Raw genomic sequence first — 57,671 nt, 5'->3', positions numbered from 1 at the left:
CTGTCGGCAGCGCGGTGCCGGGTGGCAGCTCACCGTCGTCGATCAGGGCCCGGAGGCGACCGGCGAGCAGCAGGTAGAGCGGCCCGCGACCGGCTGACCAGCGACCGAGCCGGGCGGCGAGCTCGATTGGACTCATCAACGAACCAATATAGCGGCATTGGCTCTGTACCCGTCCGGTCACGCCCGGCGAGCATCGAAGCATGCATCCCGACACCCGCATGGTCCACATCGAGGCGCCGGCGCCGGCCACGAGCAGCCCGCTGGCGGTGCCGATCTACCAGACGTCGTCGTTCGCGTTCGACGACCCGGAGCTGATCGCCGACGGGTTGAACGGCCCGGACGGCGGTTACACCTACTCCCGCTTCAGCAACCCGACCGTCCGCGCGCTGGAGAACGCCGTCGCAGACCTGGAGGGCGGGGCCGCCGCGATCGCCACGTCCTCCGGCATGGGCGCGATCAGCCTGCTCCTGCACAGCCTGCTCAGCACCGGCGACCACGTGATCGCCCAGCGCGACGTCTACGGCGGCACCCACGCGCAACTGCGCGACCTGGAGAACCGGTTCGGCATCGAGGTCACGCGGATCGACGGCCTGGACCCCGCCGAGCTGCGCGCCGCCGTGACCCCGCGCACGAAGGTCCTCTACCTGGAGACCGTCGCGAACCCGACCGGCCACATCAGCGACCTGCCCGCGCTCGCCCCGGTCGCCCGGGAGGCCGGGGTGCTGACCGTCGTCGACAACACGTTCGCGACGCCGATCTTCTGCCGCCCGATCGAGCACGGCGCCGACATCGTGGTGCACTCGGCGACGAAGTTCCTGGGCGGCCACTCGGACGTCACCGGCGGGCTCGCGGTCTTCGCCGACCGGGCTCACTACGAGCAGGTCTGGGAGCACGCGGTCGAGTTCGGGACGACCGCCGACCCGTTCGCCGCGTGGCTGATCATTCGCGGTCTCCACACCCTGGGGTTGCGGATGGAGCGGCACGCCGCGAACGTCACCCGGGTCGCCGGCCGGCTCGCCACGCACCCGGCCGTGGACCGGGTGACCTGCCCGCAGCCGGGCGCTGCCGCGCACATCACCGGCTTTCCCGGCGCGTTCTGCTTCGATCTGGCCGGCGGGCACGACGCGGGCGTACGGCTGATGAGCCGGCTCCGGGTGATCCGGGCGGCCGCGTCGCTGGGCAGCACCCAGTCGCTGATCCTGCATCCGGCGAGCACCACACATCGGCAATTGACCACGGAACAACTGACAGAATCGCATTTGTCGCCCGGAACCATCCGAATCGCCGTGGGAATCGAGCACCCGGACGACCTGCTGGCGGACCTGGAGCAGGCGCTCGACTTCGTCACTCGTTAATACGCGCGACGTTTTGAAAATAGGTGGTAACCAATAGGGCCTTTCGCGATCGATCCACGATGGATACTGTGATCATCGCTTTTGGACTACGGGGGGTAACCACAAAGCGACCTTACGGAGGCCCCCTGCCCCTCCTTGGAAGGACCACATCTTGACCGAAACCCCGTTGTGGCTGCAGGGCCGGGACGCCGTCATCGAGGCCGCCGATCCCTCCGAGTTCCGCCACGGCACCCCCGACTACCACCTGTCGCATGTCGTGATGCCCGGGCAGCGCACCACGGACCACGCGCCGGGCTCGCTCGAGGCCGTCGTCGAGTCGATCGTCCAGGTCTTCGAGATGGAGGTGTCGCACAAGAAGGATCCGGCGACCTGGGTCTCGATGGTGTCCGAGCACTTCCGCACCAACATCAACGGCGGCGGCTGGGCCTCCGCGCAGGACATCGCCGACCAGGGCAGCTACAACGTGCTGATCGGTGACAGCGCCTTCTACAAGCCGGAGTCGTTCGACGGCCAGCACGACGTCTTCCACGGCGCGTTCCCGAACGGCTTCTACTGGGAGGTCCTCGAGGTCCTCAGCCCGCCGCCGGTCATCGCGTTCAAGTGGCGTCACTGGGGCTCGTTCGACGGTGAGTACCACGGCCACCAGCCGAACAACAAGACCATCGAGATGTTCGGCATGAGCGTCGCGAAGGTCAACGACGATCTCAAGCTCCTCGAGGTCGAGCACTACTACGACCCGAACGCGTTCCTCGGCAAGCTGACCGGCGGCTGCCCGGTCGCCCACTGAAGCCTCACGATCGGCCGGCGCCGCCCAGCTCGGGGTGACGCCGGCCGTCCCGCTTCAAAGACCACAATCAAGATCTTCATGTCCCCGCTCCGCTGTGGTCCGGATCGTCGCTCCCGCGGGGACCCTTCCGGGCCGAGCAGGGCGCGGGGCGCCCAGAACGCTCAGCCCGCAAGGGCGATCTCCGTGGGTGGGCACGGTCAGAGCAGCAGACCCGCCCACGGCCCGAGCCCGCGGAGAGGCCCCGCCCGCCGGAGCCTGCTGGGGGGTCCCGTACGTCGGAGCCCGCGACCGATCCGGTGGTCACGGCAGCGCCGCGCTCCCCCTCCCGGCTGGTTCTCATGGGCGTTATTCGTGCCTCATAACGCCCATGAGAACCAGCCGGGACCGCAACCCGCGCCGCGACCGGGACCCGAGGCGGACCTCGCGGGCTGCGAGGCCGGCGGGTTACTCGGCTCGGCGGGCGAAGTGGGCGGTCAGGGCGGCGAGGGCACACAGCGTGGCGCAGATCAGCCAGACCGTGACGTAGGCCGACTCCCGCGGGGTCTCGCCGTCGTCGAGCACCACCGAGGCGAGGATCGCCGCGACGACTCCGCCGGCCACCGCGCCGCCCAGGGTCTTGACGTTGTTGTAGAGGGCTGTGGTGATTCCGGTGCGGGACGGGTCGGCGGTCTCGGCGATCACCGTGGGCATCGCGCCGAGCGCCACCCCGGCGGCCAGACCAATCGGGATCTTGACGGCCAGCAGCTGCCACACCTGCGCGTGGAACAGGGCGGTCCCGACGAAGCCGGCCGCGATCACCAGGAACGCCGCCACCAGGGTCGGCCGGTATCCGAGCCGCCCCGCGATCACCGCCGTGCACGCCGAGCCGATCACGGCGAACACCGCGGCCGGCAGCGCGACCAGGGAGATCTGCAACGCGGTGAAGCCGAAGCCGTAGCCGGCCGAGGAACGGGACGCGGCCAGGAACGTCGAGTCCGGTGACTGGCTTCCGAAGTAGACGATGCCGAAGACGAACGAGCACGCGAAGAACGGCACCACGTGCCGCCCGGTCATCGCCCGCAGGTCGACCAGGGGTTCGGCGATCCGCAGCTCCAGGACGACCCATCCGGCGAAGCCGAGCCCGCCCAGCACGATCAGCACCGCGTCGAGCAGCGAGATCCCGGCGAGCAGGGCCACCATCGAGACGCTGAGCACGGCGATCCCGGCCAGGTCGAGCCGCCCGGTGGCCGGACGCGAGCTCTCCGGGACGGCGAGGAAGCTCACCGGCACGCAGACGACCGCGAGCACGGCCGGCACCAGCAGGGTCAGCCGGGCGTCGCCGACGACCTGGTGCAGCCCGGCGGTCAGCACCCCGCCGAGCAGCGCGCCGAGGGTCAGCGCCCCGACCAGCCGCGCGATCGCCTTGCGGGCCAGGGCAACCGGCAGCCGGTCCCGGACCAGCGAGATCTCCAGCGGCAGCAACGCGGCGAGCGGCCCGAGCAGCAGCCGCCCGGCGAGCAGCACGGTGAGGTTCGGGGCGAGCGCGACGAGCAGGCTGCCGGCCGCGACGCAGATCAGCGCGATCCGCAGCATCCGCCGGTGCCCGTGCAGGTCACCGAGGCGCCCGAAGGCCGGGACGCAGACCGCGGACGCCAGCAGCTGCACGGAGATCACCCAGTTCAGGTGGGAGTCCGAGATGCCCATCTCGCGGCCCAGGTCGGGAAGCAGGGGCGCGATGCTGCCCTGGATGAAACCACTGGTCAGCTCGAAGAGGACGAGCAATCCGACGACCGCGCCGACCTTCGGCGCGCGGGAGGCGACCGCGGTCACGAGGCGGCGGCCGACGCGAGACGGGTGGCGGCCAGCGACGCGAGCACCACGGCGGCCTCCGGGACAGCGCGGTCGTCGAAGATCGCCTGCGCGGCGTGGTTCATCGGGGCGGTCGCCGGGTCGGTACCGGGCGGGACCGCGCCGACCATCAGGTACGCGCCCGGCACCTGCTCCAGCACGAACGAGAAGTCCTCGGCGCCGGCCACCGGCTGCGGCGCCTCGAAGACCCGCTGCTCCCCGAGGATCGAGCGCACGGTCGACAGGGCGAACGCGGCTTCGGAGCGATCGTTCACGGTCACCGGGTAGTTCGCCTGGTAGTCGATCTCGACCCGGACCCCGTGCGCGTCGGCGATGCCGTGCACCACCCGCCGTACCGCAGCCTGGATCTTCTGATGGGTGGCGGGCGAGAAGGTGCGCACTGTCGCCCGGAACGTGCCGGACGCCGGGATCACGTTGAACGCCGAGCCCGCGTGGATCGAGCCGACGGTCAGCACCGCCGGGTCGAACGCGTCAGCGGTCCGGGTGACCATGGTCTGCAGCGCGGTCACCATCTCGCAGAGCGCCGGCACCGGGTCGACGGCCAGGTGCGGCGACGAGCCGTGCCCACCCTTGCCGTGCACGGTGACGGTGACCGAGTCGGAGGCGGCCAGGATCGTGCCGGGCCGGGTGGCGACCACGCCGAGCGGCAGCATTGTCGAGGCGACGTGGACGGCGTAGGCGGCGATCACCCGTTCCCCGGCCGCGTCCAGCACCCCCTCGTCGATCATGATCTTGGCGCCGCGCTGCCCCTCCTCGCCGGGCTGGAACATGAAGACCACGTCCCCGGCCAGCTCGGCACGCCGCGACGCGAGCAGGTGGGCCGCGCCGACCACCGCGCTGGTGTGCAGGTCGTGCCCGCACGCGTGCATCGTCCCGGGGATCTCCGAGGCGAAGCCGACCCCGCTCTCCTCGTGCACCGGCAGGGCGTCCATGTCGCCACGCAGGAGCACGGCGGGGCCGGGCCGGCCGCCGCGCAGCACCGCGGTGACCGAGCTCAGCGCCTTCCCGAGGGTGATCTCCAGAGGCAGGCCGTCGAGCGCCGCGAGAACCTTGGCCTGGCTCAGCGGCAGGTCCAGCCCGAGCTCGGGCTCGCGGTGCAACGCGTGCCGCAGCGCGATCAGCCGGTCGGCGAGAGGAACGACGTCGAGTGAGGTGAACGTCTACCGGGCGGAGGTCGCGCGTTACGTCTCCGGCTTCCCGATCTCGGTCTCGCTCTGGGGCACACTGCCGCCCGGCGACACCGGCCGGGTGGTGAGCCGGATCGGCGGCATGCGCGAGACCCGGTTCTGCGCCACCCTTTCCGGCACGGCGAACCTGCTGCTCGTCGTCTGGCTCCGCTCGGTGCAGGAGATCGCGGCGTTCGAGGCGCGGCTGGGCGCGCAGGTCCCGGAGTTGACGATCATCGACCGGTCGGTGGCGCTGTGGGTGATGAAGCTGGGCGGTCACCTGCTGGACCCGCTCGGGCGCAACCTGCGCGCGGTGCCGCTGGGCTTCTGGAGCGACCCGGTCTCCGACGCTGCCGAAGGCGAGCTTTTGACGCGCCTTCGGCAGGCCGGCGACTGACCGCCCCTACTCGGTCAGCCGTAGGTAGTCCAGGTTGAACCCACCGGTCTCACAGTAAACCGTGACTGCCTGATCACCATCGGCCAGCGAGACCGGCAGTTCCACCGATTGGTAGGTGGACCATCCCCCGGTGTCCGGTACCGAGACGGTGCCGAGGACCGTCCCGGCGGCGTCCCGGATCGAGATCGCGCCGGTCGCGGCCGCCCCTGAGCCGTTGGCGACACGCAGCTGCAGGCGGTGCGCGCCGGCCGGGACGTCGAAACGGTAGGACAGCCAGTTGCCGGGCGCGGTCCAGCCGATGTTCTTCCCGCCGCTGGCCGTGGCGTTGCTCTCGACGAAGTTCGCGCCGCCCTCGGTCCAGCCGTGCTGCGCCGTGTACGCCTCGGCCTCGACGATCGCCCCGACCGGCGCGCCGTGCGGCTCGATCGTCACGTGCACTGTCGTCCCGGCGTGTGCCTTGCCGTCGGTGACCGCGACCGTGACGTCCTGCGTGCCGGGCACGACCGGGTTCAGCGTGAGCACGCCGGTGGTCGCGTCGAGGCTCGCGCCGGCCGGCAGGTCGACCGCGTAGTAGGACAGCCTGTCGTGATCAGGATCGGTCGCGTGGAGCCGGACGCGGGTGGTCCCGTACTGGTCGGCGGTCACGTCCGGGACGCCGGCCAGGCGCGGGGCACGGTTGCGCCGCGGGTCCGGCCCGCTGCCGGTCCAGCGATAGGTGGCGTACGCCTGAGCCGGCACCGACGTCACGAACGAGCGCCCGCCGATGATCACCCGGGTGCTGGTCGCCGTGGTGTTCGCGTTGCCGAGCACCGCCACGTAGTCGTTGCCGTCGCGGAACACCACGCTGCTCACGCCGTGGTCGGCCGCGCTCGACTCGACGCGTACGTGATCCGGCGTCAGGTACTTGGCGAACTGTCCCAGCGGGTAGAGCTCATCGCGTACGGAAAAGGTCCGGGTCCCGGTGTTGACCTTGACGAGCCGGTCGGGCCACTTGCTGGTCCGCGCGACCTCGTCCCAGTCCACATTGTTGTTGCGCTCGCCGGTCCAGTGCAGCGTGCCGCCGTCCTGGTCGGTGGTCTGCGCCCACAGCACGTAGCTGCTCGCGTCGAGCCGCAGGTAGGAGAGCACTGTCGCCGGCGAGAGATCGCTGGTCTCGGTCATGTGCACGGGCTTGCCGGTCTGCTGGTACGCGTCGCGCATCACCGCGGGGTCGCCCCAGTACGGGTGGAACGCGATCGCGTCGGCGGCCGCCGCGGCCTTCGGGTCGTTCAGGATCCGGTAGTAGTTCTTGGTCGCGGTGCTGTTCGGATCGCGCCAGTCCCAGAAGTTGAAGTCGTGCACGTAGAGGTCGGTGCGCAGCCCCGCCTTGCGGAACTCGCGCTTGATCGCGACGGAGAGCTTCTGCTGCTGCTCGACGCTGATGTCCATCGCGGGGTAGACGACGTCCATGCCCGGCTCGTTGAGCAGCGTGATCGCGTCGACCCGGATGCCCTGCCGCGCGTACGCCCGCAGGTACTTGACGTAGTAGCGCGCGAAGACGTCGATGCAGTCGTCACGCAGCTTGCCGGCCTGGTAGTAATCGGTCGTGCTGCCCGGCTTGAGGGCCACCTCGCCGAGGAACTTGTTGTTCGTCTTCATCCACGCCGGAGCGCTCCACGCGGACGCGAAGAACGTGGCCCGCGGGTTGTACTTCTGGATCAGCTTGATCGTGTCGACGATGTGCAGGTCCAGGTCACGCTGGATGGAGAAGTGCTCGAGTGTCCAATCCTCGGAGACCCCGGCGGGCAGCTCGTCGTAGGACCAGAACGGCAGGTGCTCGATCAGGTCGGGGCTGCCGATGGTGAGCCGGAACCGGTCGAGCCCGGCGCCGGTGCGCGGGTCGGCGAGCAACCGGATGGCCTTCTCCCGCTCGGCCGGGGTGAGCTTCCACAGGTTGGAGACGCTGGTCTCGTCGATCGAGAACCCGATGCCTTCATAGTGCTGTTCGGTCCGGCTGGGGTCGATCACGACCGTGGCCTCCGCTGACTTCGCGGCGGAGGAGAGACGTGCCGGCGGCAGCGACTGCCAGTGCGCGGAGCCCGCCGAGTAGGTTCCGGTGACGACCGGCCCCCGCTCCGCGGGCAGGTGGGCCGGCGTGATCGCGACAGCCGCCGCCATCACCATCTTGAGCAGCATCAGTTGAGCACCCACTTCTGGTTGGCGCCGGTGGTGCACGTCCACACCTGCAGACGAGCGCCGTCGGCCGAGCTGTTGTCCTTCACATCGAGACACTTGTTGGCATAGGAGTTGGTGAGACGCTGGGTCGCGCTGTCGTACGTCCATTTCTGCGACGTGCCGGTGTGACAGTCCCAGAGGTGGGCGAGCGTCCCGTCCGCCGTGCTCGGCCCGGCGATGTCCAGGCACTTGCCGAGCGAGCGCAGCGTCCCGTCGGCGTTACGGGTCCACTGCTGCGCGGCCGAGCCGTTGCAGGTGTACAGCTGCACCGCGGTTCCGTTGGCAGTCGACGCCCCGGCCACGTCGACGCACTTGCCGCCGAGCCCGGTGACCGTGCCGCCGGTCGCCGGTGGTGGCGTGGTCGTCGTCCCCGACCAGGTGAACGTCGCCGTGGTCCGGGCCGGCAGGCTGTAGGTGAACGACTGCCCGCCCCAGTTGACGCGGACCGACTGAGCGGACGAGCCGCCGTTGTGCGCGATCAGCGCCTTCGAGCCGTCCGGGTTCTTCCAGGCCACGTTCCGGACCGCGCTGCCGTCGTTGGTGCCGATCCGGACCGCGCCCGGCTTCACGAACTTCGTCAGGTGACCCATCGTGTAGTACTCGATGGTGTAGTCGACCTGGCCGGCCCGCGAGCCGCCGTTCTGCACCGTGATGAAGCCGGTGCAGGTGCCGCAACCGCCGTTGTGCGGGCCCATGCTCTGGTCCACGCCGAGGCTCCACTTGACCACCGAGCTGCCCCAGTTCCGGGTGTAGTCGATGATGTTGTTCAGGTCCTCGGAGTGCTGGTCGGTGATCCAGGTGCCGCCCGAGTGCTCGGTCTCGAACTGCTTCACCGAGGGGTACTGGTTGTGCACGTCGGTGCCGGTCGAGGCGCTGCCCGAGTAGCCGTGCCAGGCGATCCCGCCGAACGCGGAGTCGCCACGGATGCCGGCGTCGTTCAGGATGCCCGAGCCGAAGCTCGCGTAGTCACCGTAGTTCCAGTCGTGCACCAGCACCTTGGTGTTCAGCCCGGCCGCGTGCAGCGCCGGGTACAGGTTGTTCTTGGTCAGCTCGACCAGCCCGGACGGGTTCCAGCTCATCCCGGGGTAGTTCATCGCGGTCGGGTTGCCGGCCTGGCAGCAGTTCGGCTCGTTCTGCACCGACAGGTAGTCGACCGGCACGCCGGCGGCCTGGTAACTCTGCACGTACTTGACCAGGTACTGCGCGTACATCGGGTAGTACTCGGCCTTCAACCAGCCCATCTGGTCCATCCGGCCGTTGTCCTTCATCCAGCCCGGCGCGCTCCACGGCACGCCCATCACGCGCAGCGCCGGATTGAGCTGCTTGGCCTGCTGGGTGAGCAGCCGGACATTCGTGTCATAGCCGTTGCCGCCGAAGTCGTTCAGGTCGCAACAGGTGTCGTCCAGCGAGACATTGCCGGGCCGCGAGAGATCAGAGGCACCGATGGGATTGCGTACGAACGAGAGCCCGATCCCGCTCGCAGGGCTGAACAGTTTCGTCATCACGGCGTCCCGGGTCGCCGCCGTGACCGCTCCGCCGCGCAGCAGGTGCGCGGTCGTGTCCGTGATCGACGCGCCCCCGCCCTCGAAGGTCTGATAGGTGGCGCCCTCGTTGACGTCGATGGTCGTCCCGGCGCTGCCGCCGGCCGGCCCGAACGCGATGGTCGCCTGCTGCTGCAGCCCGCGGGTGACGGTGCGGCCGGCGCTGTCCGACGTGGTGGTCAGGTAGACCTGGACGGCCTCGCCCGCGGCGATCGCCGGCGCGGGCGCGAGCAGAGCGGTCCCGGCCAGCAGTGATGCGGCCATCGCGGCCTTTGTTACGGGGGATCTCATGACTGGCAACTCCCTCAGGGGGAAGGGATGGCGTAACACGAAGGAAACCTTTGTCAAAAACGCCAGTCAATGAGTTACAGGTTCCGGATGCGTCGTTTCGGTTCCGGAACCGTGAAACACGTCAACCGTCCCGGCGGGCCGGGCAGACGCCGCGGCGGGATCGCATTGCCGCACGCGGCGGACGCGACCAGTGACGCGTGCTTCCGGTCAGGTCCGGTGACCGGGGCAGCACGTCGGCGCGGTCGCAGGCCGATGGCCGGGCGGGGCGGGGCGGAGTGGTCAGATGGTGGGAACGGGTGCGGTGGAGTCGCGGATGATCAGCTCGGTGCCGAGCTCGATGTGCAGCGCGTCCAGCCGGTGCCCGCCCAGCATGCGCAGCAGCAGGTGGACCGCCATCCGGCCCATCTCACCGAGCGGCTGCCGGACCGTGGTGAGCCGGGGGTCGCAGGCCGAGCCCACGTCGATGTCGTCGAAACCGGCCACCGACAGGTCCCGCGGCACCTTCAGGCCACGCTCGGCCGCGGCCCGCAGCGCCCCGACCGCCATCTTGTCGTTGAACGCCAGCAGTGCCGTCGGGCGTTCCGGCAGGTCGAGCAGGTCGGCGGCGGCCCGGTAGCCGAGCTCGGTGGTCGGCTCGGCGACGAACCGGGTCAACTCCGGCGAGGCCAGCACCCCCGCATCGGCGAGCGGCGCGAGGTAGCCGTGGAAGCGGTTGTCGCTGGCCAGCCAGTCGCGCGGGCCGCCGATGATGCCGATCCTCCGGTGGCCCAGCCCGATCAGGTGCGCGGTCAGCGCGCGGGCGCCGGCGAAGTGCGCGGCGGAGACCGCTGCCACGTCGCGGGGCGGGGAGATGCGCGGGTCGACCAGCACGAACGGGAAGCCGCGATCACGCAGGCGGGTCAGGTCGGCGCCGGGCTCGGGCGGCAGGATCAGCACGGCGCCGGCCACGTCGCGCCGCTCCGGCAGGGTGGGCAGCACCCGGGTCTGCTGGGCGGCGGTGCCGGCGTTCAGGATCACGTGCAGGCCGTGCGGCTCGAGCGCCTCGGCGACCGCGGAGACGATCAGCCCGAAGTAGTCGGTCAGCACGTACGGGCAGCGGACGAAGACGCCGGCGCCCTGGACCCGCCCGGCACGGCGGCGCGGGGCCCGCTCGCCGAGGTTGCCCATCGCGCGCAGGACCCGGTCACGGGTGGCGGGGGCGACGTTCGCCCGGTCGTTGAGGACCCGGGAGACGGTGGCGATGGAGAGGCCGGTGTGCGCCGCGAGGTCGCGCACGGTGACTCTTGTTTCATCGCCCTGTTTCACAGGGCAGAGCATAGACGTTTCACCAGCGATGCATAGACCAGGGTCTTTGCCTACCCTACCGCAGGGTGATCACGTAGTACCCCGGTACTACGGGCGAGTTCCCGCCACGGATTGACGTTCACCACCATCCGGTCCTCCTACCTTCACCGCACACCCGAGAACGGCGTGCCGAAGGGGACCTGATGAATCGCTTGTGGATGGTGGCGTTTCTGCTGCTGGTGCTGCCCGCTGCCTGGCTGTTCGGGCCGACCGCAGCGGTCGCCGATCAGTTACCGGGGGTGCGGGACTGGCGGGCCGACGCACGTCACCTGCCGGACCCGGCGACGGCCACCCCGGCCGAGGTCGCCGACTTCTTCGCGGGGCTCCCGGCCGGCGCCGCCGCCGCGCTGGCCACCGAGTACCCGCAGGTGGTGGGCAACCTGGACGGGGCTCCCGTGGCGCTGCGCTATGCGGCGAACGGTGACCCGGCGTACGCGGGAAGGCAGATCCTGGCTCTGGACCGGCGTGGCGACGGACGCCTCGTGGAGGTGCTCGGTGACCTGGACACGGCTGATCGGGTGGTGATCCTGATCCCGGGCGTGGACACCACGCTGGCCGATTTCGACACGGGGCTCGGCGGCGTCGAGCGGCGCGCCCCGTCCTGGCAGGCAAGGCAGCTGTTCCACCGGCTCGGCGGCGGTGTCGCGGTGATCGCCTGGCTGGGCTACGACCCGCCGGAGGGGGTGGGCCGTGCCGCGCTGCGCGAGGACCGGGCCGCCAGTGGCGCGCTGGCCCTGGAACGTTTCGTGGACGGCCTGGTCACCGGCCGGCCGGCCCGGGCGATCACGGTGGTCGGTCACAGCTACGGCTCGATCGTCGCCGGGTGGGCGGCCGCGCACCTTCCGTCGCAGGTCACCGACGTCGTGGCGATCGGCAGCCCGGGGATGGGCGTCTCCCGCGCCGCGGAGCTGCACACCGGGGCGCGGGTCTGGGCGGGCAGCGCGCCCGACGACTGGACCCGCAGGCTCCCGTCGATCCGGGTGTTCGGTCTCGGTCACGGGCGGCTGCCGATCGACCCGGCGTTCGGGGCGCTGCCGCTGCCGGCCGCCGACGTGAGCGGGCACGACGGTTACTACCTCCCCGGCACGTCGACGCTGCGAGCCATCGCCGAGATCGCCTCGGGCACACCGGTGCCGGCGGATCAGCTCGCTCCCAGCGCCTCGTAGTCCCGGCCCCGAGAGGCTGCGGGCGGCCTCACCCCGCACGGCCACCGGCCGGCGATCACCCCGCGACCAGGCGCAACGGCGCGATCGTGCGCAGTGCGGCAGCGGTGGCGTCGTCCGCCGGGAGCTGGACGAGCAGCCGCAGCTTCTCGTCGCCGGGCAGCTCCATGATCTCGTAGGCCAGCCGCAGCGGCCCGGCCTCCGGATGCTCCAGCCGAGACACCCCGTGCGCCCGGGGCAGGCCCGGCACCCGCTCCATCCGCCCGGTGAACTCATTACCGGCCAGCGCGGTCAACTCGCCGCTGACATCCGGCCGGGGCGGCCCGTTCTTCAGGGCGGCGACCTGCTCGTCGGCCAGGTGCTCCCAGTCCGGGAAGGCCCGGCGCGCCCGCGGATCGGCGAACACGTACCGCAGAAGGTTCGGCTCGTCGCCGTCGAGCAGCCCGATCGGGCCGAACAGCCGGCGGAACCCGGCCGTGTGCGCCAGCAGATCACCGACCTGATTGACCAGCACCGCCGCGGCCGGCTCGAGCTGATCGAGGACCGCGCGCAACGCGGGCCGGACGGTGCGCACCGGATCGGTGGCGAACGCCGCGCACTGGAAACCCCCGGCCACCTTGCTCAGCCGGTAGAGATGGGCCCGCTCGGCGGCGGTCAGCCGGAGCGGGCCGGAGAGCGCGGCGATGACCTGCGGCGACGGGTGCCTGTCCCGCCCCTGCTCCAGGCGGATCAGGTATTCCACGCTGACGCCGGCGAGCATCGCCACCTCGGCCCGCCGCAGGCCGGGTGCGCGGCGCCGGTGGCCCGGCGGCAGCCCGATCTCGGCCGGCGTCACCTCGTCGCGGCGCGCGCGCAGGAAGTTACCCAGCTCGTTGTCGCTCACGCCTCGACCGTAGCCCGGCGCCGCGGTGCGAGGGTGGCCCTCCCGCTACCACCCTGAGCACGGTCTCCCTCTCCCCCGCCGACCGGCACAGGGTCGGAGTCAGTCGATGAAAGGCGCTGAGGAGATGGCTCCGAAGGTAGTGATTGCAGGCGGCGGTTACGGCGGCATCGCGGCGGCCCGGGCCCTGGACGACGTCGCCGACGTGACGCTCGTCGAACCCCGCGAGACATTCGTGCACAACGTCGCGGCGTTGCGCGCCGCGGTCGACCCGGCCTGGGCCGAGAAGATCTTCATCCCGTACGACGGTCTGCTGTCCCGTGGCCGGGTGGTGCGCGACGTGGCGACGGAGGTCGAGCCCGGCCACGTGCGGCTGGGCTCCGGCGCCCGGCTGGACGCGGACTACATCGTGCTCGCCACCGGTGCGACCAGCCCATTCCCTTCCAGGATGGACGTTCTCGACCGGGGCGACGCCCTGGAACGGCTGCGTGAGGTGCGCGACGCGCTCGGCCGGGCCGGCCGAGTGCTGCTGCTCGGGGCCGGAGCGATCGGGCTGGAATTCGCCGGCGAGATCGCGGCGGCCCTGCCCGCGACGTCGGTGACGGTGGTCGACCCGTCCCCCGCGGTGGCCAGCGGCCGCTTCCCGGAGGAGTTCGGGGTGGAGGTGGCCAAGCAGCTGGACGCGCTCGGGGTGACGGTGCTGCTGGGCACGAGGCTGACCGCGCCGCCGGAGGTCCCGCCCGGCGCCGTGCGGCCCTTCACGGTCACCACCGACGACGGCGAGGTCCTCGCCGCCGACCTGTGGTTCCCCTGCTACGGCGGCGAGGTGAGCAGCGGTTATCTCCGCGAGGCGCTGCTCGCGGCGCGGCAGCCGGACGGGCGGCTCGCGGTCACCGAGCACCTGCGGGTGGCCGGTCAGGAGCGGGTCTTCGCGATCGGTGACCTGACCGCGGTTCCCGAGATGAAGATGGCCCGCGCGGCCGGTGCGCACGGCGAGCTGGTGGCGGCGAACATCCGGGCCCTGATCGAGGGTGGCGAGCTGACCGCCTACGAGCCGTTCGCGGACGGCATCGCCCTGACCCTGGGCCCGGCCGGCGGCGCCACGTGGGCGCCGGAGTGGGGTGGCCTGCTGGGGGCCGAGCAGACCTCGCAGCTCAAGGCCACGTTCCTGCTGGAGCGCTTCGAGGAGACGCTCGGCGCCCGCACGACGGCCTGATCGCCGCGGCGCCGCGGCGGCGCAGTCGTCGCCGCGGCGCCCTATCTCTGGAGGGCACGCTGGCGGGCCGCCTCGTAGAGGACGACCGTGCCGGCGGCCGCGGCGTTCAGCGAGCTGGCGGCGCCGGTCATCGGGATCCGCAGGATGTGGTCACAGGCCTCGCGCCAGGCGCTGCTCAGCCCGCGGGTCTCGTTGCCGATCGCGATCACTTTCGGACCGGTCAGGTCGTGAGCCGCGAGGTCAACGTCGCCGCCCTCGTCGCTGCCGAGGATCTCCACGGGCAGGCCGTTGCGGCGCAGCGTGATCACGTCGTCGACCACTTCGCGGTGGCCGGCGACCTGGACGACCGGCACGGCGAACAGCGAACCGGTGCTGGCGCGGACCGCCTTCGGGTCGTACGGATCGGCGGCGTGACCGGTGACGATCAGCCCGGAGGCGCCGAACGCGTCGGCCGAGCGGACCAGCGCGCCGATGTTGGCCGGGGTGCCGGGCCGGTCGAAGACGAGCGTCAGCATGCCCGGCCCGGCCTCGATCCGGGACAGGTCGTCGGCCGGCATGCCCGCCACGGCGAGCAGCTCGGGCGACTCCTCGTCCTTGCCGCCGAGCTCGTGCATCAGCTCCGCGTCCAGGGCGAACCGGTTCACGCCGGGCGTCTGCTCGAGCACGTCCCGGCTCCACTGGGAGAGCCGGCGGGTGTCGTCGAGCAGGATCGCGTGGATCGGCCAGCCGTGCCGCAGGGCGAGCGTGATCGGGCGGACGCCCTGGACCAGGAACTCGCCGGCCCGGTGCCGCTTGGTGCGGTTCGTGAGCAGCGCCTGCCACTGCTGGAAGGTCGCGTTCCGGCTGCTGATCCGCAAGGTCCTCGACATTCCCACTATCCAAGCAGTCCCTGGACGGCCGCCCGGCCTCGGGTATCGTCCCGGCCGTGACGCATTTCGTGGCGCTGCTCCTCGGCCGCCACGGCGGGGCCTGATCCGACGACCGGCTCCCCGCCGTGGGGGCTCGTCGTGCTGTGCCGGTCGATCCTTGCCTTCCCGGCACGAATGCGGAGTCAGCGTCATGATCAATTGGAATCCCCAGCAGCCCAGCCCGATGCCGTTCCATCGTTACCGCCCCGCGCACGAGCGGGTCCAGGTTCCCATCACCGATCGCGGCTGGCCCACCCGCCGGCAGACCGCGGCGCCGCTGTGGGTGCCGGTCGACCTGCGCGACGGCAATCAGGCCCTGGCCGAGCCGATGGACGCCGAGCGCAAACTGCGCGCGTTCCGGCTGATGGTCGCGATGGGCTTCAAGGAGATCGAGATCGGTTACCCGTCGGCGAGCGGGCTGGATCACGACTTCGTCCGGTTACTGGCCGAACGCGACGACCTGGTGCCCGACGACGTCACCGTGGTGGTCTTCACCGCGGCACGGGACGACCTGATCCGCCGTACCGTGGCATCGATCGACGGCTTGGCGAAAGCGGTCGTGCACATGTACACCGCGACCGCGCCGACTTGGCGGGACGTGGTCCTGCACGCCTCGCGGCGCGAGTTGACGGCGAAGATCCTGGCCGCGGCCGACGTGATCATGTCCGAGAGTGATCGGCTGCGGGACACGTACACCCGATTCGAGTTCAGTCCCGAGGTCTTCAATCTGACCGAGCCGGAGTACGTCCTGGAGGTCTGCAACGCGATCACCGCCCGCTGGGACGCGTCCCCGGACCGTCCGGTGATCCACAACCTGCCGGCGACTGTCGAGATCGCCACCCCCAACGTGTACGCCGATCAGATCGAGTGGATGAGCCGCCACCTGGACCGCCGGGACGACGTCATCCTCTCCGTGCATCCGCACAACGACCGTGGCACCGGCGTGGCCTGCGCGGAACTGGCCGTGCTGGCCGGCGCGCAACGCGTCGAGGGGTGCCTGTTCGGCAACGGCGAACGCACCGGCAACGTCGACCTGGTCACGCTGGCGATGAACCTGTATGCCGGGGGCATCGACCCGGAACTGGACTTCTCGGACATCGACGAGGTACGCCGGACGGTGGAGTTCTACAACCGGCTGCCGGTGCCCGACCGGCACCCGTACGCCGGCGATCTGGTCTACACCGCGTTCTCCGGGACCCATCAGGACGCCATCGACAAGGGCATGATCTTCCATGCCAAGCGCGCCGCCGAGCTGGGTGTGGAGCCGTCGCAGGCGCCGTGGGAGGTGCCGTACCTGCCGGTGGACCCGGCCGACGTGGGCCGCAGCTACGAGGCCGTGATCCGGGTGAACAGCCAATCCGGGAAGGGCGGGGTGGCGTACCTGCTGCGCACCGGGCACGGGCTGGACCTGCCGGCCGGGCTGCGAGCCGAGGTGGGCGCGCTCGCCCAGGCGGCGAGTGAGGGCCGGGCCGGCGGCGGAGAGCTGAGCCCGGACGAGCTGCTGGCGCTGTTCCGCCACGAGTACCTGGTCACGCCGGGATTCTCGGTGAACCTGGACGGGGTCGAGGTGACCGAGGAGGTGACCCACCCGTGGCGGGACGGGGTGATCACGTACGCCAGATGCCGGATCGGCACGCGGGAGCGCTGGGGCGCCGGGGTGGCCGCCACCGCGAGCGCCGCCCGTGGGGCCGCCGTGGCGAGCGCCGCGCTCCGATGATCCCCGCGACCGCCGGCCGGGCCGTTCCTCTCCGGTCGCGACCACGTCAGTCGGCGGGCCGGTCGACCAGGCCGTCGGACGGGGTGAGCTCGCCGCCACCGATGATCTCCCGGGCCAGGTCGGCGAGCCGCCGGTTGGTCTTGCGGGCCTGAGCCCGCATCTGCTCGAAGGCCGCGTCCAGCGGGATGTCGTACCGCTCCGCCAGCATGCCCTTCGCCTGCTCGATGGCGACCCTGGTGAGGAACGCCTGCTGGAGCTGCGCGGCCCGCAGGCGCTGCGCGGCCAGCGCCCGGTGCTGCAACATGCTGATCGCGACCAGGTCGGCCAGTGCCCGGCCGAGCAGCCGTCCGCCATCGCTCAGCGGCCGGCCCTTCCGGCTGAACAGGCTCATTGCGCCGATCACCTGATCCGCTCGGCGCAGGGGGAACGCGTGCATGCAGCCGAAGCCGGCCGCCTGCGCCGGCGCGGCGAGCGCGGCCCAGCGCGTCCCGGCGGGGGCGAGGCCGACATCCGCGACCGTCTCACCGGTCCGGTACGCCACCAATGACGGCCCGTCGCCGCCCTCGAGCTCGGCCAGCCCGAACCTCCGGACCTGAGCGCTGGAGGCCGCCGCGATCCGCGGCGGCCCGCCCTGGTCGGCGAGCATCACGCTCACCTCGTCCGCCCCGAGCAACTCCTGGCAGTGCCCGATCAGCCCGCGCAGATAGGTGGTCAGCTCGAAGTCGTCGGCCATGGTGTCGGACAGGTCGACGAACGCGCGACCGATCCGGTCGACGAGCGCGGGCCCGCGGGAGAACCCGCCTTGAACCGTCATCGGGCCGGCCCCGATTCGCGTCCGGCCCGGCCGGGCGTCCGCGGCCCGGTCACCGACTTCTCAACAGGGTTTCGAGCAGAACCCGATTGGTCGCGCCCGCGTCGGCCGGGGACCGGGTGCGGGCGCACTCCTCGGCCCGGCGGCACGCGATGTCCAACACCCACGGCATCACCTCGGCGGAGTCCGCGGCATGAAACCGGGCCATCCACCAGACCTCGACGAACGTCCCGTAGACCACTTCGCGGATCTCGTCGGACCCGGCCAGCGACCGGCAGACCTGGCGCATCACCGGAGCGCGGAGCTCCTCGTACAGCTCGCGGAAGGCGACCCGATCGCCGTTGGCTGTCAGTGCCAACAGTTCGGACGGCGTCCTCCGGGCACGGCTCACCCGTTGCTTCATCACGCTGGAACGGGCAACGGAAGTTCCGCCGGCCAGCGGCCGCCGCTTTGTCACGACGCTCTCCGGACCTGTTGAACTGACAGGACCGCCGGGGTCTGGGGCGGTGCAACCCCAGCAATCCTACGGGCTTGCACGGCCCGTGCCACCCCTGGGGCGTCAGATGCCTAGAAACCTCGGAACCCGGCAATTGAGATCCTCGAAGGTGGGAATGCCGGGCGCGCCGAGGGTTTGGTCGACGTAGCAGGCTTCGTCATCGGGCCTGGTGCCCGGTGCCGGCACAAGGGTGCTGGCACCCCTATGGGCCCGGGGATCTGACACTCCTGAGATTCCGCGCGAAAATCGGCATGCTGATCACATGACGGTAACGACAGCCCGGCGGACCAGTGCCGGCAGCGACTTCGCGGAGCTCAACCGGCGGGTGAACGAGCTCGATCTGATGCGCCGGCGCCCTGCCTACTACGCCGTGCGGCTGGTCCTCGTGGGGATTCTGGTGGCCGTGGGCTGGGCCGGCTTCTTCCTGATCGGCGACAGTTGGTGGACACTCGCCGTCGCGGTGTTCCTCGCTGTGGCGTTCGCCCAGCTCGCCCTGGTCGCCCACGACCTGGCTCACCGGCAGGTGTTCCGCACCAAACGGCCCAGCGAGATCGCCGGGATGGTGGCCGGCAACCTGGGCATCGGGATGAGCTACGGCTGGTGGATGGACAAGCACACCCGCCACCACAACAACCCGAACCACGACGACCTCGATCCGGACGTCGCGCCCGAGGTGCTGATCTGGGCCACGAAGTCGGCGCTCGGCCGCCGCGGGCTGGCCGCCTTCGTCACGCGTCACCAGGCCGGGCTGTTCTTCCCGCTGCTGACCCTGCTCGGCATCGACCTGAAGGTGTCCAGCATCAAGGCGATCCGGGCCGGCGTGGTCAAGCGGCGCGGCCTGGAGACCGGGCTGCTGATCGTGCACGCGCTCGTCTACCTCACCACCGTCTTCCTGGTGCTGTCGCCGTTGCAGGCGATCGCGTTCCTGGTCGTGCACCAGGCGCTGTTCGGCGTCTACCTCGGCATGACGTTCGCGCCGAACCACAAGGGGATGCCGCACCCGACCGGCGAGGAGGACTATCTGCGCAAGCAGGTGCTGACCTCGCGGAACGTCCGTGGCGGCTGGATCGCCGACGTCGCCCTGGGCGGCCTGAACTACCAGATCGAGCACCACCTCTTCCCCGGCATGCCGAGCGCCAACCTGCGCCGGGCCCAGCCGATCGTCCGGGCGTACTGCGAGGAGATCGGGGTGCCGTACGAGGAGACCGGGCTGATCCAGTCGTACCGGCAGGCGCTTCGCCACCTGCACGAGGTCGGCGCGCCGCTGCGGGCTGCCCGCCGCTGACCGGCACCGGGTGGAACCAGGCCACCGGCGCCTCTAGCATGATCCCGGATGAGCAGCGACTGGCCGGATCCGGCCTTGGACGTCGGCGCGCTGATCCGGGACGGCTGGAGGCCCACGCCGTTCCGGGACGTGGTGCTGAAGGTGCATCAGCGCTGCAACCTGGCCTGTGACTACTGCTACGTCTACACGATGGCCGACCAGTCGTGGCGTGACCGGCCGGTGGTGATGGACCGGCGGACCTGGCAGCTGGCCGCCGAGCGCACCGCCCGGCACGCCGACACGCACGACCTGGCCGGGATGCGGCTGGTCCTGCACGGCGGGGAGCCGCTGCTGGCCGGGGCGGCGCGGCTGGACGAGCTGATCGGTGACTTCCGCGCGGCGTTCCCGGCCGGGCGCCGCCTGGACGTGCTGATCCAGACCAACGCGACGCTGCTCGACGAGGAGATCGTCGCGGTGTTCCGCAAGCACGACGTGCGGGTCGGTGTCAGCCTGGACGGCCCGGCGGAGGCCAACGACCTGCGGCGACGCCGGCACGACGGGCGTGGCAGCGCGGTGGAGGTCGACCGCGGGCTCGGCCTGCTGCCCGACGAGTTGTTCGCCGGGCTGCTCTGCACGATCGACCCGGCCTCCGACCCGGTCGCCTGTTACGAGGCGCTGCTGAGCTATCACCCGCCGGCGATCGACCTGCTGCTGCCGCACGCGAACTGGGACGCTCCCCCGGCCGCCGGCTGCGCGCCATGGCTGACCGCGGTCTTCGACAGGTGGTACGACGCGCCCCGTCAGGAGACGTCGATCCGCCTCTTCGAAGACGTGATGACGCTGCTGCTGGGCGGCCCGGGCCGATCCGAGCAGGTCGGGCTGAGCCCGGTCGCGGTGGTCGTGGTGGAGACCGACGGCGCGATCGAGCTGGTCGACTCGCTGAAGTCGGCCTATCCGGGGGCGTGCGCCACCGGCCGCAGCATCGTGACCGACGAGTTCGACGCGGTGCTCGAACATCCGGGCGTGGCGGCCCGGCAGATCGGTGCCGACGCGCTCTGCGACACCTGCCGCGCCTGCCCGCTGCACCGGGTCTGCGGCGGCGGCCACTACGCGCACCGCTACCGCTCCCCCGGCGGTTTCCGCAACCCCTCGGTCTACTGCGCCGACCTGGCCGCCCTGATCGGGCACGTCCGTGGCCGGATGAACGCCGACCTGCACCTGTCCTGAGCCTGTTCCGCGGAGCACCCGCCGCGCGGCGGGACGGGCCTGAGGGCAGATCATTTGCCCGTACGGGAACGAAGCACGATCCAGGCGCACGATCCGGGCTAACGTCGGTCGGGGATCGTCGGGTGAGGGAGGCGTCGTGGGCAGCAACCGGGAGCCGGTGGAGAAGCGTGCGCCCGTCCGGCCCGACGCCACCGCGGCCCGGCCACCCGTCGCCGGCCCCGCCGGTCTGCCCGCGTTGCAGCGGATGGTCGGCAACCGGGCTGTCGGGGAGTTGCTGGCGGCGCGCAGCCACGACGCCGGGTGCGGTGACGGCTGTGGGCACGGCGGCGGTGACAGCGCGAATTCCTTGGTGGAAGCGGCTCTGCGGGGCAGCGGGCGCCCGCTGGAGGCGCCGTTCCAGCGCGAGATGGAGTCGACGTTCCAGTCGGATCTCTCCGGCGTGCGCGAGTTCCGCGGCCCGGTCGCCGAGCGGGCCGCCGCGGCTGTCGACGCGAAGGCGTTCACCATCGGCAACTCCATCGTGTACGGTGCCGGCGGCCAGTCCCGGGAGACGCGGATCCACGAGCTCACCCACGTCGTCAAGCCGATCACCACGGTCGGCTCCGCGGTCGGCGGGGTGAACGTGACCGACCCGGGCGGCGCCGGGGAGCGCGAGGCCGAGGCGAACGCGCGCCGGATCGCGGCCGGCGGCGCCAGCGCGGTGACCGGTGCCGGGCTCCACGAATAACGCCCACCTGACTGTTCAAAACTGAGACGTCCGGCACGGCGCTATTTATGTGATTCGAGCGACATGAAAACGGTCTTGCGCGGCTCCGCGGAGAATTAGGACGGTTTCTTGTCAGTCGGCGATCATCGCAGGCCGCGGGCCGAATCAACACTTTTGGCAAGATCACCGACATCGCGATGTTTTCGAAGTGACGCTCGGCGTTGTTGCACGCGCGTTCCGGAACCGCGGGCCGATCGGCCAGACTGACTGTCCTATCAGGTTGATCGGCAATGCCCGGACGGTCACAGCCCGAGGTTCACCGGGAGGGACATCATGACGCTGCGCTGGTTCTGCTTCGGCGGCTTCCGGGTCGAGGACGACGGACGCGAGCTCGACCTGGGCGCCATCCGGCCACGCAGCCGCACCCTGCTGCGATACCTGGCCGCGGCCGCCGGGCCGGTGCACCGCGAGCAGATCATCGACGCGCTCTGGCCGGAGATGAGCACCGGCAGCGCGATCAACAGCCTGCACGTGGCGGTGTCGACACTGCGGACGTTCCTGGAGCCCGGCGTCGCCCGCGGGGCCTCGCGGTACATCGTGCGGAACGGGCCGACGTACCGGCTGGTCACCGGGGCGCAGTCGGACGTGACGACCTTCGCGGAGGCGTACCGGGCCGGGCGGCGGGCCACGGACCGGGCCGAGGCGATCCGATCGTTCCAGGCCGCGCTGCAGTGCTACACCGGCGATCTGCTGCCCGAGGACGGGCCGGCCGACTGGGTGGTCCCCCAGCGCGAGCGGTATCGGACACAGGCCGCCGACGCCGCCGCGATCCTGGCCGAGCTCGAGCTGGAAGCCGGGCATCCGGTGGCGGCGGCCCGGGCCGCGCGGCGGGCGCTGGATCTCGACGACCACCACGACGCCGGGTGGCGCCTGCTGATCGCGGCCCAGATCCGCGGCGGGGACCGGGCCGCCGCGGAACGGAGCCGCAGGCAGTATGAATCGGTGCTGCACACCCTCGGCGTCTCGCCCGCGGCTGCCCTCAGGGTCGCCTGAACACCTCGATCTCCGCGATCGCCGGCACCTTGCCCGGGGTCAGGCCGTAACCGGACTCGACGGTCAACCGCATCCGGGACACGTCGCCCACCGCCATGTCGAACGTCTGCGGGCCGGCGTGATCGACCAGATGCAGCTCCTTCTCGGTGCGAGAGCCGTCGGAGGTCCAGAGCTCCAGGCGTACGTCGGAAGGCCGCCCCTGCTTGGCATAGTCCTGCTGCTCCGGGGAGACACCGCCGGTCACGATCACGCTCAGCACCCGGATCGGCTTGTCGAACGTCAGCTCGACCCACGGCTTCTGCTCCCGGCCCGGCTCCCAGAATCGGTTGTTCAGACCGTCGCCGACCAGGGACGGGTCGTGACCCTTGGTGGAGCTGGACGCGGTCACCCGATTCGGGGTGATCAACTCGGGCTTGGCGAGCCGGTCACGGACGGCGTCGACCGCACGCGGGCCGTAGGTCACACCGGCCCAGACGAGCCCGGCCACCAGCAGCAGAATCGCCAGGATCGCGAGCAGGCGGCGGAGCCGGCCACGGCCCTTCGGCCAGGTGAGACGCCACCGGCGGCGGGACCTGCCGGCGGCCTGCTCGGCGCGCAGGGAACGCCCGCACTTGCGGCAGAAGGCCCGGTCCGCCGGGTTGAGGGTGCCGCAGTTCGAGCAGGCGGTCTCGCCGGTCGTGCCCGGGACGTCGGTGAACTCCCGCAGGATCGGACGCGGCGCGACGGGCCGGCCGGGCTGCACGGCTCCGGGCTGATCGACAGTCGCCACCTTCTCCGGTACGGCGACAGGCCTGGCGACCGGGCGGTCGGTGGCCTCGGCCACGGGCACGACGAGCGCCGCCGCCCGGTTCCGCGCCGCGGGTGTGGTGGGGGGTGCGTCCGCTTCTCCGGTGCGCGGGGCCTCGGCACGCTGCGGCGCGGCGACGGAGTCCCGCGGCGGGGCGCCGTCGTCGGACCGGGCGGCACCGTCATCGGAGCGGGCGGCGCCGGAGGAAGGCTGTGCGGCATCGGTGGAGGGCTCGACGGCTGGGGCAGATTCGACTGCGGAGGGCTGCTCAGCAGCGAGGGCGTCTCCCGGGGACGGCTCGGCAGCGCGGTCCTCTGCGGCGGTCGCGGGCGACGCGATGACTTCCGGCGAGGCGGCGGGCGCCGGTGCCGGGGAGACAGGTGACGGGGTGGCCCGCGACGGGGTAGCCGGTGACGGACTGACCGGTGGCGCGGCAGCCGGTTCCGGAACCGCCGGTGACGGGGTGACCGAGGCGGCGGCCGGTGACGGGACGGCCGGTGAGGCGGTGGCCGGTGAGGCGGTGGCCGGTGAGGCGGTGGCCGGTGAGGCGGTGGCCGGTTCCGGGTCGGCGGGCGCTTTCGTGGCGGCGGACCAGTCGAGGAAGGCGCCGCACACGCCGCAGAAGGCGTCGCCCGGCGTGACCGGCGAGCCGCAGTTGTCGCAGAGAGTCATTCCGGCAGCACCTCGACCCGGCACGGCACGTGAGCCGGCCGATTGGCTTCGACGAATTCCCGCACCCGGGTGGCGAGCGGCTCAGCCGCCCGGACGCGTACTAGCAGGTCCGGTTCGGGGCTGCCGGGCAGCGCCGACCCGGGGGTCGCCGACCACGACGTCCCGCCGCTCTCGACGACCTCGGCCTCGATCCCGAACACGTCGCGGATCTCGGCTCGCAGCCCGGCCGCTGTCCCCCGCAGCCGGTGTGTCCCCACGGCGTTGACCACCGCGGCCCGCCGCTGGTCAGCGGGCTGATCGGGCCGGACGGTGGCACCGACCCACCCGCCCAGCCAGCTCACGAAGTCGTCCGGCGCGAGGGTCGGCGTCAGGTACGCCCACAGGTTGTCCAGCGTCGCGTGCACCGGCGCCAGCACCTGGTCGAACCCGCCGGTCAGCCGTTGCGCGAGGTCGTCGCCCGCGTAGACGGCCGGGAGCCGCCGCCCCAGCGGATCCGGTGACGGCAGACCGGGGATCGCCGCCCGCCGCGCCGTGCCGAGGGATTCACCGGCAAGCTCGCTCATCGCGTCGTCTCCGTCGTGCTCCGGCGCCGGCCCGAGCCGAGGGCAGCGCTCCTGGGTTCACTCATCGCTCCTCCACCCGGATCTGGTGCCGGTGGGAGAAGACGAGCGCGTGCCGGTCCAGTTCGATCCGGGTGACCTCGTCACCGCGCCGGCCGGTGAGCGGGTCGGCCGGGAACATCCGCACCTCCTCGACGACCTCGACGCCCGGCAGCCGCTGGAGCACGCCGAACACCTCGCCGGAGTGCACCGGCCGCCCGAACGGCCACCCCTGCCCGTCCGGTCCACCGTGGATCGGGTCGAGGTACTGGTAGAGGGCCTCCTCGGCGAGCGACCGAAGCCGTACCGCCGAGGTGTCCGCCCGCGGCCGCAGCCGCGCCACGACAGTGACGCCCTGGTAGAACGGCGGCTCGACGACCAGCCGTGCCCCGATCGGCCGCCGCGCGTCCAGGTCGGCCGCGATGGTGGCCAGCATGGTGTCGTCGGGCACCAGGTCCTCGAACGGGAGCCGCCCGGTCTCGTCGGGCACGGCGGCCGGCACGACGAGCAGCCGCACGCCCCCGGCGTCGCTGCCGTCCCCGGCGGGCAGGCAGCGGACCCGGGCCGCGGCCGGCGCCGCCTGTCTTGCCAGCAGCTCGTAGTCGGCGGCGGTGACCGCACGGTCCTGCGCCCGCAGCTGCACCGGCCCGCGCATCCGAGCCTCGCCCACGGTCTCGCCGTCGACGCCGCCGAGCGCGGGGCCGCGGTTCTCCACCGTACTGATGTAGGGAATCGAGGTTCTCAGGACCGACAACGCCCGCCGTGCCACGTTGCCCTGCCGCCCGCCGCCGGTGCGGTATGCCTTGATCCGGACCCGGGCGCCGACCGTCGGCACCGCCCCGAACTGCCGCAACGTCCCGTCGGCCTGCCTGACGGCCGGGCCGAACCCGATCTCGCCGCTGGTCCGGTCCACCGTCACGTGCCGGTCGAACGGCTCCGAGCCGGCGAAGCTGTCCACCTCGGTCCAGCGCGTCCAGGTGTCGCCGTCGGAGGTCTCCACCACGATCGGCTCGCCGTCCGCGACGATCGGCGGCCGCGCCACCAGGAACCGCTGCCCCGGCACGCCCTCGGAGTCCCCGAGCATCTCGTCGGCGATCGTCTCGGCGTGCACGGCTGCGACCGTCCCGCCGATCGTCGACACGGCGACCGCGCGCACGGTCGGTGGCTGCACGTAGAACGGCTGCCCCGGCTCCGGCTCCACGAGACGGCAGCGCAACCACGCCGCGGACTGCCCGGCCTGCACCGACGGCGCGTGACCGGCCGGCACGTGCAGGATCACGTCGCCCGGTTTGTTCAAGCCGCCGGTCTCGTCCCGGTCGAGCTCGCAGGGCGTCCAGTCGTCGCCGGTCCACGCCTCCCAGACCAGGGGCGGCTGCCGCGGGTCGACGCCGACGCCCTCGACGCGGCTGTCGAGCTCGAGCAGCACCGCGCAGGACGGCACGGCGGCGGAGAGCCCCACGAGCAGGCTGTCGCCAGCGGTCGGGGTCGTCTGGAAGACCGGCATGTCCCGGCCGTCGATGACCCCTTCGAGCAGGTCGGCCGGCGGGCCCGACGCCGGGTGCCGGCGCAGCCTGGTGAGATGGCACGGCACGATCGCCAGGTCGGAGGCGGTGGTGAAGACGACAGCGTCCTCGGTGGTGGTCCGTTCGGTGGCGATCTCCGCGCCGGCCGGGATCACCACCAGCTGCTCCTGCGGGCCGGAGAGCCAGAACGTGACCCCGCCCCGGGCCGCGGCCGGCGGGAACAGCCGCACCCCGATCAGGTCGAGGAAGGCCAGGTAGTTCTTGTCAGGCACCCGGTTCAGCCGGTAGATCAGCTGGTCCACCATGTGCGCGAACGCCTCGATCAGCGTCACGCCCGGGTCGGAGACGTTGTGGTCGCTCCACTCCGGGGCGCGCTGCTGGATGAATCTCTTGGCCTCGTCGACGAGCTGCTGGAAGCGCCGGTCGTCCAGGTTCGGTGCGGGCAGCGGCATCAGGCGGCGCTCTCTTCGGCCGGGTCGTCGTGCGACGGGATGACGTAGAACGGGAAGACCAGGTTGCGGGGATCGTTGGTGCCCCGGATCGTGTAGCGGACGTCGATGTAGAGCACGCCGGCGTCCTCGGAATCGAAGCCGACCACCACGTCGGCGACGTCGATCCGCGGCTCCCAGCGGTCCAGCGCCCGGCGCACCTCGAAGGCGATCCGCCCGGCAGTGTTCTCGTCGGCCGGCGCGAAGACGTAGTCGTGCACCCCGCAGCCGAACTCGGGACGCATCGGGCGCTCGCCGGGCGCGGTCGCCAGGATCAGCCGGATCGCCTCGGCGATCTCCCGTTCGCGGCCGACCAGGGCGATCCCGCCGGTCGCGTCGACGCGCAGCGGGAACGCCCAGCCGTTGCCGATGAACTGCTCCGCCACGTCAGCCTCCGGCCACGGTCCGGGCGATGAACTGCTCCGTCATCTCACCCTCCGATCAGGACGTTCGGGGCGCCGGCCACGATCCGGGCGTTGCAGACGAGCTGGTCGAACTGCCGGGCCGCGGGGAAGCCGCCGATCAGCACCTGGCCACCGATCCGGGGCGGCGTGGGCGGGCGGACCACGTTCGTGACCAGCAGCTGGTAGTGCGGGGTGCAGACGCCGGCGGTGCCGGTCACGGCGGCCGGCTTCCCGCCGATCAGCACGGTCGGCACGCCGGCCAGCGGGGGCGCGCCCGGCATGCCGAGGACCCCGGTGGGCGGGCCGGGCACCATCGGGGCGGCGAGGTCGCTGATCGGATCGCCGAGACGGGCGGCGGGAAGATGCGGCATGGGGGCTGCTCCTCGTCAGTTCAGCTTCACGATGGGCGCGTGGATGTCCGCCTCGAGGGCGCCGGCCACCTCGACGCGCCGGCCCTTGAGGGTCAGGTCGCCGCGCCCGGCGTCGAGGGTGATGCCGTTGCCACGTACCTCGATCGATCCGGTCGCATCGATCTCGATCTTGCCGTCGGCGTGCACCACGATCTTCTTGTTGCCGCGGTCGAGGAAGACGACGAGCTTGTCCTTCGCGGTCGCCAGCCGGATCCCCTTCGGGTTGAGCCGCGAGTCGAGCAGCTCGATCCGGTCGCCGGCCCGGCTCGCGAAGGAGCGCCGGTTCACCTTGCCGGTGGTGCCGTCGATCAGGTCCGACTGGTGTGGCGAGGGGCTGTCCTTGCCGTTGTACAGACCGCCGATGACGTACGGCCGGTCCAGCAACCCCTGCTCGAAACCGACCAGGACCTCGTCGTTGATGTCGGGGCTGACGACACCGCCACCGCCGACGCCGCCGAGCTGGACCGTGCGTACCCAATCGGTCTGATACTCGGTGTCATCGGTCAGCCAGGGAAAACGCAGCCGGACCCAGCCCTGGTTGCGGCGCTTGGCGTCCACTTTGGTGTCGGTGACGATGCCGATCGCGAGGCCCGGCACGCGCACCGGGCGCGCCGGCGCGGCGGAGCCCCCGGCCAGGCCGAAGACCGACCGGTCCTGGCGGCCGCTGACCGTCACCCAGGTCTGGTAGACCGAGCCGGGCGCGAAGACGTGCCGGCTCGCCGTGATCGTGTACTTGCCGTCGAACTCGGCGCCGATCTTCTTCAGCGTCATCGGCACCCCGGCCCGCAGCTCGGGCCGGCCGCGCACGCCCACCTCGACCTCGGCGAGCGCGGCGGTGACGTCGGCCGCCACGGCGCGGGCGACGACGCGGGTCTCGGCCTCGGTCTCGTAGGGCACGTCGGTCACGTTCAACCCCGCGCCACCCTTCCCGAACGGCTGGATCGCCTTGCGCGGCGTGGTCTTGATGTCCAGCTCGGTGGAGGTCGTGACCGGCAGCTCGGTCTTGATCGACTTCTTGCGGGCCGGGTCCCAGCCACGCACCGTCACCGACGGGATCTGCCCGACCGACGTGACAGTGGAGCGCACCGCGAGCACGTTTTTGCCGGCCTCGATCACTTTCGGACTCTGCTCGGCGGTCATCCCGGTGCCGGGCGCGGTCGACGCGCGCTCGCCGGCGCGGAAGTAGAACTTGCCGTCGATGACGGCGACCTCCGCCTCGTTGTCGACAGCGAGCATCTTGAGGAACTCCCAGTCGCTCACGTTCGGCTGGGTGATCATGTCGTAGGTGCGGGTGAACGAGTCGATCTTGCCGATCGGCAGGCCTGCGGCGCCGGCCAGCCGTTTCGCGATCACCGACGGGGTCTGCTTGACGAAACTGCGCACCCGCTGGCCGCGCATCAGCCGGTGCGACAGGTCCAGCGCGCGGATCACCGAGAACGTGCCGTGCCCGTCGTGCTGGGACTCCAGGGTCACGACCTCACCCTTGAAGAGCATGACCGCTGCCGTACGGCCGCGACGGACGCGCAGGGTCACCTTCGTCCCGATCTCGACGATGTTCTCGGAGTAGAAGACGCCGTGCTCGTCCCGGAAACGCAGCTCGGCGACGGCCGCCAGGTTGCTGCTGTCCTCGACGGTGGCCGAGACCAGCCGCCGCTCCCACTTGCGCCGGATCTGACCGGGCAGGCCCAGCTGCAGATTGTTGACGTGATCGGTGCCCGCGCCCACGCGTCAGCCCTCCACGGCCGGGAGCAGCAGCTGCCGCCCGGGACGCAGCCGCGTCGGGTCGTCGATCTCGTTCGCCTCGGCGATCACCCGCCAGATCGTCGGATCGCCGTACTCCCGATAGGCCAGCATCTCCAGCGTGTCCCCGGCGACCAGCCGATGCACCCGCTGCGCGGTGAGCGCGCCCGACGTCGGGTTCTGCCCCGGCGTCGAGCCGCTGATCTCGGTCAGCGTCAGCGTGCAGGTGGCGCGCAACGGCGTACCGTCCGGGTCGAAGAGCTTGTAGTTGGCGTCGATCTGGCTGACGTAGGAGTAGAACGAGACCGTCTGGAACTGCCCCCAGGTGAACTTCACCCACGGCGGTGACGGCGCCTTCGCCGCGATGCTCGCCTTCGTCGGAACACAGCAGGTCAGCAGCTTCTCGACACGCTCCTGGACCGACCGGTCGTGCTTCTCGGTGGCGTCCAGGAAGATCGTCAGGCTGAGCGTCCGCGGGCCGGAGCCACTGAACTCGGCGACGCCCACGTCCTCCGCGGCGCGCGCCACGTGCGGGATCCAGTTCGCCGACTTGGAGAGCGCCAGCTCGTTCGGGTTGAACATGAACGTTATCGGTCCACCGAGCGGACCGCCCGGCTGATCGCCACCGGCTGCCGGAGGCTGGAACAGCTGGAGGCCGGCGGCCACCTTCCCGGTCCGCGCCATCAGCCCACCTCGGTGAAGCCGTGATACGCCAGCTCGATGCTCTCCGACGCGACCTCCGACCGGCTCGGGTCGAAACTCGGCCCCGACCAGCGCACCAGCACGACGTCCGCCAGGCCCCACTGGACCAGCATCGAGCGGTCCGGCTTCAGCGCCGCGATCTCCGCCGAGCCGCGCCGGACGCGCTGCGGCAACTTCGACAGATACTTGAAGACCTTCGCGGTGTCGGGCGTCAACGGCCGGGACAGGGTCACGTTCGTGTAGACCAGGCGCGACGGCAGCTGCCAGACGAAGTCGTTGTTGCCGCCCTCCTGGTGCTCCTCCATCTCGACCTGGATGCCGAGGCCGTCGCAGGTGTTCCAGTCGCCGAGGTCGATGCTGTCGATGCGCAGCCGGAAGTGGACGCTGGTACCCGGATCGCTGCTCATCTCGTCTCCGCTTCCCGCGCGGTCGCCCGCCTCGTCATCGCCCGTCCCGTTGTTTCGCGGCCGTCCGCGCTGTCATCGCCAGCCGTCCCGCAATCGCGCCGACCGCTCCCGGCTGGTGCGCATCTCGGCCCGCAGCAGTCGCTGAACCGGATCGGTCAGGCGATGCGCGAGCTCATCCAGCTGCTCGCGCCGCAGCAACCGGACGAGCTTGGTCAACTGCTTGTCGTTGAAGCGGCTCAGGATCGCATCGACGTGCCGCGGCTCCAGGCGTTTGAACAGGGCGTCCAGGTCCGGCGCGGGAGGCGGCGACGCGGTGGTGGCGGGCTTCGGCTTGGCCGGTGTCCCCGGACCCTGCGAACGCTGCGCCGTCCGAGCCGCCGCGGGCGCCGACCGCGCAGCCGGCTGGCCCGCAGGAGCGCGCTGAACCACCGGCGGCGGCGTGTCCGGGCGCCGGCTCTCGGTCCTCGGTTGGCTGATCACAAACGGACGTCGGCCGGGGGCCAGGTCCGCCGACGTCTCGCGGTTCCCGTTCGGGACAGAAGCCTGCTTCAGTACGGCATGAGCACCGCCGTCCCCGATCGGACCTCCCGCAGTCGCGGCCACGGCCGACCCCGGCCCGATCGCCGAAGCCGCACGTTGCACGGGCCCGATCGGCATGCCCGCACCCCGCCCCGGCCCGTTCGGCAGAACCGCACGCCGCCCCGCCTCGGCCGGGAGAAACGCACGCCGACCCGGTTCAGTCGGAAGAACCGCACGTTGCACCGATTCGGTAGGTGGAGTCGCGCGTTGCGCCAGTTCGCCCCGCACTGTCCTCGCGCCGGGCGATGCCCCTTCGCTGCCCACCCCTGACAGCCGGGCGGTGGGACGTGACGACGACGGCCCGTTCGCGTTCCCCGAGCGGGATCGCGACAGCGGGACGACCGGACGCCGCGCCGCCTCCCGGCCGGAGTCCGAAGTAGAGGGCCCGGCGACTCGCCGCGCCACCACGGCCGAGCCAGACGAGACCACCGGGGCGGTGGAAGCATTCGAGCCGGCAGTGACCGTCGGCGAGGTATGGCGAACAACGGAAACGACTGGCCTGGTGGAGCCGTCCGCCGTCGCTGAAGTCGCGGGTTCGCCAGGAACAACGGCACGCGAAGCCGGAACAGTGGGCAGAGCAGACGCGGCCGGCGACGCCGGAGGGGCGAGTGAGGCCGAGGTGGGTGACGACGCCGCAGGGTCAGGCAACGCCGGGAGTTTCCGCAACGCAGCTGGGTTCGGCGACACCGGAGGGTTCGGCGAGGTCGGAGAAGCCGGCGACGTCGAAGCAGGTGACGCCGTTGAAGCAGGTGACGCCGTTGAAGCAGGTGGCGACGCCGGAGAAGCGGGCGCTCCCGCAGGGTCGGTCGACGCCCGAGAAGCGGGCAACGCCGGAGAAGCGGGCAACGGCGCACGTTGCACCGGCGGCGTGGCCGGACGGCTGTCGCCCGCTGTCGCGCGGGCGGCCGGAGGCGCCGGCGACATCGAGGACGGTGGCGCGGAGAGCGGCGCTCCGAGGCCGGCTCGCCGCGAGGCACCCGGATCCGGAATGAGCCGCGGCCGCACAACCGCGGGCCCACCGGTGTCGCCCGGTGCCTCGCCGGCATCAGTGGCGGACGCGTCACGCCGGGCCGGCTGAGGGCTCATCGGATCGCCGGGAACGTCACGCCCAGCGGCTTCCCGGCTCGCCTGGTCTCGCGTGATCACCTGACGGTTCACCACGGTCTGGCCGGCGGCGGGCTGGGCGGACCGGCTCGCTGGGGGCTGGCCGGCCGGATCGGATCGCCGCTGCCCAGCTTGCTCGGATCGGCGCTGGCCGGCCGAGGACGCGTCGCTCGCCCCGGGCTGCGGGTCGCGCTGCACCGGCCGGGCGGCGACCACCGGCGTCGCCGAACTCTCCGAACGCGCCACGGGTGACGCTGCGCCACCGGATTCCATCGCGGATGACGCTGCGCCACCGAGCGGTGACGACACCTGCGAGCCGGAAACGGTCCGAGGCTCAGCCGCACGTCGGGCCACTACCGGCGGTGTGGTGGGCCGATCGGGACCGCCCCGGTCGAAACGGGCCGACGGCGGGGCGCCCTCCATGGGTTCGCCGAGGCCGAGCGGGCGTGGCTTACGCACCGGCGGGGTCTCGGTGGAACGCTGGGCCGGGGGCCGGGGCACCTCGGCGGAACGCTGCACGGCCGGGTTGTCCTCAGCCGCGGGCCGCGCCGTCGCGGTGCGGGCGTCGCCCACTCGGCTCGAGCTGTCACTCTGCTGGGCCGAGTTGTCGCCGCCCCGCTGCTGAGCCGCCCGGTCCGCTTGTTCCCGCTGCACCGGGCTGTCGGCCGGGCGCCGCTGCGGGCCATCACCGCGCCGCGGCTGACCCGGGCTGTCACCGCGCCGCTCCTGTGGCGGGCTGTCACCGCGCCGCTGCTGACCCGGACTGTCAGCAGCCTCACGCCGGGCCGGACTGTCGGCCGCCTGCCGTCGGGCCGGACTGTCAGCCGCCTCACGGGGGGCCCGACTGTCGGCCGCCTCACGCCGGGCCGGGCTGTCGGCCGGCCCCGGGGCCGGGCCTGCCGAGTCGTCGCCGGACGAAGCGCCCGGATCGGCTTGGCGCGCCAGCGGCAGGGACGACGGCGTGGATCGGGGCGGGCGGGGACGGACCGGCAGGCGGCGGGCGGGCTCGACGGGCCGGCCGGACACCAGCGAGCGGTTCCGGGCCGGGGCGCGCGCCGGCACCACGGCGCTCGGCGAAGCGGCCTGCGAGGGCGCGGTCGCCGCCGAGGGCGCGGTCACCGGGGTCGCGGTCGGCGAGGGCTCGGTCACCGGAGTCGCGGTCGCCGGGGGATCGATCACCGGAGTCGCGGTCGCCGGGGGCTCGATCACCGGAGTCGCGGTCGCCGGGGGCTCGGTGATCGAAGTCGCGGGCGAGGGCTCGGCCGGCGGCTCTCGGTGGACCATCGGCGCGACCGGCGCGGGACGGGTTCGCGGGGTGCCGGCGGGGCGCAGCAGGTCACGGACGACGCCGGGCGGCGCGGCGGCGTTGCGGGACGGGGCAATGGCCGTACCGAAGGAGGGGTTCTGATGGGTGGCCAGTGAGGCGACGAAACGCGCGCCGTCGCTGAGCAGGCCGATGCCACCGGAGGCCGCCGGACGCAACGGGGGCAGCGACGACCAGCCCGGGTCGGCATGCGCCAGTTCGGCGTGCGCCGGGGCGGAGGGCGCAGGCTCCGGGGGCACGGCCCGTGAACCGCGGCGCCGCAGCCTGTCCCAAACCGCCATGGTGTTACCGAACCTCGTTCATCCTGGTGTTGATGCGCGCTATCTCCTCGACGTGGCGGGCGCGCTCGGCGTGGGTCAGGCCGAGGATCTCGGCGCGCGGCCAGTGGAAGTGGTAGGCGACGTACGCGACCTCCTCGTGGAGCCGGTCGGTCCCGTACGTCACGATTCCCCCAGGCGGCTGCCGGCCAGATCGACGTCGAAGGACGTGTCGCAGTTCGGGCAGGTCACCTCGGCGAGCGTGTGGCCCTCCGCGTTGATCCGCCGGTAGAGGTCCTGCAGGAACGCCAGGTCGGAGGCGAACAGCCGCTCGATCGTCTCGGTGCGGATCGTGGTGATCGTGCCGATCCGGGTGACGACGAGGCTGAGCAGGACCACCGACAGGTACGCCGGGTTCTGCTTGACCCGCACGTCGATCAGCGGCGCGAGCTCGTCCCGCGCGGTGGCCAGTCGCATCGAGCCGTCCCGATGCACCTGGCCGTCCTCGTCGACGTACCCCCGCGGCAGTTGGAACGTGAATTCGGTCTGCAACCGCGGCGGCGGCGGTGCTGCCGGCGCCACCACGGTGTCGAGATCGAGATCCCCGTTGCGACGCCTCATGACGTGCTGATGTCCTCGTAGACCACGGTGACCTTCTCGGTCGCGGCGGTCGAGTCGCCGGCCTTGAGGTTCGGGCCCTCCCACTTGTTGACCCAGGCGTTGGTCAGCTCGAAGCGCCGGCCCTCCTGGCGCTGCGAGTCGTTGATGATGATGCTGATGTGCTTACGGGCGTCGTCGACGGCACCGTTCAGGAACGTCTTCTTGATCCAGTCGGTGAACGCGCTGCTCTTGTCGAGGCCGCGGGTGATGGTGCACTCGCCGCCCTTGCGCGCGCCCGGGATCTTGCGGATGACCAGCTCGCCGGTCGGGGTCACCTGCTGGACCTCGATCGCGTCGAGCTCGAAGGTCAGACCGCTGACCTCCTGCACGTATTCGACCTGGATGCCACCGAGCTCCACGGAGAAGCTGTGGACGATGAGGGTGTCGCCACCGGCCATGGGTTGTCGCCTTCCTTACTCGTTGACGAGGCTGGTGCTGTCGGAGAACTGCGAGAGGCGGAAGACCACGAACTCGGCCGGCTTGACCGGGCAGAGGCCGATCTCGCACACGACCTGACCACGGTCGATGACCTCGGGCGGGTTCGTCTCGCTGTCGCACTTGACGTAGAACGACTCGGCGGCGGTCGCGCCGAACAGCGCGCCGCGACGCCACTCCTCGGTCAGGAACGCGGTGATGTTGCGCCGGATGGTGCCCCAGAGCCGCTGGTCGTTCGGCTCGAAGACGATCCACTGGGTGCCCAGCAGGATCGACTCCTCGATGTAGTTGAAGAGGCGGCGCACGTTGATGTAGCGCCAGGCCGGGTCGGACGAGAGGGTGCGGGCGCCCCAGACGCGCACGCCGCGGCCCGGGAACGACCGGATGCAGTTCACGCCGATCGGGTTGAGCAGGTCCTGCTCGCCCTTGGTGATGTTGTTCTGCAGGTCGACGACGCCGCGCAGCACCTCGTTGGCGGGCGCCTTGTGCACGCCACGCTCGGTGTCGGTGCGCGACCACAGGCCGGCGACGTGGCCGCTCGGCGGCATCATCACGTTGCGGCCGCCGGCCGGGTCGAAGACCTTGATCCACGGGTAGTAGAGCGCGGCGAACTTCGAGTCGTAGCCCGCGGTCTCCTGCCGCCAGACGCGCACCTGCTGGGCGCTCAGCTCCGGCGGAGTGTCCAGGATGGCCAGCCGGTCGCCCATCTGCTCGCAGTGCGAGACCAGCGCGAGCTGCGCGGCTTTCACCTCTTCGAGGCTGAGGGACCCCTGCTGGTACGCCGCCATCAGGTCGGGCGCCACCACCATGGTGATCTCGTCGATCGCCTCGAGACCGCCCAGGCCGGTACGGGTGTCGAGGTCACCGGCGAACTCGTCGACGGAGACCGCGGACGGCACCACGTCCGCGCCCGGCGCGGGGGCCTGCAGCGTGACGGTCTGGTTGGCGGGGCGGGCCAGCGCGTTGGCCGCGGCCGCCTCCTCCAGCACGATCAGCTTGGAGTGCTCGCGGACCTGGGTGACCACGTTGTTGTCGCCGCGGCGGCGGAACGAGCCCTGGAAGACCTCGGCCTGCTGACCGTTCTGGTGCACGATCAGGCGGAACTGGTCGTCGCCGGTGCTCTCGCCCTCGGGGTCGGCGATCTCGACGGTGACCTCACCGCCACCGGGCAGCGCGGCCGCCCGGAACGTGCCGACCTGCGCGGGGGTGCCGTTCGGCAGGGCCTTCTGCCCGTTCGACGAGGCCCCGTTCGACGAGGTGCCGCCGGTGGCGGGAGCGCCGACCCGGACGACGTAGGCGATACCGCCGCCGTTCGCGAAGTAGCCGTACACCGAGTTCGCCAGGTAGGTGCCCTCGACCATGCCGCCGAAGACCGCGACGTACTGGCTCCAGTTGGTGACCAGCGTCGGCGCGTGGAACGGGCCCTTCTCGGCGAACCCCACGAACGCGGTCACGGCGGTGCCGACGCCCTCGATGGGGCGCGAACCGCTCGGCGCCTCCTCCACGTAGACGCCGGGAGACAGGTACGTCGGCATACGGAACCCCTTCAAACCCGTGATGGTGGACCTTGCCAGCCTCGCCGGGCGGGCAACGTCACGCCAAGGTCCGTCAGGGCGTCATGGAGGGCAGAAACGGTGCCCGCACGCTTGGGCCGGACCGTTTGCCGTGCCGGTGCGGCCGCTCCTACCGTCGGACGATGCGCGCAGAACAGCACCGTCCCACCGTTTCCGGCAAGCGGGTACCCACGGTGGCCGCTGGTCAATCGGCGGACGGCCGGACCGGTCCGGTCGCGGAGGTCCGGCACCTGCAGCGCGTGGCCGGGAACCGGGCGGTGGAGACCGTACTGCAGCGGATGGCGAAAAAGAAGGAGAAGGGCAAAGGACGGGCGCCGGTCGTCGAGCCCGAGCCCGAGCCGGTGAACGTGGTCGACGCCGCGCTCGGCGCGATCGCCGGACGGCTCCCCGGTTTCGGGGAGTTGCCGCGCAACGTGCGCATCGACTACGCCACGAACGCCGGCATCCTCCAGCCGGCCGGGGACGGCGAGGCCCTGGAGACCGTCCTGACCCCGGACATGGGCGACGACTACGAGGACGCCATCACCGAGGTCCAGGGCGAACTGGGGCGGCGTGGCTTCGTCTCGGGTTACGACGAGGCCGGCGCGGGCGCCAGCGACTGGGCGTCGAGCCGGATCAGCGGGGCGGCGGGGAGTCTCCGGGAGTCCGCCGAGGTCAAGGAACTCTGGGGCGGCAGGACGACGTTGCACCACAAGATCTCGCGGTCGCGGCTCGACCTGCTGCTGAAGTGGATGAAGGGCAATCCGCGGGCCAAGCCGATGGAGCGCTTCATCGAGAGGATGAAGGAGGTCACCGGCGCGACCTCCGACACCAAGGTGCTGTGGAACATGCCGGCGAACCTGGAGCTCGGAGCGGCGTCGGACACCCGGCTGAGCGACCCGGGGTCCGGCTTCGACGGCAACGTGGACCAGAGCGGCCGGAACACCCCGCGGACGTCCGCGCTGTCCGAGGCCGACCGACTGATCACGCAACTCTCCGAGGCCTCCACGGAGGAGGACTTCCAGGAGATCGCCGACCTGCTCGAGGAGGCCAACGTGCGGCACCTGAACGCCTACCGCGGTGCGGTGCTCTCCGATCCACAGGTCGGCCAGTGGGAGCAGAAGGGCAGCAAGTGGAAGCGCAACAACGGGACGTGAGCGCCGATCAGCCGGGCGGGAGCAGGCGGCCCAGTTTGCGGTACTCGCGCTCGGCCGCCGCCACCAGCTGCGCCATCGTGACCGGGCCACCGGCGGCCGCGGCGAGGTAACCGGCCGTGACGGCGCACGCCCGGATCGCGCCGCCGGACAATTCGTACCTCCGGGCGCAGCGATCCAGATCCACGTCGTCCGCCCGGGGCAGGTCCGTGCCGAGGCAGTGGTCCCACAGCGAACGCCGCAGCGCCCGGTCGGGCACCGGGAAGTCGACGATCACGTCGAGCCGCCGGATGAACGCCTCGTCGAGGTTCGCCCGCAGGTTCGTGGTCAGGATCGCCACGCCGTCGAACGACTCCATGCGCTGCAGCAGGTAGGCGCTCTCCATGTTCGCGTACCGGTCGTGCGCGTCGCTCACCTCGGAACGCTTGCCGAAGATCGCGTCCGCCTCGTCGAAGAGCAGCACGCCGTTGACCCCGGCCGCCTCGGTGAAGATGCGTTCCAGGTTCTTCTCGGTCTGCCCGACGTACTTGTCGACGACCGTGGAGAGGTCCACGACGTACAGGTCGAGGCCGAGGTCCGCGGCGACCACCTCGGCCGACATGGTCTTGCCGGTGCCGGAGTCGCCGGCGAAGAGCGCAGTCACGCCGCGTCCCCGGCCGCCGCCGGGCCGCAGCCGCCAGCCGCCCAGCACCTGCTCGCGGTGGCGCACCCGGCCGGCCAGGTCGTGCAGCTGACGGCCGGCCTCCTCGGGGACGACGAGATCGTCCCAGCCGACGGCGGGCTCGACGCGGCGGGCGAGTCGTTCCAGGCCGGCGGCGTTCTGGCTGCGGACCCCGGCGCGGATGTGATCGGCGCCGACGTGTTCCGCGCCGGCCAGCAGCGCCAGGTGGGTAGCGACGGTCGCGGCCTTGCGGGCCTGCGGCGCGTCCAGCGTGTACGGCGACAGCTCCCGCGCCACGTCGACCTCCTCGACGACCGGGGCGCCGAGGGCCGCGCGCCACAGATCCAGCCGCTGCGCGCCGACCGCCGGCGCGGTGACCAGCACCGGCGTCTGCTCGGCCCAGAGCGGGTCCCAGCGGGCGCGCCCGGTCAGCACCACCGGCGCCGCCGCGTCGAGCAGCCCGCGCAGCGTGCCGACCCGCTCCGGCTCGACCGGCCCGGCGACCAGCCCGGCGCCGCCCAGCCGCGCCTCCCGGACCGCTGACGCGATCACGTCGGCGGGCGCCGGATCGGCCGCCACCGCGTCCAGGTCCAGGCGCAACGCGGGCAGGCCGGCCAGGGCGAGCGCGGCGACGGCGAGATCCTCGGCGGCGCCGTCGTGCACATAGGACAGCAGGTGACCGGCCCGGATGGCGGACGCCAGCCCCTCCGCGCCGGCCGGTTTCCAGCCCGGGTCGGGCAGCGGACGCAAGAGCCGGGCCAGGCGCGGGTCCGGCCGGTCGTCGCCGAGCAGGTGCCCGAGCACCCGGTCCGGGACGCGCAGCGTGCGGGTCAGGAACGGGCGGTCGGCGTCCTCGACGAGCAGCAGGCCGCCGTCGACGAGCGGCGAACCGGCGGTCAGCCGGGCGCGGGCGGCGCCCACGACCGGCGGGACGCCGCTCAGCTCGATCGCCAGCCCGGCCGTCGCCCGGGGCCGGGTGACGTCGTCGTTGAGGTAGCCGTAGAGCTTCTCGTACCGCCGGTCGAGGTCCGGCAGCATCGCCACCAGCAGGATCTCGGAGTCGAGCGGCAGCAGGCCGAACTCGCGGATCAACCGGCGCAGCGGCACGATCTCGCCGGCCTGCTCGGCGCGGTCGGCGGCCTCCTCCGCGGCGTCCAGCGCGGCCCGGTCGACCAGGTCGGGCAGCGGCCCCGCGGCCGGATCCGCCAGCAGGCGGCGGGCCGCGGCGGCGGAGAGGTGCAGGCCACGCAGGGGGTCGCCGGGCTCCGGGTCGGTCTCCTGCCGGAGCGCGACGGCCTGATGGATGCGCTGCTCGATCAGGGTGAGCCGGACACCCAGGTACTCGCTCACCGCTGCGGCCCGATCGGCCGGCTCCCGCCACGACGCCGGCGTTCGCCGGGAAGATCCCGTTCCCGCGGTACGCCCATCCGCCGCACCTGCTCCTGGGCGTCGAGTTCCGGCTGGTTGAGCCGCCGTGACTCGCCCGCTCCGGTGTCCGCGTCCCGGGTCGTCAGCCGCAGCCCGTCGGTCACGGCCGCCGCCGCGCGCACTGTCGAACCGGCCAGCGGCGCGAGCACCACCAGGTCGAGCGACGGTTTCAGGTTGCCGCCGAGCGCGGTCCAGATGTCGGCCAGCCCGCGGTCCCGCATCGGTGGCACGGCGATCGTCAGCGAGATCGGCAGCGCGAGCTCCGCGAGGGTGCCGGTGAGCCGCGCGGGCGGGACGGCGTCGTGCCGGATCAGCCCGGCGAGCAGCACCGACAGGATCCGGTGCTCGTCCTGCGGGCGGCTCGTCCATGCCGTGACCAGGTACGACAGCGAGAACCACCGGGGCGCGTCGTGCTCGGCCAGCACGGCGCCGTCCGGGTCGTGCTCCAGGGCGAAGCCCTGCTGCCGCAGCGACATGTCCTCCTGGATGTCGTAGAGGAACAGGTTCACCGTCGGGGCGGTCCGCCGGGCCGTCCAGTCCTTGGTCGGCGCGTCGAACGCCACCTGGAGGTCCATGCCGGCCAGCGTGTCCTCGGTGAGCAGCGCGAGCAGTGCCGCGTCCACCTCGTCGATCATTTGCGCAGCACCAGCCCGGGCGGCTGCTGGGCCGGTTGCACGACCCGGAAGTCGGTGGTCACGCGGGCGAAGCCGGAGCCGGTGGCGACCACCTGACGCGGACCGAGCGCGTCCTTCCAGAGCACCAGCAGCTGCGCGTCGAACCGGCCCTTCGCGTCGGGCACGGCCGGGTTCGCGGCGACGGTCACTCCGGTGTCCCAGGCGAGCCGGACGGGCACCCCGGGCGGGAAGTCGAAGCCCCGGACGATGGTGACGAAGCCGGGCGGCCCGAGCTCCGGGGTGACCTCGATGCGGGGCTGCAGCACCCGCAGCGGGGCCGTGACGTTCTTCGCCACCAGGGTGTCGGCGCCGATCACCCCCCGTACCGTCGTGGTGATCTTCTTGGGGGGAACGAGAACGAAGGTGAGCCGGCGCGCGGTGCCCGGGGTCAGGTCACCGATCCGGCAGATCGTCGCGTCGCAGGCGCCCGGGCGGGTGACGACCGGGATGCCGGTGGGCAGCTGCGGGGTGATCGTGACGCCGGTCGCGGTGCTGCCGCCGACGTTGCGCACGGTGTAACGGACCGTGGTGCGGTGACCGACCCACGTGGGTGTCGGCGTGATCACGACGCTGACCTGCAACAGCGGCGGCTCCGGAGCGGGCGGCAGGGGCGGCACGGCGGAGACGCTCGGTGACGGGACGGGCGGCGCGGTGGCCGCCAGCCTCACCTCGGCGGTGTTGTCGGCCGGGGCGGCGTCGGCGAGCCAGCCGCCGGCCGTCCAGCTCAGGGAACCCTCGGCGGCGGTCGCTGCGGTGATCGTGACCCGGACGCGGACGGTCACGCCGATGCCCGGGGAGTCGAGGTCACAGCTGAGCGCCGTGAGGTCGCACGTGCCGGTGTCCGCCTCCAGCTTGCTCACCTGGAAGCCGGTGGGCGCCGTGAGGTCGACGTGCACGCCGTGCGCGGTGACCGGGCCCCGGTCGGTCACCGAGAGCGTCACGGTGGTGGTGTCGCCGGCGCTGAACTGCTCCGGCTTGTCCACCACGGCGGTGGTGACGTTGCTGGCGCGCTGCCAGGCGGGCCAGCGCTGCCGGCCCGGGATCTCCCAGGTCAGGCCGTCACGGACACCGCTGGCCAGGTCGTAGGTCTTGACGTAGTCCGGCTCGGTCGCCGGGGCGAAGCGGCGGGCCGCGTGGGCCAGGGTCAGCCCGTCCGGCGACCAGTCCACGTCGCGCGGGTGGTGCGGCCCGGTGGCCGGAGCGATCAGCACGCCGCCGCAGGCGTTGTTCGCCGGCACCAGCGCCCGGCAGCTCTTGCCGGCCAGGTCGATGGCGAGCATCCCGTCCGGCGCGCGGCCGAACGCGATCTGGTTGCCGTCCGGCGAGAAGCCGGCGCCGTAATCGGCGCGCCCGGCGCCGCCGGAGGCGAGCGTGAGGTCGGTCTGCGTGCCGGTCCCGTCGGCGGCGACAAGCCAGAGGTGGCTGTTCGCGGCCGCGCCCTCGGTCTGCCCGCGGTCGAAGACGAGCGAGGCGCTGTCCGGCGACCAGGCCGGCTGGCTCTCGCCGACCCGGTCACCGGCGGACGGGACGGTCGCGACCTGCGCGCCGGTCTCCGCGTCCACCACCATGATCCGCGCGGGCGCGCCGGGGGTCCGCAGGGTGTACGCGATCCGCGTGCCGTCCGGCGACCAGACCGCCTCGGTCTCGGAGCCGGTCGCGGTGCGCCCGGGCAGCTCGAAGCGCTTGCCGTGGGTGCCGTCGGCCCAGACCACCCAGAGCCGGGCGACCCGGTTGGCGCCCTCGGTCACGAAGCGGCTGACCAGGATGCGCTGCCCGTCCGGCGAGTACGACGGCCGGGACGTCCACGGGTCCCCGGCGACCGGGTTCCACAGCAGGTCGGGGTTCGCGCCGGCGCCAGGGTCCTCGCGCAGCACGGTGACGCCGAGGTCACGCGGGTCGACGGCGTCCGGCCGGACGTCGGAGAGGTCGGCGGTGAACCGGTCCGCCGCGGTGGTCCGGGTGATCAGCAGCCGCTGTCCGCTGCCGTCCGGGTCGTACCAGCTGGGCGTGCCGATCGAGCGGTCCTCGCCGTACCGCAGCGCCGCGATGCAGGGGCAGCCGTCGTCGCGGGGCTCGCCGCTGTAGAGCAGCTCGGTGGCGCCGAGCGTGCCGTCGGGCTGGGTGCTGCGGCTGACGAACGCGACCGTCACGCCGTCCGGGTTCCACACCGGCTCGCGGCTCTCCCACTCGGTGCGCAGCATCAGCCGGTCGTTGGTGCCGTCCAGGGCGCTGATGTGCACCTTGCGGTCGTTCGCGCTGGCCGGCGCCGCGGTCCAGGCGATCAGGCCGCGACTGGCGACCGGGTTCCAGGACGGCTCGCCGGCACCACCGGGAAGCTGGGTGACGAAGCGGCGGGCGCCACCGGTCACCGCGATGCACCACACCTGCGGCACGTCCGAGTCGATCCTGCCCTCGAAGGCGAGCTCGGTGCCGTCCGGCGACCAGGACGGCCAGTAGTTGTCGCCGGTCCCGTCGGTGACTCGCCGCGGGGTGCCGCCGCCGACGCCGACCACCCACAGGTCACGGGCGCTGCCGACGCCGTCGCGGGTCATCGCGTAGGCGATCCTGGTCCCGTCCGGCGAGACCACCGGATGGCTGGCCACCTGGGCGGTGTCGCGGGTCAGCTGCACCGGGTCGCCGCCGCCGGTCCTCACCCACACCTGCGCGAGCCGGGACGTGCGGCGGCTCACGAACGTCACCGTCGCGCCGCGGGCCGAGGCCTCGTCGTCGAAGTGCTGGATGCCCGTGGCGAAGAGCGGGTCGGAGGTGGTGGCGCCGGAGACCACGCCGATCGACCGGTGCGCGGTGCCGACGTAGGCGACGCGCAGGTCGGTGGCCTTCAGTGGAGGATCACCGGGGGCGGCGCCGGCGACCACGGCCCACACACCGGACGCCGCGACGAGCGCGGCCAGGGCAAGGGCCGGGAACGCCCGAGACTTCAGCACGTTGTCATCCTGGGAGACGGGACGCGGCGTCCACACCGGACGCCGGGGCAACCACGAGGGCAGACCGGCTGCCCTCAGATCAGGTCGTGGCGCAACGCGTACGCCACGGCGTGTGCCCGGTTGCGCAGCTGCAGCCGGGTGGTCAGCTCGTGCAGCACGTTCTTCACCGTGCGCTCCGAATAGGACAGCTTGGACGCGATCTCGCGGGTCTCCAGGCCCTCCGCGACCAGGCGCAGCACGTCCACCTCGCGGGTGGTCAGCCCCCGCAGGGTCAGCCCGCGCGGCTGCAGCACCTCGCGCTGCAGGCGGCCCATCTGCTCCAGCAGCCGGCCGAGCAGGTCACCCGGGACACTGCCCTCACCCCGGGCCGCGGCGAGCAGCACCCGGATCAGGCGACCGGTCGGCACCTCGCCGCGCCGGACGACACCGACGACGCCGCACTCGACGGCCCGGGACAGTTGCGCGTCGTCCAGATCGGAGGCGACCAGGACCAGCCGGCTCGTCCCCCGGCGAAGGTCACGCAGCGTGGCGAAGGTTTCCTCGGACATCGTGTCGGCGACGACCACGGTGACGGCGGCGGAGGCCCGCTCGGCCTCGGCCACGACGCGGATCTCCGGACGGCCGGCGAGGTGGCTGTTCATGCCCAGCAACGTGATCGGATCCGTGGCGTGGACAAATACCGGCACCCGCTGCATGTTTGACCCCCTTCGTCAGCGGGCATTCTGTCCCTTGCCGCTTAGCAAGCACTTAGCAGGCACTTAACGGGCGGTGTGCCCCGAACCACACAGACCGGACGGGCACCAGATCTGCCCGTGTCCGTTCCCGGACGGCCCCTGTCGCGTCACGGATCGATCCCTACGCTCAGCGGTATGCGTGCATCCGCGAACCTGGGGAGCGACTCCGTCTCGGTGTCCCCCGGCTCCACCGTGACGGTCCCGGTGACCGTGCGTAACTCGGGCGACACCGTGGAGGCCTATCGGATCGAGGTCCTCGGCGAGCCCGCCGAATGGGCCGTGGCCGAGCCCGCGGAGATCACCCTCTACCCCGCCGGCAGCGAGACCGTCACGGTCACCTTCGCGCCGCCGCGGTCCCCGCGCGTCGCCGCCGGCGAGCGGCCCTTCGGCGTCCGTGTCGTGCCCTCCGAGCACCCGGACTCCACCGTCGTGCAGGAGGGCGTGCTCACCGTCGAGCCGTTCTCCGAGGTCACCGCCCAGTTGCAGCCCGGCACGCAGGCCGGCCGCCGGCAGGGCCGCTACCGCATCGACACCGACAACCACGGCAACGTCGCCGAGGAGCTGGCCTTCACCGCCGCCGACGGGGCCGACCAGGTCACGTTCGCGCTGCGGCCGGCCGCGCTGCTCGCCGCCAACGGCACCCGCGCCGAGACCCGGCTGACCGTGAAGGCGCGCCGCTGGCTCTGGTGGGGGCCGCCGCGCGAGTTCCCGTTCACCGCCGAGGTGCGGCCGACCGGCGGCCGGGTCCTGGCGATGGAGGGCGTCTTCGTCCAGAAGCCGATCATCTCGGCCGGGCTGCTCAAGCTCCTCGCGGCGCTGCTCGCGCTGCTGCTGGCGCTGCTCGCGCTCTGGTTCGGGCTGGTCCGGCCGGCGGTCAAGACCGCGGCGAAGGAAGCGGTCGACCAGAACACCGCGCAGCAGAAGGCCGCCCAGGAGGCGGAGTTCGCGACCACCCCGCCGGACCCGACGCCGACCCCGGCCGCCACGGCCGGCGCCGGCTCCGGCTCCGGGAATCAGGGCGCTCCGGGCGCCGGGCAGCAGAGCGGGAGCCCCGGCGCGGCCGGGAACGGTCAGGGCGAGCAGTTCTCCGCGGCGATCACCTTCCGGACCAACCGGGCCGGCTCGGCGGAACGCAGCTACACCGTGCCCGCCAAGCAGACGTTCCTGCTCACCGACTTCCTGGTGGACAACGTGCAGGGCGACGAGGGCACACTGCGGGTCACCGCGAACGGCGTGCCGGTGGTCACCTACGCCCTGGAGAACTTCCGCAACCAGGACTACCACTCGGTGACGCCGATCCGGGTCCCGGCCGGCGCGAAGGTGAGCATGCAGGTCACCTGCCGCGCCCCGGGCACGCCGGCCAACGCGACAGCGGCCACGCAGTGCCGCGAGTCGCTCTATCTCAACGGCCTGATGCAGAAGACCAAGTAGGACATTCACAACAGAAAGGGCCCGCTTTCCCCGTACGGAGGAAGCGGGCCCTTTCTGTTGGTGATCGCCGTGCGGCAGCCGGACAGCGCCGACGGTTCACCCTGCTTGAACCATCAGCGCGGGCTGTCTCGTGTGAGCGGTATGGCTGAGGACGTCGACATCCCGGGCAGCGAGCCGAACGAAGCTCAGGACACGTTCGCCTTCGTCCACGACCTCATCGACATCGGGCGAGGGTGACAGCGGTGGCGACGGCGACCGCGCGGCGGTTCGTGCTGGACGTGCCGGACCTGTGGGACCAGGTCGACCTCGGCGGCGAGGAGCTGGCGACGGTACGGGCCCAGGCGCTGGCCACCACGACCGACCCGCGCGAGCGGATGCGAATCAACGACATGTTCCGCCAGGCCCGCGAGATCAGCCGCGCGGCCCGGCGGCAGGGCGCGCTGCTCTCCGCGGGGACGGCGACGATCTACGACGAAGGGCTCTTCATGGCGTACGGCATGGTCTTCGCCGTCACCACACCGCCCGGTCGGGAGCTGCCGCTGCCGGTGCTCTCCGCGCAGGCCGGGGTGTCGTCGGCGACCGGCGTCGCGCCGAAGGACCGGATCATCTCGTCGGTCCGCCTGCCGCACGTCGGCACGGCCGCCCGGGTGACCGGCACCGAGACCACCCGGCTGACCGGGGACATCGACGTGAAACTGCTGGCCATGCACACGATGATCCCGGTGCCGGGCCGCGCCGGGGACTTCCTGGTGGTGACGCTGGCCAGCCCGAACCTGCCGCTGAAGAACGAGGTCTACGACCTGTTCGACGCGATCACCGGCACGTTCCGCTTCGTCGGGTAACCCCGGGCGCGCTCCGGCCTGTCCCGGACCCTGTGGGACAGCGTTGCGCCTCGGTCACCGCCCGCGAACTTGTCAGACCGGACCGGCCATGATCAAATCGGTCGCCCGGTCGCCTGGTCACCCGCCGAGGACAGGCACCAACGGGCGGGAACACGATTCCCGGATCGATCGGCGCAGATGATCGTCACGGGGGATTCGCACCGACATGTCAGTGATATCGAGCGCCCGGCCCACTACCGCCGACGATCCGGCGACCGGCACGCCGTCCGCGGCGCCGGTGACCCGGAAGCGGCTGGTGGCGCTCGACGGCCTGCGGTTCATCGCCGCTCTCGCCGTCATCGCGGCTCACTTCGTGGGGCTGAACTCGCATGCCTGGCAGGACACCAACCAGGCGACGTTCCCGTCGATCCACTACTACTCCGTCTACGGGATCTTCGGCGTCGAGTTCTTCTTCCTGATCAGCGGGTTCGTGATCTGCATGAGCTGCTGGGGGCGGACGGTCGGGGACTTCTTCGTCTCCCGGATCGTCCGTCTCTATCCGGTCTACTGGGCCGGGATCCTGCTGATCGCGGTGACGCAGATCGAGTACCCCGAGCCCGGGACCGGACCGCTCAAGATCGGGACGATCCTCGCCAACCTGACCATGTTCAACATGCCGGCGATGGCGCCCGGCATGACCGTGGTGGTCTGGACGCTCTGGCAGGAGATGCGCTTCTACCTGCTGTTCTGCCTGGTGGTGTGGCGTGGCCTGACCTATCGCCGGGTGACGATCTTCTGCCTGCTGTGGCTGGTCGGCTCGTTCGTCGCCAACAGCGCTGACGACAAGACGCTCAAACTCATCTTCCAGCCGGAGTACGCCGAGTACTTCATCGCCGGCATCGCCATCTACCTGATGCACCGATTCGGGCCCACCATGCTCACCTGGGGCATCGTCATCTGCTGCTGGGCGCTGTCGATGTTCGCCGTGCAGCACCGGGTCTCGGAGAACATGGGCGCGATGGGCCGCAAGGACCTCGCCTGGTGGCCGGCGCAGGTGATCATGACCGGCTGCTTCGTGGTGATCATCGCGTTGGCACTCGGGTGGCTCGATTGGGTACGCGGCAAGTGGATCACCACGCTGGGCGCGATGACGTACCCGATCTACCTGATCCACCACGCCGTCGGGCTGACGGTCATCCGGGAGCTGTCACCGACGGTCGCTCCCTACCCGCTGCTGTTCGGCACGACACTGCTGATGATGCTGATCGCCTGGCTGATCCACCGGTGGGTGGAGAGGCCGCTCGCGCCGATCCTCAAGCGAGGGCTGAAGAAGGCGGTCGCCGAGATGAACGCCCTCGGCGGCCAGCCCGAGAAGCCCAGGACCAGCGCGCCGCCCGTCCCCGCGCCGGCCGTCCCGGAGCCGGCGCGGGCGGTTGACCCGTCAGCCGCCGACACGCTGGTGCTCGACCTGTCCTCCCGCTGGCCTCAGCCGCCGCGAGCCGGGTGAGCCCCTGCCTGCCCCCAGGATCCGCCGGGCACCCCCGGAGCACCTGGACGGCCGGGACCTGAGCCGTCAGCAGGGCGCCACCGGCCGTTCGGTTCTTCCTCGAACCCTTTCGCCACCCGGCCCCGTGTAGGTGGCATGTCTTCACTTGCCCGCGCTCACCGGCCGGCCGCGCACCAGGCCTTGCGCAGGACGGTGAGCGCGTAGTGCTGCCGGGATTTGATCGTGCCGACCGGGACGCCCAGGATGGTCGCGGTCTCCGCCGTCGTGCGCCCGGCCATCGTGGTGTGCAGCAGGACCGTCCGGTGGTCGGTGGAGAGCCGGCGCAGCAGCGTGGTCACCTCGGCGGTCGCGACGATCGCGTCGGCGTGGTCCGGCTCGGCGGGCTCGGCCGGCCGGTCCGGGGCGGTGAGGCTCTCCCGCCGGTTCGCCGCGCTGCGCAGCCGGTCGATCGCGAGGTGGCGGGCCACGGTGAGCAGCCAGCCGCGGATCGAGCCGTCACCGGCGAAGAGCTGCTCGCGGTGCCGCCACGCCCGGATCAGCGTCTCCTGCGTGAGGTCCTCGGCGAGGTAGTGGTCGTTGACCAGGGTCCGGACGTAGCTGAGCACGGCCGGGCCGTGCTCGGTGACAAGCGCGTCGAACTGCGGCTGCTGAGCGGTGACGGTGGTGGTGGCCATGGTGACGGGGTCCCTGTCTCGCGGCGGCGGTCGGGCGCGACCGTAAGCAGCGCGGACTTCCGAAACTCTGACCGAACTCTGACCGGGCGGTCAGAACCGCGCGACCGCGCGCGGTCGCGGGCGACTCAAGCTTCGGCCGGCCGCGTTCCCTTCACGGCGCTGGGCAACCGCGCCCGCCCCACGGCGCTAGGCGACCGCGCGGACCTCGCGGCGCCGCAACCGGTCACGGGTCTGACGTGCGTCCGGGTGCCCGAGGTCGTCGAAGATCGCCAGCGCCTCCCGCCACGACGTCTCGGCCCGCGCCGGGCGACCGGCCGCCTCGTGCGTGTCACCGATGTGGACCAGGGTGTCCGCCTCGAGGTAGCGGTCGTGCACCAGACGGTAGATGCGCAGCGCGTGACTGAAAGAGATCAGGGCCTGCTCGTACGCCCCCAGATGGTGCTCGGCGTAACCGACGCTGTCCCAGGCCGCGGCCTCACCGTTGCGGTCCCCCGTCGCCCGGTGCTCCTCGACCGCCCGGCGGCACTCCGCCAGCGCCTGCGGATAGTCCCCGAGCAGGAGGTACGTCCAGCCGGTCTCGTTGTGCACGTGCGCCAGCCCCGACCCCCGGCCGGCCGCCCGGTAGAGCCTCGCGGCGGCCCGGTAGTGCGCCAGCGCGTCGTCGTGCCGTTCCCGCTGGTTCAGCGTGAACGCGAGCAGCCGGTGCGCGCGGGCCTCCCCGTCGCCGTCCCCGAGCTCGGCGAACAACTCGAGCGCGTGCTCCAGGTGCCGGTCCGCCTCGGCCCACCGGCCCAGGCGGCCCTCGACGAACCCGAGCGAGCGTTCGGTGCAGGCCAGCGCGTAACGGTCGGCGGTCGCCAGCGCGGACGCCCGGGCCAGCTCCAGGATCTCGCGCTGGACCAGCCACGACCCGGACCGGTCCAGGTACATGTCCAGCGCGACGGCGAGCTGCCAGGCGTAACCGTCACGGACCGTGGCGTTCTGCTTGACCGCCGCGATCAGCACCGGCCGCTCGGTGTCGAACCAGGCGGCCGCCTCGCCGGCGTCCCGGAACTCGGTCACCAGCGTGCCCGGCGCCGCCGAGCCCAGCGGCAGCCGCTCCCGCCCCGGGAACAGCAGCGCCGTGCCCTCGGCAGCGGTGTGCAGGTAGTGGTCGAGGACCCGTTCGCGGGCGCCGTCGTCGTCCCCGTCCAGTTCCCGCGCGTACGCCCGGAGCAGGTCGTGCACCCCGAACCGGCCCGGCTCGGTCTCCACGATCAGGTTGGCCCGCAGCAACTCGGCGAGCGACCGCCGGGCCCTGGCGAGCGGCTCCCCGGCCTGGCTCGCCGCCGCGGCCGCCGCGCACTCCGGACCCGGATGCAGGGCGAACAGGCGGAACATCCGGGCCGCGGATGGGGTCAGCACCCGGTACGACCAGTCGAAGACCGACCGCACCCCGGACCGCGCCGACTCCCCCTCGAACGCGTCCAGGCTCCCGTCCCACTCGTGCAGCTCCCGGGCGATCGCCGCGAGCGAGAACCGCGGGTTCATCGCGGCCCGGGCGCTGACCATCGCCAGGGTCAGCGGGATCCGGCCGGCCAGCTCGGCGATCTGCGCCGCGGCGGCCGGCTCGCGGGCGACCCGCTCCGCGCCGATCCGCCGGGACAGCAGCTCGACGGCGTCGCCGGAGGGCAGGTCCTCGCAGGTGATCGCGATCGCGCCGTGCTGCGAGACGAGGTCGTACAGCTGATGCCGGCTCGTCACCACGGTCAGGCAGCCGGGCGCGCCGGGCAGCAGCGGCCGCACCTGCTCGCTGTCGCGGGCGTTGTCCAGCACGACGAGCACCCGGCGACCGGCCAGCAGGCTGCGGAAGAGCGCGGTCTGCGCCTCCAGGCTGGCCGGGATGCTGCGCACCGGGACCCCGAGCGCCTCCAGGAACGAGTGCAGCGCGTCCGCCGGGCTGATCATCGCCCGGCTCGGGGAGAAGCCGTGCAGATCGATGTAGAGATGCCCGTCCGGGAAGTGCCCGGCGATCCGGTGCGCCCAGTGCACGGCGAGGGTCGTCTTGCCGGCGCCGCCCATGCCGCTGACGGTGACCACCGCGGCCGGGCCCGGCTCGTCGCCGACCTGTGGGAACAGGGCCAGCTCGGGGCCGCGGCCGGCGAAGACGGCCAGATCGGGCGGGAGCTGGGCGGGCCGCTCGACCGGAACGTCCACAGTGCCGGAGGCGCTCTCGGCCTCTTGCCGGAGCACCCGCTCATGGGTCTCGCGCAGCTCGGGGCCGGGATCGAGGCCCAGCTCGCCGGCGAGCAGCTTGCGGGTCGCGTGGAAGACCTCCAGCGCTTCTGCCTGCCTCCCGGTCGCCGCCAGCACCAGCATCAGTCGCGCCTGCAGCGACTCGTCCAGCGGATGAGCCGTGGCCGCGGCACGCACCACGAGCAGGACGCGCTCGGCGACCTCCCCGCCCGCGGCCGGAGCGTGCTCGGCGGCCGCCTTCACCGCCGCCAGCCGCTCCCCGTCGACCAGGGTGAACGCCGGCCCGGTCCGCACCTGCGCCGGAAGGTCCGAGGCGACCGGCCCGTGCCACAGCTCCAGCGCGTCCAGCAGCAACTCGGCGGCCCGGCCGGGCTCACTCCCCTCGGCGTCCCGCCGCAGCTGCCGGAAACACAGCAGATCGACAGCCGCCGGGTCGACGTCGAGCCGGTAGCCCCCGGAGCCGCGCACCAGCACCCCCGACGCGCCGCGGCCGGTCAGCCCGGGCTCGAACAGCCGGCGCAGCGCCCCCACGTACCGATGCACCAGATTGCCGGCCGTCTCCGGCGGCTCACTCCCCCAGAGCACCGCGACGATCTCCCGCAGTGACAGCGGGTGACCGACATTGATCAGCAGAATCGCGAGGAGCGCCCGCTGTTGCGGCGCTCCCAGATCCAGTTCGGTCTCGCCGGACCAGGCACGCACCGGGCCGAGCACCGAGAATCGCAGCGACATCGCTGACCAGAGTAGAGTCGTAGATCGATACGGGCCAGTAACAAGAAGTGACGGGTAGCCGACCGAAACCGGCTACCCGCCACCACCGCCGGGAAAGCGGTCAGAGGTTCGAGGTGAACGTGTAGGTGCCGGCACCGACGACGTACGACGTGCCCCCGACCGGCACCGCCTCGGCGGGCGCCGACGTCACGGTGGCGCCCGGGACCCGTACCGTCGCGCTCGTGCCGGGCGCGACGACCACCTGCAGCGTGATCGTGGAACCGGACCGGCTCCACGAGCTGCGGACCCGGCCGTACGCGGTGAGCAGGTCGGACGAGGCGGACGTCAGCGTCCCGCCCGGTTGCGGCGCGAGCAGCACCCGGGAGTAACCGGGCGCGGCCGGCGCGACGCCACCGACCTGGCGGTAGAGCCAGTCGCCGACCGACCCGAGCCCGTAGTGGTTGAACGAGTTCATGCCGGCGTCCTGCAGGCTGCCGTCCGGGCGGATGCCGTCCCAGCGCTCCCAGATCGTGGTCGCGCCCCGCGAGATCATGTAGCCCCAGCCGGGATAGCCGGGCTGCTGCAGGATCTGGTACGCCGTGTCGGCGTGCCCGTGGTCGGCCAGCACCGGCAGCAGGTTCTCCACGCCCATGAACCCGACCGACAGGTGACCGCCGCGGGACGCGACCTTGGCCGCCAGCCGGTCGGCGACGGCCTGGGCCCGGTTCTCCGGGACCAGCCCGAAGGCGAGAGCGAGGACGTAACCGGTCTGGCTGTTGCCGCTGACGGTTCCGTCGGCCGCGACGAACCGGTTGGTGAACGCCGCCGCGATCCGGTCGGCGAGTGCTCCGTACGAGGCGGCCTCCCCGTCGCGCCCGGTCGCCGCCGCCATCCGCGACACCAGCCGCGCCGACCAGCCGAAGAACGCCGTGCTGGTCAGGTCGTTGGCGGTGCCGTCGTCCACATTTAGCCAGTCGCCGTAGGTCTCCTGATTACGGATCAGGTCGGCGCCGGCCGTCGAGCGCAGGTAGTCCACCCAGCGGGCCATGGCGGTGAAACTACGATCGGCCGGGCCGAGGTCGCCGAAGCGCTGCCAGATGGTGTACGGCACGATCACGCCCGCGTCGCCCCAGCCCGCCTTGCCCGCGCCACCGAGCACGTCCGGCGCCACGTCGGTGAACGCGCCGTCCGCGCGCTGGGCGTCGACCAGGTCGGTGACGAACTTGTTCAACAGCCCGTACGTGTCGAAGTTGAACGTCGACGTCGCGCCGAACGCGGCGATGTCACCGGTCCAGCCGAGCCGCTCGTCCCGCTGCGGGCAGTCGGTCGGGATGGAGAGCATGTTGGAACGGGCACCCCAGACGATGGCCTCCTGCACCCGGTTGAGCGTCGGGTCGGAACTGGTGAACGTGCCGGTGGACGCGCCGTTGGTCCACGCCGCGAGCCCGGTCAGGCTGTCCGCGGCCGGGGTGCCGGGGAAGCCCGTGATCTCCACATACCGGTAGCCGTGCACCGTGAACCGGGGCTCGAACGTCTCCGTGCCGGTGCCGGCCAGCGTGAGCCGGTCGGTGGCCTGCGCGGCTCGCAGGTTCGCGGTGTAAAGGGTGCCGTCGGCGTTGAGGATCTCGCCGTGCCGCAGGGTGACGGTGGTCCCGGCCGGGCCGCTCACCCGCAGCCGGTCCCAGCCGGTGAAGTTCTGCCCGAGGTCGGCGATGAAGACCCCGGCCTTCGGCTGGGTGATGGCGACCGGGCGCAGTTCCTGCCGCACCGTCACTCCCGGGTCGAGCTGCGGGACCAGGTTCGGACGGGTCCCGCTCCTGACGGTCACGGCGGCCCAGCCGCTGTCGTCGAAGCCGGCGGTGTTCCAGCCACCGATCGCGCGCCGGGCGTCCTGGGACTCGCCGGCGTAGAGGTCGTCGCCGAGGATGCCGCTCGGCGCGGTGCGCCACGTCCCGTCGGTCTGGACGGTGGCCGAGGTCCCGTCGGTGTATTCGATGATCAGCTGAGCGGCGTACCAGGGCTGGGTCCCGTAGCGCCGGCTCCCGGCGAACCCGATGTTCCCGGAGTACCAGCCGTTGCCGATCTGCGCGGCGAGGGTGTTGCCTCCCGGCCGGATCGCCGAGGTGACGTCGTAGCCCCGGTACTGCAGGCGCTTGTCGTAGTCGGTCCAGCCCGGCGCCAGCCGCTCGGTCCCGACCCGGACGCCGTTGAGGTAGGTGTCGTGCAGCCCCAGCGCGGTGGTGAACAGCCGGGCCCGCGCCACCGTCCCGCCGGCCGTGAACCCCTTGCGCAGGTAGGGCGCCGGACCGGTGACCAGGACCTGGCTGCCCCACGGGCCGGCGCCGTAGGCCGCGAGGACCTTGGCAGCCGCCCACCCGGAGTCGTCGAACCCCGGCTGCTGCCAGCCGCTCGGCGCCGAGCCGGAGGACCGCCACGAGCCGTCGGTGACGGTCGCACCGAGCTTGGCGATCAGCCCGGCCGGTCCCACCGAGGTGTTGCTCGCCGCGATCGCGATCGTGCTCGTCCCCGCGGGAACCGTCACGGTCGCCGCGGTCTTCCACGAGTCGGTCACCCGCGGGCCCGTCGACACCTGCGTCCCGTTGATCCACACGTCGGCGACGTCGTCACCGGTCACCACCATCGTGGTGCTCGCCGCGAGACTCACCGTCCGCCGGAAGTAACGGGTCGCCACCGGTGCGCTGGTGGCCGGATCGCCCTCCGGGAACCAGATCCAGTTGGCGCCGCTCAGGTCCCCGGCAGGCGGGGCGCCGACGAACGACGCGGTCCAGGCGATCCCGGTGTCGAACCGGGCGCTCGGGCTCCACGCGCCGGCCCGGCCCTGCGCGTCCCGGATCCGGACCCGCCAGTGATACGTCCGGTTGGTTGCGAGCGCCGGACCGCCGTACGCGATGTCGGCCGATCTCGTCGACGCCACCGTGCCGCTGTCCCAGACGTCAGCGGCTCCCGGCCTCGTCCCCACGGTGATCTGATAACGACCCTGCATCTGGCCGCCGGTCCCGGACGCGAGCTGCCAGCCGAAACTCGGGGTGTCCACGCCGATCGGGTCGACCTGCCGGTTCACCGTGAGGCCGCTGGCGCTCACCGGCGAGGCCGCACCCGGGTCGGGCAGCGTGACGCCGGAGCCCCACTGGCCGCCGCCGTAGACACCGAGATCCTTCGCGGCGGCCCAGGCGGCGTCGGAGAAGGTGGGGTCCGGCCAGTTCTCCGGCACGGCGGCCGCGGCCCGCCAGGCCCCGTCGGTGACCAGGTCCACCGAGCCGGCGTGCAACCGGGCCAGGACACCGGCCGGTCCCGCGGTGTTGCGGGCGGCGAGCGCGATGGTGTTCGACCCGGCGTGCAGGGAGCCGGCCAGGTCCACGGAGAGCGCCCGTTTCCAGGAGTCGGCCGCGCGTGGCGAGCCGGCCAGCCGGACCCCGTTCACCCAGACGTCGACGGTGTCGTCGCCGGTGACGACGAGTTGCGCGCTCGCGAGGTCGGCGGCGGCGACGGTGAACGTGCGGCGCAGGTAGCGGGTGGCGGCCGGCGCGCTGCTCGCCGGGTCACCCTCCGGGTACCAGATCCAGTGCGCCCCGTTGAGGGCGACCGGATCGTCGGCAACGGCCGCCTGAACGGGTGTCGGTATCAGTAGGAGTGCGGCCGCCAGCACCGCGAGTGGACCCTTCATCCGGACCTCCCGAGCGAGTATGAAACGTTTCATACTGACAGTCATCGATCCTATGACCCGCAACACACTCGAAACAAGACAGTCATCTATATCCGCGGTTCCGGAACCGCGGCGCGTGCCAATCCATCCGGGCGCCGCACGCCCGCCCGCGGCGAGTCGGCGCCCCGGGGTGGCACTCACGGGTGCAAAACGACCGCGAAACAACCCTGAGCACCAGCCCAGGCCACGCAGCTGGCACTCACGGTCGAGAAACGCGCTGCGAGCAGCCGTGAGCACCAGCCGAGACCACGCGGCTGGCACTCACGGCTGACGAACGGGCTGGGAGCAGCGTGAGCGCCGGCCAGGATAGGGTCAGCTCAGCGGGAACTTCTGGGCGGCGCTGCCGTTGCAGTCGTAGATCTGCAGCCGGGTCCCGTTGCCGGTGGCGCCGTTCGGCGCGTCCAGGCAGCGCCCGGACTGCGGATTGCGCAGCGACCCGTCGGCCTGCTGCTGCCAGACCTGCCCGCCGACCCCGTTGCAGTCCCAGAGCTCGACCTGCGTGCCGTTCGCCGTCCCGTTGCCGTTGATGTCGAGGCAGCGGCCCAGCGTGCGCAGCGCGCCGTTCGACTGGTGGAACCAGTGCTGGTCCACGGCGTACGACTGGCAGTCCCAGATCTGGACGGCCGTGCCGTTGCCACCGTTGTCGTCGCCCGCGACGTCGGCACACTTGCCGCCGGGCGTGCCGGCGACCCCGCCCGCGTCGACCGCGAACTTCTGCGCGGCAGCGCCGTTGCAGTCCCAGAGCCGCAGACGGGTGCCGTTCGCCGTCGCGCCGTTCGGCGAGTCGAGACAGCGGCCGGACTGCGGGTTGCGCAGCGAGCCGTCGGCCTGCTGGACCCACTTCTGCCCGCCGACCCCGTTGCAGTCCCAGAGCTCGACCTGCGCCCCGCCCGCGGTGCCGTTACCCACCACATCGAGACACCTATTGAGCGTACGCAGGGTGTTGTCCGCGAAGTGCGTCCAGTGCTGGTCCTCCGCGTAACCCTGGCAGTCCCACAGCTGCACCCCGGCCCCGTTGGCGCCGGTGTCGTCGGCGGCCACGTCCACGCACTTGCCACCCGGCCCGGTGATCGTCCCGGCCGGCCCGTTCGGCACGCTCGTCTGCCCGGAGTAGCCGACCCCGACCACGTTGGCCTGCACCGCGTTCTCCGCCGTGTCGCTCGGATAGCCGGCGACCATCGCTCCCTCGAACCACGTGCCGCGGTTGCGGTTGCTGTTGTCGCCACCGATGCCGAGGATGATCCCGCCTTCCTGGTGCATCGGCTTGTAGCCCGGCTTGTCGGTCGGCAGGGACCCGTTCCACCACGTCGTCAGCGCGCCGGTCTGCGCATTTCCACCCTTGAGCGCGTACGTCGTCTGGCCGTTGTTCTTCAGGACCGCCGTGACGAAGGGCGAGTTGTTGCCCGGGTTCGGGTTCGACCCGTTGCTGCCCTGGAACATGCCGTTCTCCAGGTCGGCCTCGATCCACGGGCCGGAGCCCTGACATGGCGGGAAGTAGCAGGTGGTCGCGATGCTGACGGCGTCCATGTGACCGTTGCCGGTGTCGTAGGGCGTGGATTCCGCGTTGCCGTAGTCGAAGCAGCAGTCGGAGCCGACGTGCGTGCCGCTGGCGACCATGTAGACGCCTTCGGGCTGGCCGTTCACGGCGACGCCGGACGCCACCCCGGTGTAGCGGTAGCCGACGCCCGGGGAGACCCAGAGCCCGTAGACCTTGTGGCCGCCGGCGGTGACCGCGATCTCGCTCGCGTCGGCGCCACGGTCCCCGCTGCCGGCTCCGCCGTCGGGCGCGATGGAGAGGTCGTTGTGCCGGCTCGTCTGGTCCCAGACCTTGGTGATCCGGCAGGTGGTGCCGTTGCAGAACGCGTCCTGGCCGGCCGCGTCGGCGTAACCGCCGGTGGCTAGGGTGCCGATGTCGCGGGTCGCGCCGTCGGAGGCGCGGGTGACCTGGTAGAGGCGGCCGCCGTAGGACCCGGACAGAGCCCGCGTGGTGCTGTGCGCGGCGACGCAGGGCGTGCCCGCCGCGGCGTAGATGTCACAGGGCAGGGAACCGGCTGCGCGGGCCGGGCCCGGGGCCACGAGGAGCCCGGCGAGCAGGCTGACGACCGCTGCGGCTAGGAGCTTGAGAGAGCGCTTTCTGGACATGGCGACGTGCTCCTGTCGGTGGGAACGGAGCATGGAGGACATCGATGAACGTCGTGTCACCGATGTGACGAAAGTTACGCCGCCCTGATCGAAACAGTCAATATGCGCTCGTCGATGTTCGATAATGTTTGTTAACTACACGCCGCTGCCAGGAGACACGAACCCACCCGGGCGCACGCGACCCGGCCCCGGGCAGTGCCACGGGACCGGGCTCACGACGTACGCGCCGAATGGGCTTCTAACGCATTTGAGAGACGCGATTGCGCAGGTCCTGCGTGCGGCGGCGACTCTCACTCGTCGCGCCGAGGAAGATCAGGACGATGCCGATCGGGACCAGCATCAGCCAGGGGCCGCCGAGGCTGAAGATGAACTTCAACGCCGCGACGATCGTCGCGACCGAACCGATGACCACCGGTGCCTGCTGCCTCGTGCGGGAACCGATGATCAGCGTCGTCACGCCGCCGAGCAGGAGCAGCACCTCGCGGATGTCCTGGTGGCTGCCACCCGCGATCACCAGCGCGATCGACGGCACGAACGCGGCCAGCAGCGCCGGGCCGTAAGCCGACCAGCTGCTCAACTCGGGACGGTGGTGCGCCTCCACGATGCCGACAGCGAGCGCCAGGGCCGCGAAGGGCAGGGTGTACGCCTCGGGGAGCGCCACCTCGGCCAGCGCGATGAACAGCCACCAGCCGACGATCTCGAAGCCCACCGCCAGCCAGAACAGCATGCGCCGCTGACTGGCCGTGCGGTCCGGGCGCGACGCGGTCAGGCCGAGCACCGCGCCCCAGGCGGCGAGCAGCGC

Annotated in this window: 47 protein-coding genes (2 of these 47 running past the window's edge); 15 read left to right on the top strand and 32 right to left on the bottom strand. The window is 72.0% G+C overall.

Annotated elements, in window-relative coordinates; translation table 11 throughout:
• Window positions 1–136, bottom strand: the 5' portion of a protein-coding gene (locus Acy02nite_RS10635; RefSeq protein WP_203739782.1) for an aminotransferase-like domain-containing protein. 1,355 nt of this gene lie to the left of the window's left edge; the window shows 136 of its 1,491 coding nt (coding positions 1–136); it begins with the start codon at window positions 134–136; its stop codon lies beyond the left edge, outside the window.
• Between the two features lie 64 nt (window positions 137–200).
• Here Acy02nite_RS10635 and Acy02nite_RS10630 point away from each other — a divergent pair, with 64 nt between their 5' ends.
• Together Acy02nite_RS10630 and Acy02nite_RS10625 are read left to right on the top strand one after the other, a co-directional pair.
• Window positions 201–1,355, top strand: a complete 1,155-nt coding sequence (locus tag Acy02nite_RS10630) for a trans-sulfuration enzyme family protein (protein WP_203739781.1) — start codon at window positions 201–203, stop codon at window positions 1,353–1,355.
• Between the two features lie 151 nt (window positions 1,356–1,506).
• On the top strand, window positions 1,507–2,142 hold the full coding sequence (locus Acy02nite_RS10625; protein ID WP_203739780.1) for a SnoaL-like polyketide cyclase: 636 nt from the start codon (window positions 1,507–1,509) through the stop codon (window positions 2,140–2,142).
• 444 nt (window positions 2,143–2,586) lie between these two features.
• Here the strand turns inward: Acy02nite_RS10625 and Acy02nite_RS10620 are convergent, their stop codons facing one another.
• Both Acy02nite_RS10620 and Acy02nite_RS10615 read right to left on the bottom strand, forming a co-directional pair.
• Complete coding sequence (locus Acy02nite_RS10620) at window positions 2,587–3,951, bottom strand: MFS transporter (protein WP_203739779.1); 1,365 nt, start codon at window positions 3,949–3,951, stop codon at window positions 2,587–2,589.
• Window positions 3,948–5,102 carry a M20 metallopeptidase family protein gene (locus tag Acy02nite_RS10615; RefSeq protein WP_275407295.1) on the bottom strand — a complete coding sequence of 385 codons (1,155 nt, stop codon included), beginning with the start codon at window positions 5,100–5,102 and terminating at the stop codon, window positions 3,948–3,950. Before Acy02nite_RS10615 ends, Acy02nite_RS10620 begins: the two co-directional genes overlap by 4 nt.
• A gap of 40 nt (window positions 5,103–5,142) precedes the next feature.
• On the opposite strand from Acy02nite_RS10615, the gene Acy02nite_RS10610 reads away from it, so the two are divergent.
• Window positions 5,143–5,553 carry a hypothetical protein gene (locus Acy02nite_RS10610; RefSeq protein WP_203739778.1) on the top strand — a complete coding sequence of 137 codons (411 nt, stop codon included), beginning with the start codon at window positions 5,143–5,145 and terminating at the stop codon, window positions 5,551–5,553.
• 6 nt (window positions 5,554–5,559) lie between these two features.
• Here the strand turns inward: Acy02nite_RS10610 and Acy02nite_RS10605 are convergent, their stop codons facing one another.
• From Acy02nite_RS10605 to Acy02nite_RS10595, 3 genes are all read right to left on the bottom strand, one after another.
• Window positions 5,560–7,728 carry a carbohydrate-binding protein gene (locus Acy02nite_RS10605; protein WP_203739777.1) on the bottom strand — a complete coding sequence of 723 codons (2,169 nt, stop codon included), beginning with the start codon at window positions 7,726–7,728 and terminating at the stop codon, window positions 5,560–5,562.
• On the bottom strand, window positions 7,728–9,572 hold the full coding sequence (locus tag Acy02nite_RS10600) for a ricin-type beta-trefoil lectin domain protein (RefSeq protein WP_239174546.1): 1,845 nt from the start codon (window positions 9,570–9,572) through the stop codon (window positions 7,728–7,730). Before Acy02nite_RS10600 ends, Acy02nite_RS10605 begins: the two co-directional genes overlap by 1 nt.
• 306 nt (window positions 9,573–9,878) lie before the next feature.
• Complete coding sequence (locus Acy02nite_RS10595; protein WP_203739775.1) at window positions 9,879–10,904, bottom strand: LacI family DNA-binding transcriptional regulator; 1,026 nt, start codon at window positions 10,902–10,904, stop codon at window positions 9,879–9,881.
• Window positions 10,905–11,086: 182 nt separating this feature from the next.
• Between Acy02nite_RS10595 and Acy02nite_RS10590 the strand changes: the two genes are divergently transcribed.
• Window positions 11,087–12,109: an alpha/beta hydrolase gene (locus Acy02nite_RS10590; protein ID WP_203739774.1), complete on the top strand. Its 1,023-nt coding sequence runs from the start codon at window positions 11,087–11,089 to the stop codon at window positions 12,107–12,109.
• A 55-nt stretch (window positions 12,110–12,164) separates the two neighbouring features.
• On the opposite strand, the gene Acy02nite_RS10585 is transcribed toward Acy02nite_RS10590, so the two are convergent.
• On the bottom strand, window positions 12,165–12,989 hold the full coding sequence (locus tag Acy02nite_RS10585; protein WP_203739773.1) for a helix-turn-helix transcriptional regulator: 825 nt from the start codon (window positions 12,987–12,989) through the stop codon (window positions 12,165–12,167).
• 124 nt (window positions 12,990–13,113) lie between these two features.
• Between Acy02nite_RS10585 and Acy02nite_RS10580 the strand changes: the two genes are divergently transcribed.
• A complete protein-coding gene (locus Acy02nite_RS10580; RefSeq protein WP_203739772.1) occupies window positions 13,114–14,202 on the top strand; it encodes an NAD(P)/FAD-dependent oxidoreductase in 1,089 nt (362 codons plus the stop codon).
• Between the two features lie 41 nt (window positions 14,203–14,243).
• Here Acy02nite_RS10580 and Acy02nite_RS10575 read toward each other — a convergent pair whose 3' ends face one another.
• A complete protein-coding gene (locus Acy02nite_RS10575; protein ID WP_203739771.1) occupies window positions 14,244–15,071 on the bottom strand; it encodes a TrmH family RNA methyltransferase in 828 nt (275 codons plus the stop codon).
• A gap of 190 nt (window positions 15,072–15,261) precedes the next feature.
• Between Acy02nite_RS10575 and Acy02nite_RS10570 the strand changes: the two genes are divergently transcribed.
• Window positions 15,262–16,827, top strand: a complete 1,566-nt coding sequence (locus Acy02nite_RS10570; RefSeq protein ID WP_239174543.1) for a 2-isopropylmalate synthase — start codon at window positions 15,262–15,264, stop codon at window positions 16,825–16,827.
• Window positions 16,828–16,873: 46 nt separating this feature from the next.
• On the opposite strand, the gene Acy02nite_RS10565 is transcribed toward Acy02nite_RS10570, so the two are convergent.
• Entirely contained in the window at window positions 16,874–17,641 is a 768-nt protein-coding gene (locus Acy02nite_RS10565) for a GAF and ANTAR domain-containing protein (protein ID WP_203739770.1), read from the bottom strand.
• 49 nt (window positions 17,642–17,690) lie between these two features.
• Entirely contained in the window at window positions 17,691–18,029 is a 339-nt protein-coding gene (locus tag Acy02nite_RS10560) for a sigma-70 family RNA polymerase sigma factor (protein ID WP_203739769.1), read from the bottom strand.
• A 367-nt stretch (window positions 18,030–18,396) separates the two neighbouring features.
• On the opposite strand from Acy02nite_RS10560, the gene Acy02nite_RS10555 reads away from it, so the two are divergent.
• The 4 genes from Acy02nite_RS10555 to Acy02nite_RS47180 all read left to right on the top strand — a co-directional run bounded on the left by Acy02nite_RS10555 (window position 18,397) and on the right by Acy02nite_RS47180 (window position 22,384).
• On the top strand, window positions 18,397–19,419 hold the full coding sequence (locus Acy02nite_RS10555; protein WP_203739768.1) for a fatty acid desaturase family protein: 1,023 nt from the start codon (window positions 18,397–18,399) through the stop codon (window positions 19,417–19,419).
• Between the two features lie 48 nt (window positions 19,420–19,467).
• Window positions 19,468–20,625 (top strand): FxsB family cyclophane-forming radical SAM/SPASM peptide maturase, encoded by a 1,158-nt coding sequence (locus Acy02nite_RS10550; RefSeq protein ID WP_203739767.1) that lies wholly within the window; start codon window positions 19,468–19,470, stop codon window positions 20,623–20,625.
• Between the two features lie 136 nt (window positions 20,626–20,761).
• Window positions 20,762–21,352 carry an eCIS core domain-containing protein gene (locus Acy02nite_RS10545; protein WP_203739766.1) on the top strand — a complete coding sequence of 197 codons (591 nt, stop codon included), beginning with the start codon at window positions 20,762–20,764 and terminating at the stop codon, window positions 21,350–21,352.
• Window positions 21,353–21,664: 312 nt separating this feature from the next.
• Window positions 21,665–22,384: an AfsR/SARP family transcriptional regulator gene (locus Acy02nite_RS47180; RefSeq protein ID WP_203739765.1), complete on the top strand. Its 720-nt coding sequence runs from the start codon at window positions 21,665–21,667 to the stop codon at window positions 22,382–22,384.
• Here the strand turns inward: Acy02nite_RS47180 and Acy02nite_RS10535 are convergent.
• The 9 genes from Acy02nite_RS10535 to Acy02nite_RS10495 form a co-directional block, all read right to left on the bottom strand.
• Window positions 22,371–23,843, bottom strand: a complete 1,473-nt coding sequence (locus tag Acy02nite_RS10535) for an NADase-type glycan-binding domain-containing protein (RefSeq protein ID WP_203739764.1) — start codon at window positions 23,841–23,843, stop codon at window positions 22,371–22,373. The two genes, Acy02nite_RS47180 and Acy02nite_RS10535, sit on opposite strands and share 14 nt — an antisense overlap.
• Entirely contained in the window at window positions 23,840–24,406 is a 567-nt protein-coding gene (locus Acy02nite_RS10530) for a phage tail protein (protein WP_203739763.1), read from the bottom strand. The genes Acy02nite_RS10535 and Acy02nite_RS10530 overlap by 4 nt, the downstream gene beginning before the upstream one ends.
• 61 nt (window positions 24,407–24,467) lie before the next feature.
• Window positions 24,468–26,417, bottom strand: coding sequence for a putative baseplate assembly protein (locus Acy02nite_RS10525; RefSeq protein WP_203739762.1), 1,950 nt, complete (start codon window positions 26,415–26,417; stop codon window positions 24,468–24,470).
• Window positions 26,417–26,839 (bottom strand): GPW/gp25 family protein, encoded by a 423-nt coding sequence (locus tag Acy02nite_RS10520; RefSeq protein WP_203739761.1) that lies wholly within the window; start codon window positions 26,837–26,839, stop codon window positions 26,417–26,419. The genes Acy02nite_RS10525 and Acy02nite_RS10520 overlap by 1 nt, the downstream gene beginning before the upstream one ends.
• A gap of 44 nt (window positions 26,840–26,883) precedes the next feature.
• Window positions 26,884–27,228, bottom strand: a complete 345-nt coding sequence (locus Acy02nite_RS10515; protein ID WP_203739760.1) for a PAAR domain-containing protein — start codon at window positions 27,226–27,228, stop codon at window positions 26,884–26,886.
• Window positions 27,229–27,243: 15 nt separating this feature from the next.
• Entirely contained in the window at window positions 27,244–28,992 is a 1,749-nt protein-coding gene (locus Acy02nite_RS10510; RefSeq protein ID WP_203739759.1) for a VgrG-related protein, read from the bottom strand.
• Between the two features lie 3 nt (window positions 28,993–28,995).
• Window positions 28,996–29,691 carry a CIS tube protein gene (locus tag Acy02nite_RS10505; protein ID WP_203739758.1) on the bottom strand — a complete coding sequence of 232 codons (696 nt, stop codon included), beginning with the start codon at window positions 29,689–29,691 and terminating at the stop codon, window positions 28,996–28,998.
• Window positions 29,691–30,116, bottom strand: coding sequence for a phage tail protein (locus tag Acy02nite_RS10500; RefSeq protein ID WP_203739757.1), 426 nt, complete (start codon window positions 30,114–30,116; stop codon window positions 29,691–29,693). The genes Acy02nite_RS10505 and Acy02nite_RS10500 overlap by 1 nt, the downstream gene beginning before the upstream one ends.
• Before the next feature lie 72 nt (window positions 30,117–30,188).
• Entirely contained in the window at window positions 30,189–30,545 is a 357-nt protein-coding gene (locus Acy02nite_RS10495) for a hypothetical protein (RefSeq protein ID WP_203739756.1), read from the bottom strand.
• A 2,215-nt stretch (window positions 30,546–32,760) separates the two neighbouring features.
• Between Acy02nite_RS10495 and Acy02nite_RS10490 the strand changes: the two genes are divergently transcribed.
• A complete protein-coding gene (locus Acy02nite_RS10490; protein WP_203739755.1) occupies window positions 32,761–33,207 on the top strand; it encodes a hypothetical protein in 447 nt (148 codons plus the stop codon).
• Window positions 33,208–33,408: 201 nt separating this feature from the next.
• Here Acy02nite_RS10490 and Acy02nite_RS10485 read toward each other — a convergent pair whose 3' ends face one another.
• The 4 genes from Acy02nite_RS10485 to Acy02nite_RS10470 are packed head-to-tail and all read right to left on the bottom strand — an operon-like array spanning window position 33,409 to window position 36,010.
• A complete protein-coding gene (locus Acy02nite_RS10485; RefSeq protein WP_203739754.1) occupies window positions 33,409–33,567 on the bottom strand; it encodes a DUF6760 family protein in 159 nt (52 codons plus the stop codon).
• Complete coding sequence (locus tag Acy02nite_RS10480; protein WP_203739753.1) at window positions 33,564–34,001, bottom strand: hypothetical protein; 438 nt, start codon at window positions 33,999–34,001, stop codon at window positions 33,564–33,566. The genes Acy02nite_RS10485 and Acy02nite_RS10480 overlap by 4 nt, the downstream gene beginning before the upstream one ends.
• On the bottom strand, window positions 33,998–34,438 hold the full coding sequence (locus Acy02nite_RS10475) for a phage tail protein (RefSeq protein WP_203739752.1): 441 nt from the start codon (window positions 34,436–34,438) through the stop codon (window positions 33,998–34,000). Before Acy02nite_RS10475 ends, Acy02nite_RS10480 begins: the two co-directional genes overlap by 4 nt.
• A 15-nt stretch (window positions 34,439–34,453) precedes the next feature.
• On the bottom strand, window positions 34,454–36,010 hold the full coding sequence (locus Acy02nite_RS10470) for a phage tail sheath family protein (RefSeq protein ID WP_203739751.1): 1,557 nt from the start codon (window positions 36,008–36,010) through the stop codon (window positions 34,454–34,456).
• A gap of 161 nt (window positions 36,011–36,171) precedes the next feature.
• Between Acy02nite_RS10470 and Acy02nite_RS10465 the strand changes: the two genes are divergently transcribed.
• Entirely contained in the window at window positions 36,172–37,185 is a 1,014-nt protein-coding gene (locus Acy02nite_RS10465) for a hypothetical protein (RefSeq protein ID WP_203739750.1), read from the top strand.
• 7 nt (window positions 37,186–37,192) lie between these two features.
• On the opposite strand, the gene Acy02nite_RS10460 is transcribed toward Acy02nite_RS10465, so the two are convergent.
• From Acy02nite_RS10460 to Acy02nite_RS10445, 4 genes are all read right to left on the bottom strand, one after another.
• The gene (locus Acy02nite_RS10460) at window positions 37,193–39,193 is read right to left on the bottom strand and encodes an ATP-binding protein (RefSeq protein WP_239174541.1); all 2,001 of its coding nucleotides are present in this window, start codon (window positions 39,191–39,193) and stop codon (window positions 37,193–37,195) included.
• Window positions 39,190–39,906, bottom strand: coding sequence for a Pvc16 family protein (locus Acy02nite_RS10455; RefSeq protein WP_203739749.1), 717 nt, complete (start codon window positions 39,904–39,906; stop codon window positions 39,190–39,192). Before Acy02nite_RS10455 ends, Acy02nite_RS10460 begins: the two co-directional genes overlap by 4 nt.
• Entirely contained in the window at window positions 39,903–42,890 is a 2,988-nt protein-coding gene (locus Acy02nite_RS10450; RefSeq protein WP_203739748.1) for a DUF11 domain-containing protein, read from the bottom strand. The genes Acy02nite_RS10455 and Acy02nite_RS10450 overlap by 4 nt, the downstream gene beginning before the upstream one ends.
• A 74-nt stretch (window positions 42,891–42,964) precedes the next feature.
• Window positions 42,965–43,585 (bottom strand): helix-turn-helix transcriptional regulator, encoded by a 621-nt coding sequence (locus Acy02nite_RS10445; protein ID WP_203739747.1) that lies wholly within the window; start codon window positions 43,583–43,585, stop codon window positions 42,965–42,967.
• 174 nt (window positions 43,586–43,759) lie between these two features.
• On the opposite strand from Acy02nite_RS10445, the gene Acy02nite_RS10440 reads away from it, so the two are divergent.
• The 3 genes from Acy02nite_RS10440 (at window position 43,760) to Acy02nite_RS10430 (ending at window position 47,383) form a co-directional block, all read left to right on the top strand.
• A complete protein-coding gene (locus tag Acy02nite_RS10440) occupies window positions 43,760–45,055 on the top strand; it encodes a COG1470 family protein (RefSeq protein WP_203739746.1) in 1,296 nt (431 codons plus the stop codon).
• A gap of 242 nt (window positions 45,056–45,297) precedes the next feature.
• Complete coding sequence (locus tag Acy02nite_RS10435) at window positions 45,298–45,897, top strand: hypothetical protein (RefSeq protein WP_203739745.1); 600 nt, start codon at window positions 45,298–45,300, stop codon at window positions 45,895–45,897.
• 205 nt (window positions 45,898–46,102) lie between these two features.
• A complete protein-coding gene (locus Acy02nite_RS10430) occupies window positions 46,103–47,383 on the top strand; it encodes an acyltransferase family protein (RefSeq protein WP_203739744.1) in 1,281 nt (426 codons plus the stop codon).
• Window positions 47,384–47,538: 155 nt separating this feature from the next.
• Here the strand turns inward: Acy02nite_RS10430 and Acy02nite_RS10425 are convergent, their stop codons facing one another.
• The 5 genes from Acy02nite_RS10425 to Acy02nite_RS10405 all read right to left on the bottom strand — a co-directional run.
• Window positions 47,539–48,057: a sigma-70 family RNA polymerase sigma factor gene (locus Acy02nite_RS10425; RefSeq protein ID WP_203739743.1), complete on the bottom strand. Its 519-nt coding sequence runs from the start codon at window positions 48,055–48,057 to the stop codon at window positions 47,539–47,541.
• Between the two features lie 186 nt (window positions 48,058–48,243).
• On the bottom strand, window positions 48,244–51,024 hold the full coding sequence (locus Acy02nite_RS10420; protein ID WP_203739742.1) for an AfsR/SARP family transcriptional regulator: 2,781 nt from the start codon (window positions 51,022–51,024) through the stop codon (window positions 48,244–48,246).
• Between the two features lie 100 nt (window positions 51,025–51,124).
• On the bottom strand, window positions 51,125–54,688 hold the full coding sequence (locus tag Acy02nite_RS10415) for a family 78 glycoside hydrolase catalytic domain (protein WP_203739741.1): 3,564 nt from the start codon (window positions 54,686–54,688) through the stop codon (window positions 51,125–51,127).
• A 351-nt stretch (window positions 54,689–55,039) separates the two neighbouring features.
• Entirely contained in the window at window positions 55,040–56,869 is a 1,830-nt protein-coding gene (locus Acy02nite_RS10410; RefSeq protein WP_203739740.1) for an arabinofuranosidase catalytic domain-containing protein, read from the bottom strand.
• Window positions 56,870–57,107: 238 nt separating this feature from the next.
• Window positions 57,108–57,671, bottom strand: partial view of an SCO7613 C-terminal domain-containing membrane protein gene (locus Acy02nite_RS10405; protein WP_203739739.1) — the 3' end only. Its footprint extends 4,359 nt past the window's final position; 564 of the gene's 4,923 nt are visible here — the last part of the coding sequence; its start codon lies off the right edge, out of view — the gene reads right to left on this strand; the stop codon is at window positions 57,108–57,110.

This window comes from Actinoplanes cyaneus, assembly GCF_016862095.1.
Classification (GTDB): Bacteria; Actinomycetota; Actinomycetes; order Mycobacteriales; family Micromonosporaceae; genus Actinoplanes; species Actinoplanes cyaneus.
The sequence above is the reverse complement of the archived record's forward strand: the minus strand, read 5'-3'. Positions and strand labels throughout refer to the sequence as shown.

Bases quoted from the DNA above. Each gene is read 5' to 3' on its own strand.
- Acy02nite_RS10630 (WP_203739781.1), top strand. From the start codon at position 201: ATGCATCCCGACACCCGCATGGTCCACATCGAGGCGCCGGCGCCGGCC.
- Acy02nite_RS10605 (WP_203739777.1), bottom strand. From the start codon at position 7,728: ATGCTGCTCAAGATGGTGATGGCGGCGGCTGTCGCGATCACGCCGGCC.
- Acy02nite_RS10600 (WP_239174546.1), bottom strand. From the start codon at position 9,572: ATGGCCGCATCACTGCTGGCCGGGACCGCTCTGCTCGCGCCCGCGCCG.
- Acy02nite_RS10590 (WP_203739774.1), top strand. From the start codon at position 11,087: ATGAATCGCTTGTGGATGGTGGCGTTTCTGCTGCTGGTGCTGCCCGCT.
- Acy02nite_RS10580 (WP_203739772.1), top strand. From the start codon at position 13,114: ATGGCTCCGAAGGTAGTGATTGCAGGCGGCGGTTACGGCGGCATCGCG.
- Acy02nite_RS10575 (WP_203739771.1), bottom strand. From the start codon at position 15,071: ATGTCGAGGACCTTGCGGATCAGCAGCCGGAACGCGACCTTCCAGCAG.
- Acy02nite_RS10570 (WP_239174543.1), top strand. From the start codon at position 15,262: ATGATCAATTGGAATCCCCAGCAGCCCAGCCCGATGCCGTTCCATCGT.
- Acy02nite_RS10565 (WP_203739770.1), bottom strand. From the start codon at position 17,641: ATGACGGTTCAAGGCGGGTTCTCCCGCGGGCCCGCGCTCGTCGACCGG.
- Acy02nite_RS10555 (WP_203739768.1), top strand. From the start codon at position 18,397: ATGACGGTAACGACAGCCCGGCGGACCAGTGCCGGCAGCGACTTCGCG.
- Acy02nite_RS10550 (WP_203739767.1), top strand. From the start codon at position 19,468: ATGAGCAGCGACTGGCCGGATCCGGCCTTGGACGTCGGCGCGCTGATC.
- Acy02nite_RS47180 (WP_203739765.1), top strand. From the start codon at position 21,665: ATGACGCTGCGCTGGTTCTGCTTCGGCGGCTTCCGGGTCGAGGACGAC.
- Acy02nite_RS10535 (WP_203739764.1), bottom strand. From the start codon at position 23,843: ATGACTCTCTGCGACAACTGCGGCTCGCCGGTCACGCCGGGCGACGCC.
- Acy02nite_RS10530 (WP_203739763.1), bottom strand. From the start codon at position 24,406: ATGAGCGAGCTTGCCGGTGAATCCCTCGGCACGGCGCGGCGGGCGGCG.
- Acy02nite_RS10525 (WP_203739762.1), bottom strand. From the start codon at position 26,417: ATGCCGCTGCCCGCACCGAACCTGGACGACCGGCGCTTCCAGCAGCTC.
- Acy02nite_RS10515 (WP_203739760.1), bottom strand. From the start codon at position 27,228: ATGCCGCATCTTCCCGCCGCCCGTCTCGGCGATCCGATCAGCGACCTC.
- Acy02nite_RS10505 (WP_203739758.1), bottom strand. From the start codon at position 29,691: ATGGCGCGGACCGGGAAGGTGGCCGCCGGCCTCCAGCTGTTCCAGCCT.
- Acy02nite_RS10500 (WP_203739757.1), bottom strand. From the start codon at position 30,116: ATGAGCAGCGATCCGGGTACCAGCGTCCACTTCCGGCTGCGCATCGAC.
- Acy02nite_RS10480 (WP_203739753.1), bottom strand. From the start codon at position 34,001: ATGAGGCGTCGCAACGGGGATCTCGATCTCGACACCGTGGTGGCGCCG.
- Acy02nite_RS10475 (WP_203739752.1), bottom strand. From the start codon at position 34,438: ATGGCCGGTGGCGACACCCTCATCGTCCACAGCTTCTCCGTGGAGCTC.
- Acy02nite_RS10470 (WP_203739751.1), bottom strand. From the start codon at position 36,010: ATGCCGACGTACCTGTCTCCCGGCGTCTACGTGGAGGAGGCGCCGAGC.
- Acy02nite_RS10465 (WP_203739750.1), top strand. From the start codon at position 36,172: ATGCGCGCAGAACAGCACCGTCCCACCGTTTCCGGCAAGCGGGTACCC.
- Acy02nite_RS10455 (WP_203739749.1), bottom strand. From the start codon at position 39,906: ATGATCGACGAGGTGGACGCGGCACTGCTCGCGCTGCTCACCGAGGAC.
- Acy02nite_RS10445 (WP_203739747.1), bottom strand. From the start codon at position 43,585: ATGCAGCGGGTGCCGGTATTTGTCCACGCCACGGATCCGATCACGTTG.
- Acy02nite_RS10440 (WP_203739746.1), top strand. From the start codon at position 43,760: ATGCGTGCATCCGCGAACCTGGGGAGCGACTCCGTCTCGGTGTCCCCC.
- Acy02nite_RS10430 (WP_203739744.1), top strand. From the start codon at position 46,103: ATGTCAGTGATATCGAGCGCCCGGCCCACTACCGCCGACGATCCGGCG.
- Acy02nite_RS10425 (WP_203739743.1), bottom strand. From the start codon at position 48,057: ATGGCCACCACCACCGTCACCGCTCAGCAGCCGCAGTTCGACGCGCTT.
- Acy02nite_RS10420 (WP_203739742.1), bottom strand. From the start codon at position 51,024: ATGTCGCTGCGATTCTCGGTGCTCGGCCCGGTGCGTGCCTGGTCCGGC.
- Acy02nite_RS10415 (WP_203739741.1), bottom strand. From the start codon at position 54,688: ATGAAGGGTCCACTCGCGGTGCTGGCGGCCGCACTCCTACTGATACCG.
- Acy02nite_RS10410 (WP_203739740.1), bottom strand. From the start codon at position 56,869: ATGTCCAGAAAGCGCTCTCTCAAGCTCCTAGCCGCAGCGGTCGTCAGC.